This is a genomic window from Nostoc sp. NMS9 (genome assembly GCF_017114995.1).
Taxonomy (GTDB): Bacteria; Cyanobacteriota; Cyanobacteriia; order Cyanobacteriales; family Nostocaceae; genus Nostoc.
The window spans coordinates 46,097-103,767 of the sequence record NZ_JABXKL010000002.1 but is presented as its reverse complement, the minus strand read 5'-3'; the positions used below and the strand labels follow the sequence as shown (position 1 = coordinate 103,767).

The following is a 57,671-nucleotide window of genomic DNA, read 5'->3' as shown; positions in this document are numbered from 1 at the left end:
AAATCTAAAGCTTTTTGCTTAGTTTTCAATTCTTCAGTCGGTGCTGGTGGTAATCCCAAAACCCCTGTAATCATATTACTTTTAGTGTGCAAATGTCGGGCAATTATCACATTTTCTAACGCCGATAATTCCCCAAACAAGCGGATATTTTGGAAGGTACGAGCGATACCTAAAGCAGCAATTTGATGAGGACGCAGTTGGTAAATTTTTGCACCTTGATAAATTAATTGACCGCTAGAAGGTGGAATGAAGGCAGTAATCAAATTAAACAGTGTTGTTTTGCCAGCACCATTAGGGCCAATCAGTCCAAAAATCTCATGTTGATTTACACTAAAAGATACATTATTTACCGCCACTAAACCACCAAAGCGGCGAGTCAATGCTCTTGCTTCTAAGACAATACTGCTGTTAGTTGCTGGAATACTATGTGACATTTTTGCATATTATTATGAATATAAAACTTACGCAATAACTCTCTAAAACTTTTATTACTTCGCGCCCTTTGCGTCCTTTGCGGTTCGTTTTTCCATAATTTTGCGTCTTTGAAAAATATCTGGAGTAATTAGCCCTTGGGGAAAAAAGATTGTACCTATTACTATTAGGAAGCCAAAAATAATTAATCTACCATCTCGCAAAAACTGTGCTAACCAATTAGGTAAACCACCAGTATCAGCAAGGCTTCGCAGAATCTCTGGTAAAGCTGTAAATACCATACCTCCAATTACCGGGCCTAAAAAAGTTCTCGAACCACCAATTAAAACAAAAGTTAAATATATAATACTGGCATCAAAAGTACCTTGACGAGCATTCCAGGTATTGAGGAAGTGAGCGCTAATTGCACCTACAACCCCTGCAAGCATAGCTCCTAATGTAAACGCCAAAACTTTGTAATAAGTCGGATCAATTCCCATTGCACCCGCAGCTAATTCATCTTCGCGGATAGCGATAAAAGCCCTGCCGACGCGGATGCGTTCTAAACGATAAAGTAGCACCATACTAATTAATAGTAAAGGCAGAACAATCCATAAATATTCAAGTTGTGTTTGGAAAGGTTGAGGAATACCAAAAATTCCAACAGCACCGCCTGTAATATCCAAATTGAGGGAGATGACGCGCAGAACTTCCACAAAAGCGATAGTTGCGATCGCTAAATAAATTCCTCGCAACCGTAATGCTGGAATTCCGACTATTATACCCAATAAACCAGAAATTACACCCGCAATTAACATCTCCAATAACAACAATGGAATGGGGAATAAACTACTGCTAGATGTCAAAACTTTTGTGGATAAAATTGCTGCAATATATCCACCTAAAGCATAAAATCCTGGACTAGCTAAAGACAATTGTCCTGTCATTAGGGGTAAGTAAAGTGATAACCCTAATAACGCCCCCAATACCATAGAGACAATCAAAGAACCGTAAGTAGCGAAAAAATCAGTCATTTTAATACATTTTGATTAAACTTAATCAGACTATTGGTTTTATCAACTCTTAAGCTGTTAAGATTTCCTCTGCTGTCAGCGTCAGTTCACGAAAAGTTCGTGACACAATTCGTTCTGAACCTCTAAAATGTGTGCATTGGTATTTACCCTCATCATTTAATAGAAAAACAAATACAGCCGGAACTTTTGGATTTCCCAAATACTCTCTTAGCCCAATTGCCAAATAATCTACAATCCAATATTCTGTAATACCTAAACGTTGATATTCATCTAATTTATCAATGTAATCATCTTCCCAATTAGTTGATGTCACCTCTACAGCTAATTGGATGGGTTCTTCAAGTGCAGCATAAGCAGAACGATTTGAGCGCCATTTATCTTTATCTATGACACTTACATCAGGCTTGCGCCCTTGCTCTATGCCATTAGCAGTTATAGTTTTAAAGACTGCTGTGTTTTTTACTACGTAATTAAGATTTAGACGTTTAATTTCATCTTTGAAAGAGTCAGCCGTAAAGTCAGCGACATCATCATGATTTCTGGTTGCACGCACTTCTACAATTTCTCCATCCACAAGTTCATATAAACCTTCTTCTGGACACTGTTCTAAAAATTGCTCAAAAGTTAATTTTTGTTGAGTGTATGTTTTCATAGCGCTACGTCTCTCTAAACTTTCTGAATAAACCGCCGTCCTAGCAAACCTTGGGGTCTAACTAATAGCATGATAAACAAAATTGCAAAGGCTACTGCGTCTTTATATCCAGAATAATCAGCAGGGACAAACGCCTCGACTAATCCAATTAACAAACCTCCTACCACTGCACCGGGAATACTACCTAAACCACCTAAAACAATTACTGCTAAACCCCGCAAACCAAAAGCAATGCCGAAATATGGCCCTGCAATACTAACACTAGAGGCAACTAAAGTTCCTGCTAATCCTGCTAAAAAACTGCTGATGAAGAATGTTAGGATGATAAAGCGATCGCTATTAATTCCTAATAAACTAGCTGTAGTTGGATCTTCTGCGATCGCTTGCATTGCCTTACCATATTTAGTTCGATTGATAAAATAGGTAAGAATTGCCACAATCACCACTGATACAGTAAAAATTACCACCTGAACACTGCGAATCGGAATTGGGTTTTCTGGACTCCCAAAGTTAATTGCAGGTGGCAAATTCCCATAAGTATTTGCGGGGTATGTGTAACTTTCCGCGCCTATTAAATACTGGATTAAATTCACAATTACCACTGCTACTCCCAAGCTAGAAACAACAGTTAGCAAAGGATCAGATCCTTGACGGCGCAAAGGTTGAAAAGCAACACGTTCCATCACTACCCCTACCAATCCCGCCAAGGTGCTTCCTAAAATTAAGGATATAGCAAATGGTAATTTTATCGGCAAGGCTGCATTAGCCAGCAAGCCATTAAATCCAAAGTTCCCACCCATAAGTGCATAAGTGAAATATGCACCCAAGGTAAAAATCGCGCCATGAGCTAAATTAATAATGCCCAAAATAGAATAAACCAAGGTATATCCCAAGGCAAAAATTGCATAGACGCTGCCAATGGATAAGCCATTTAATAATTGCTGCAAAAAGATATTGATATTCATGTAGCAACTATTTTAGAAATGTGAATTTACCTTGACTCCCGTCTTTTTCCATTTTGATTTGGGCAACATAGAAATCTTTTTGCACAACTTCACCTGTGGGAGTAAAACCAATTTCACCCAATGGTGTATTGTATGCTCCTTCAAGTATTTGTTTGTTTAACTGTGTCCGTAATTCTGGTAGCTGTAGTTTGTTGATTTTGCTCTTTTTATCTAAAGATTGGAGTGCTTCGACATAAACCTGCACTGCTGCAAAAGCTTGGGCGCTAAATTGGGGTGGTTCTTTTTTATATTCTTCAATATAGGCTTTACGAAACGCCGCGTTAATTTCACCTGGATGTTCTGGACTGTAGGCTTGAGCAATCAATACCCCATCACAAAGTGCTTTACAAACTGGCAATAAATTCGATGTATTTAGACCATTTCCACCGACAATTAAGCCTTTATAACCCAGTTCTCGCAATTGCCTAACTAAATTACCACCATCAGCAGCCAAGCCAGAAATAATTACCAAATCTGGTTTGAGATTAATTGCATTGGTAGCTTGGCTTTGAAAATCTGTATCACTAGTTTGGAATTTTTGGACTGTTACCAATTCCAGCCCTTGATCCTTAACTGTTTGCTGAAAAATTTCCGTTTCTGACTTGCTAAATGCATCATTTTGGGCGTAGAAAACTGCAACTTTTTTCAGTTGGGGGTTTTGCTTAAGTGCAGCTTTCACCGAATTAGGCGCAACAATGGAAACTGGTGCAGAAACACGAGCAACGTAATCACCAATTTCGGGAATATTTTTAGCAGTATTTGATGGGCCAATAATTGGTACTTTTGCCCGTTCGCCAATGGGATCGGCACTAAAGGCTTGTTGTGACAAAGTTGGCCCAATAATTCCAATAACTTTATCTTTATTAATTAGAGTTTGAAAAGCGTTAATTGCTCCTGCTTCATCACCGCTAGTATCTTGAAAAACTAATTTAATTGGTGTGCCATTAACACCACCTTTACTATTGAAATACTTCTGGGCAAGTTTAGCTCCAGCAACTTGCTCTTGACCGAGTAATGCCACATTGCTAGTTTGGGCAACACCAATACCGATGGGAATAGCACCTGATAATGTACCTGTTGTCACTGGGGTATTGGTTGCAGTGTTATTTGGGGTACTATTGGGAGTATTAGTTGGAGAATTTGTCACTGTGCTAGTGCCACCACCACAACCTGTTAGTAGCAAAGCGCAAGTTGATAATAATGCTGTTGTCCGAGCGATCGCGTTGTTCATCGTTGGATAATCATCTAGTTATGAGATATTCGGCAAGAGTTAATAGCAAAGTTCATAATCTGCAAACAAAATGATGCAGATTTACTCTTTTGCACGAATTCTATTAAATCATTCTTATTTCACCATGCAAAGAGAAATATTCAAAGTACTTGTAAATACAAATTATTATAATTAGTAATGATTTTATCATTCCCTGGTTCTAGTGCTATGAAGTCGCTGGAAAACTATCCACGTCATAGCGTCTGTGTTAACCAGGTAATTTTAGGTAGGTTAAGTATTGAGTAAGGAATCTTAAGTGCTTTTTTCATTACCAGTTAATTCTCTAGGTTCGTAGTGACGGCAACCGTTACATGGGCCTTCGGGATTTATAGCACAACGGATGTAGCCAGAGCGAGCATTAAACTTGCAGCTGATATCGCCAATTAAATAACCCACCCCTTCTAAATAATAGCGATCGCCTTCCACAGGTCTGACGTTTTGCCGTCCCCGTACCACTGGAAAATTCATGGCTGCTTGCCTCATCTGCAAGCGCGATCGCTGGGTTCTACGGATCATCCACAGGGAAAACAGGGACGGTAAAAAACCAATGGCAATCACTAAAAGTGTCTTTAACACCTTCTTTTTACCTCTTCTGTGCGCTGATTGATTGTCCCTGATGTTACACTCTGGTTTTACGGAAGTGCAAATATTAGGGCGGCTTTGTTTCTTTGTCATCAACTATGGTTGCAAAGAAATAATGGCAGTGTGGTATCTAGCAATTTTGAGAAATAAGTTCCTTCTGCCACTTCAATCAGCATAACTGTTACAACCTCAAGGGTGAGATGCCGTTGAATGTTGATAATTTTAAGATTTGTTGACTAATACCTTTTTGAACAAGCATTTTGTTTCAGCCTCAGCCCCATTCTTGTTTTTTGTCTGTGGCTGCGATGCTAATCTTTTTTTGGTTTGCTGACGAAGTTGCTGTGCTAACTGTGTGGCTTCCCTTTCGGCTCGGAATAAATCAACTTTTCGCGTCGTCAGAATAAATGAGTTGTCAGGCTTTCGTTTCACCCAAGGAACGCTAACTGTAAAATACTGACAAATATTTTTGCATGGCTCCTGATTTAGAACTGGGTAACTTTTTTGAGTATTCAGAGTGTTAGCGATCGCTTTCAACTCAAATATCGCTGCTTCTAACTCTCCTGCCATTTGATTGATACGTTCAACTTGTGTAATCAAACGCTCTCCTTCGCTGATGATTTTTTCCTTTTGGGGTCGCAGTGGCACTATAGCAGTAGTTACAGATTTGGGCTGCAACAACGAAACTTTCCGCAAAATGGGCTTTTTGTCCGTGTCTGGGATTTTTTTCATACTACCTCAAGCAAGGCTAGCTGACTTGTAAGGCATTTTAGCAGTAAATAGTACTTTTGTACTAAAATAATTTACCTTGAACATCAGCGATTTTCAAAGTCCCTCTCCCAAGCTTGGGAGAGGGATTTAGGGTGAGGGCTTTTGATTCATGCCAGAAGTCTATTATGATGAAGCGAAAATAGGGTCGCCAACTGGGCTTCACTGTGGAAATACTCAGACTCACCAACACAGATAATATTGTTAATTAGAGTTATTGATCGTTAATTACTTTATGAAAATAAGAATATACGAAATAGCTGATACCAAAGAAATTATGAAATTGTTCTACGACACTATTCATGAGGTGAATATTCACGATTATACAGAAGAACAAGTAGCTGCTTGGGCACCAGCAAACATGGATATTGAAGTTTGGATTAAAAGTTTAGGAAGTAAGTTTACCTATGTAGCAGAAGAACAAGACAAAATTATTGGTTTTGGGGAATTAGAGGCTAATGGTCATATTGACCGTTTCTATTGTCATAAAGATTTTCAAAGGAAAGGTGTTGGTAAGAAAATCTTAGAACAGATTGAATTAAAAGCACACTCTTTAGGCGTGGAAAAGTTATTTACAGAAGCCAGTATTACAGCTAAACCTTTTTTTGAGAATCAGGGATTTATTGTTATCAAAAAGCAAGAAGTAGAGCGTAGAGGGCAAAAGCTGATAAATTTTGTCATGGAAAAACACTTCAAAAATTACTAAATACATCGGATTCAAGCAATTTTAAAAAAGTTGTTCTAGCTTATGCTTTATAAGCAGCTCCGACGGCATCCAATATGGTTTCATCTACCTGAGAAGTCACAACAGCGATACCTCCGGTGAGCTTCTCTACGAGACGCTCCGCGAACGCTAACGCGCGATTGTATTCTTGAGCTACAACAGAAAATTTGTTGCGCTCGAATTGCTTGAATGCCTCGTGAGTAATCGTCGAATCATCTGTCATTTATTCACATCCAGCAACCGCGAAGTTTGTAACCGACTCATCCACTTCTCTAAATAAACTCGATTATCTTTTTGCTCATTTGGATCTTTAGTATCTAAAGGATGAGGCATCAGTCCCAAAATCGTTGCTGTCGTCACACAAAACATCGATTTTTGGAAACTCATACAAATTTGAACTCGCAAATCATCTTCACCCCGAAGACTGCGACGATAAATTTCGTGCAAATACTCTGGAAGATAATGACGCATATCTTGCATCAACAAGGTAGGAGGAATACCCGCGCCGCCGATGGGCAAAGGATCGGCATACAATGCACCATATTGAAATCGGGTTTGATCTGGGGGAATTTGATATCCTTGGGCATTGTATGAAACAGTACCGTGGAAAGGAGTTCCTCGGAAGAATACTGCTTCTACATAAGGTATTGCTGTATCTGCTAAGAAGGTCAAACCAACGCTTTTGGGAATGATTTCATAGACCTTACCTCGAATTTTGACAGCGTAGGTAATTGGGTTTGATGCATTTGCCACTAACCCGGCTTTAATGTGGTCTACAACTTGGGGAATCGATTTGATTTCGCCTCGGTCATAGCGGTCTGATAAGTTGAGGAACATATCAGCCATGACTCGCCAGAATTGACCTAAACCGGTGTAGTAAGCAGAGACGCGCAATTGTTCTGTTAAAAAATCTGGAAACAGTTGGTTAATACCCAGAATTAAAGGATTATTTTTAAACTTTGCGGCAATAACGGCTTGCGCCCTTTCTTGAAATTCTTGTGTATCTAAATAGGTATCTAGTCCGCCGCCACCGTGCCACATCATGCCTTTCATGCAATACTCGGCATATTCAAAATTAATTCGGTCATGCCACCAGTGACGGAGTAATTTCTGAAAAGAAACCTCTCCATTAAAGTATTTAAAAAATGGGAAAAATATTAAAAACTGATGTTCAGCAATATAGTTAAGATTTTTTGAGTAAGCATCTAAAACTACCCCATAGCTTTTAAGAATACCAACAACTTCCAGCACATTCTCTGGACTATCGGGGAGTAACGCATCTCCTTTTTGTAGACGTTCAATATACTCAGCTAAGGGATTGTGAGTAGATTTTTTTTTAATAGTTACCATTGCCATTTCTCCAAAAAGTTTAGGGATTGGGGCATTGGGCATTGGGCATTGGGCATTGGGCATTGGGCATTGGGAAAACTTTTCCCTATTCCCCATTCCCTACTCCCCATTCCCTAATCCCCATTCCCCATTGCTTTATCTAAGGACACTGCTACTACTATGTTTTGGGTATTTATCATTGCTGTAATTGTTGGTTCAGTCCAACGTACTAACCAACCAGGTTGAATGCCGAAAATCACAATCAACGCAGCTAAAATTGCAGCTGGGATGCGATCGCTCCAGTACACACGCGGTAAGTTGGTAACTGATGCAGACAGGCGTCCAAAAAAGGCGCGGTTGACGAGAATTAAGAAGTAAACTGCTGTTAAACCAGTACCAAGCATACATAACAGGGTTTGCACTGGAAAAACTGGAAAACTTCCCCGATAAACTACGAATTCGGAAATAAACCCTAGCATTCCCGGTATACCAGCGCTGGCCATGACTCCGACAATCATCAAGCTACCGATTACTGGCATACCTCGTTCTGGGTTCAGTAATCCTTGGATGATTCCCAAATCACGGCTTCCAGCTTTTTTATACACAACTCCTACCAGCAAAAACAGCATTGCGGAAATCAAGCCGTGGCTAATCATTTGCATCACAGCACCCAATACACTTAAAGGTGTGGCCGCCGCGGCCGCTAAAAGCACATAACCCATGTGTCCAATGGAGCTGTATGCTACCATTTTTTTCATATCGGTTTGGGCGATCGCGCAAGATGAACCATACAGTACACTCACTACTGCCCAAGTCGCCAACCAAGGAGCCAGATAATTCCAAGCTTCTGGTAACAAGTTCATGCCAAAGCGCAGTAAGCCGTAAGTTCCTAACTTCAATAGCACCCCAGCCAATAGCACGGAAATCGGTGTGGAAGCTTCAACGTGAGCATCTGGCAACCAAGTATGGAAGGGAACCAAGGGAATTTTAATCCCAAAACCGACCAAAATTCCTGCTAGCAATAAAAGCTGTGTTGCTAGAGGTAAAGTTGTCGTGTTCAAGGTTGCTAGTGCAAAGTTAGAGGAACCACTCAGCCAAACCATGCCGAGGAAACTTGCTAAAATCAGGATTCCCGAAACAGCTGTATAAATCAGAAATTTGGTCGCAGCATAACCCCGCTTTGCGCCACCCCAAATGGCGATCAACAAATACAGCGGAATTAGTTCCAATTCGTAAAACAGGAAAAATAACAGTAAATCCTGTGCTAGAAAGGCTCCTGTCACCCCAGCGCTTAATAATAGTATCAAAGAGTAATAAAATTTAGGACGCTGTAGCGATTCATCGCTGCTGTAGATGGCAATGGCAGTTAACAATCCATTTAAAACCAGTAACGGCAAAGATAAACCATCTATTCCAAGGTTATAGTTCAGTCCTAAAGCATCTACCCAAGGGACAGACTCAGCAAACTGCTGAGTAATTTCTCCTGGATGGAACTGACTTACTAATACGATTGTCCACAAGAAAGCGATAATGGCAAAAACCAAAGCCACTACACGGGCGAATTTCCCACTGATGCCAGAGGGGGAGAAACCAATTAAAGCTGCGCCGATTAACGGCACTAGAATTAAAACACTAAGCATAGTACTTTACGTAAGGGGAGCAGGGGAGCAGGGGAGCAGGGGAGCAGGGGAGCAGGGGAGCAGGGGGGCAGGGGGAGAAAATAACTTTTAACTCCTAACTCCTAACTCCTCAGTCCTCACTCCTCACTCGCTTAAAAAGGCAATTTATCTAGTAAACCCAATGACCAACTGATGAAAAAACCCAGGACGCTGACAACTGCTAGGATGGTCAACATATAGCCCTGAGATTGCCCAGAAATGCTGTATTTTAAGGTTTGTCCGCCGAGAATGGTCGCAAACCCAACCAAGTTTACTAAACCGTCAACCAAGTAGCGATCGCTCCAAGCAGAAATTTTAGATAGCAGTCCTACTACACTTACCACGGTTACAAAATAAACTCGGTCAATATAAAAATCATAACCTAACAGGTCTTGTAGAAATCTCCACGCCAAGATTCTGGATCTTGACCAAGCTTTGTGCAGATAAACTGTACACCCTACACCTACCCCCACTACGGTAGAACCAAACAAGGCTAACACCACATACCAATTAATACTTTCCCAAGCTGGTAGTAAGTACCATTGCTGTAGCATCAGAGGTAGAAGCAGAGTCAGCACTGTCAGAAACACCATTGGTAAGGCCATCTGCCAAGCAACTTCTGGGGTGCGACGGGTCTTTTGTTGCGGTTTACCCCAGAAGACTAATCTAAATACTCTCGTCAAATTCAATGCTGTCAAACCATTGACTAATATTAAAACCCCAATTACCCAAGGGCTAATATTCACGAAACCGTCAGCCCATGCTAACATTGCCCAGAAACTTCCTAGTGGTAGCAGTGTTACCATGCCGGCTGAACCGACCACAAAGGCTGTGGTGGTGGCTGGCATCCGTGACCACAAACCGCCCATTTCTGTTAAGTCTTGGCTTTGGGTAGTCAAGATGACTGAACCTGAACTCATAAATAATAATGCTTTGGCGATCGCATGAGCTAACAGCAATATCAAGGCTACACCCCCTTGCTGTAACCCCACTGCTAAAAACACTAACCCCATGTATGCACTGGTGGAATGAGATAGCGATCGCTTAATGTCAATCTGAGCTATGGAGACTAATGTTGCCCCAATTGCTGTCACTGTACCCATGACTACCAAGGCATTCAAGGCAACTGGCGATAGGGCTAATAATGGTTGAAATCTATACAGTAAATAAGCACCGCCAGCTACTACCAGAGAATTTCGCATTACCGAGGCGGGGTTGGGTCCTTCCATTGCCTCATCTAACCACAGGTGCAGTGGAAATTGGGCACATTTACCAGCAGGCCCAGCAATTAACGCCAACCCTAGTAACGTCGATGTCATTGGGCTTAAATTAGCTGTTTGCGCCCACTCATATAAATCCGAAAAGTTCAAACTCCCGGCTAAAGTGGAAAGTGTGACTACAGCCATCAGCAGCAACAAGTCTCCCACCCGTTTAGTCCAAAACGCATCCCGCGCCGCCGTCACTACTAGTGGTTGAGCATACCAGAACCCCACCAGCAAGTAAGTCGAAAGCGTCAAGACTTCCAAAAGCGCATAGCTGAGAAACAAAGAATCACTGATTGCTAGACCACATAGCGCCGCTTCAAAAAATCCCAGTAGCCCAAAAAAACGCGCCAACGACCAGTCCTTTTCCATGTAACCCAAAGCGTAAACTTGTGCCAGTAAGCTTAACCCTGTAATTAAAACTGTTGCCCCAATGCTGACTGGCGATAGTTCTAAGGAAAAAGATAAGTCTAAATCTGCTGCTTTGAACCAATTGATTAGTAAGTTTTCTGGATCTCTATCCCAGATATTTTTAAATACAAACAGGCTATGGACAAAAGCTAAAACGGTCGTCAACAAGTTTAAGTATGCCGCAGGTCTTGGCCCTGTTCGCTGAATTATTCCTATTCCCCACGGCAAGGTCAAAATTGCGCCCAATAAGCTATACAAAGGCACAAACCAACTTGTTGAAAATAGAAATTGATCCATTTAAATTTCCCTTGATGACTCAGCCTTGATTTTTAAAAAAAATTCAACCAATTACTTATTTAATAAAATTAATTTACCAAAATATCGATGTTTTTTTACTATTATTTTAACTAAACTTCCAGAAGTACTTTTACTTAAAGTTACCCTATTAATTATAAGTAAAATATAACTTTACATAAGCAAAAGCATTTACTTGCCTTAACATCACCGACCTTTTTACATTTGTATTTCTACTTTGAGCAGAGTAATTTATACGATATATTTGAAAAAATTATATATGTTTCACCTAGTCCTTGTACACTTAGCAATATTTGAGGAAAGATAGATACAGTAAAACATACAGCCGCTGCTTACCCCTCGTCAGATCGGATTAGCCTTGGTTATGAATGTCGTTTTGTAAATGTGATAAAGAAATTATAAAGCATAAGTGCCTGCTCAAGGAATCAGTAAACTTTAATTGCTCAGAAGCCTATATAAATTTATGTTAAGTTTTTTAAAACTTTCTTATCATAAACTATTATAGTAATTTATATTGCCAGGAACGCCAAGCTTTCCTATGCTTAATTTGGAAGTGTTTTCTTAGCTATAAGATCAGGCTCTCCCCGTCAAAAAATTCAAACGACAGTACAGATTGCATTAATTTTGTAGGAGTTCTGCGATGCCAATTGCAGTTGGAATGATTGAAACGAAGGGCTTTCCAGCAGTGGTGGAAGCTGCTGATGCGATGGTGAAAGCCGCCCGTGTCACCTTAGTAGGGTATGAAAAAATTGGTAGCGCTCGCGTCACCGTGATAGTTCGGGGAGATGTATCGGAAGTGCAAGCTTCCGTAGCAGCTGGAGTTGAAGCGGCGAAAAGAGTCTTTGGTGGTGAAGTGTTATCCACTCACATCATTGCTCGTCCTCACGAGAACCTGGAATACGTCTTGCCGATACGTTACACAGAAGCGGTGGAACAATTCCGTACTTAAAAGCTGTTTAAACAAAGTAATTAAAGCTCTTTATCTGATTGAGCATCACTTTTGTCCAAGGCTAAAAAACTTTGAAATAGGGATTAAAACTAATGTCAATTGCAGTGGGAATGGTTGAAACGCTAGGCTTTCCAGCAGTCGTGGAAGCCGCTGATGCGATGGTGAAAGCTGCCCGCGTCACTTTAGTAGGTTATGAAAAAATCGGTAGTGGTCGGGTGACGGTCATTGTCCGGGGTGACGTTTCGGAAGTGCAAGCTTCTGTGGCCGCAGGAGTTGAATCTGTAAAGCGAGTCAATGGTGGACAAGTGTTGTCTACTCATATCATTGCTCGTCCTCACGAAAACTTGGAATACGTCCTCCCAATTCGTTATACCGAAGACGTAGAGCAATTCCGGGAAAATGTGAATGCAATTCGTCCTTTTGGTAGAAGACCGTAATTTGTAATGCAAGTTGCCAAAGTTCGCGGCACAGTAGTTAGCACCCAAAAAGATCCAAGTCTTAGAGGTGTAAAACTACTGTTGTTACAATTAGTGGATGAAGACGGAAACATCCTGCCACAATATGAGGTAGCAGCAGATAGTGTGGGAGCAGGAGTAGATGAGTGGGTACTTGTCAGTCGTGGCAGTGCTGCTCGTCAAGTGCTTGGAAATGAACAGCGTCCATTAGATGCAGTAGTGGTGGCGATCATAGATACCATTCACGTTGAAGATCGCCTCATTTATAGCAAAAAAGATCAATATCGATAGTCAACAGTTAGAAAAGTTAGGAGTGAGGAGTTAGGAGTGAGGAGTTAGGTTGAGGAGTGAGGAGTTAGGAGTTAAAATTCATAACTCATGATTCATAGCTTAAATGTATAGTCAACAGTTAGAGAGGTGAGGAGTTAAAACTCCTAACTCATAACTCCTGATCCATAACTCATAACTCATAACTCCTAACTCCTAACTTAATACAGGAGGAATCTCGCGATGGCAGTCCGCAGCACGGCGGCACCCCCAACCCCGTGGTCAAGGAATTTAGCTGAACCCAAAATCCATGAAACTGCCTTTGTACATTCATTCTCCAATCTAATTGGAGATGTACGAATAGGTGCAAATGTAATCGTTGCTCCGGGGACTACGATTAGAGCGGATGAAGGCACACCTTTTTATCTGGGTGAAAACACCAATATTCAAGATGGTGTTGTCATTCATGGGTTGGAGCAAGGCCGAGTAATTGGCGATGACCAAAATAAATACTCAGTATGGATTGGTAAAAACGCTTGCATTACCCACATGGCTCTAATTCACGGGCCAGCTTATGTAGGTGATAATTCCTTCATTGGCTTTCGCTCTACGGTGTTTAATGCCAGGGTGGGTGCAGGTTGCATTGTGATGATGCACGCTTTGATTCAAGATGTAGAGATTCCCTCTGGTAAGTATGTACCTTCGGGAGCGATAATTACCAGCCAGCAGCAAGCTGACCGTTTGCCAGATGTGCAAGATCAAGATAAAGAATTTGCTCATCATGTGGTTGGGATTAATCAGGCATTACGAGCTGGTTATCTCTGTGCTGCGGATACTAAATGTATAGCACCCATTCGGGATGAGAACGCTAAATCTTATACAGGTAATGGTATTACTGTTTTAGAGTTGGAAAGGAGTAGTGAAGTGTCGAGCAATAGCTTGGGTGCAGAAACAATAGATCAGTTGCGGTATCTATTGGGGCAAGGGTATAAAATTGGTACGGAACATGTAGACCAAAGACGGTTCCGCACGGGTTCTTGGACTAGTTGCCAACCAATCGAACCAAGATCGCTCGGTGAAGCGATCGCAGCATTAGAAAGCTGTCTACAAGAGCATAACGGCGAGTATGTCCGACTGTTTGGCATTGACAAAGGTAGACGGCGTGTACTTGAAGCCATCATCCAACGTCCCGATGATGATCCAAAACCAGCTACCAGCTTTAAAGCGCCAGCTAGTCATGGCAATAGCAGTTACAGCAGCTACAGCAGCAGTAATGGTAATGGTAACGGTTCTAGCAGTGGCAAAGTCAGTGGCGAAACTCTAGAGCAAATCCGCCAACTCTTGGCAGGTGGTTATAAAATTGGCATGGAACACGTAGATGAGCGGCGTTTCCGCACTGGTTCCTGGACTAGTTGCAAGCCAATTGAAGCAACTTCCACAAATCAAGTCATCTCCGCTTTGGAAGAATGTATAGCAAGTCATCAAGGCGAGTATGTACGTTTAATCGGTATTGACACCAAAGCCAAACGGCGGGTATTAGAGACCATTATCCAACGTCCAAATGGTCAAGTAGCTTCCTCTGGTAGTCAGAAATCATTTACTAGTAGTGCAGCACCCTCTGGTACGGGAACAGCTAGCAGTAACCGCTTGAGTTCTGAAGTAGTAGACCAACTCCGGCACTTATTGGCTGGCGGGTCTAAAATTAGCCTTGAACACGTGGATGAGCGCCGCTTCCGTACAGGTTCCTGGACTAGCACCGGTCAAATTCAAGCTTCCTCAGAAAGAGAAGCGATCGCAGCCATAGAAGGACAACTCGGCGAATACGAAGGGGAATATGTACGCTTAATTGGTATTGACCCGAAAGCCAAACGGCGGGTATTAGAGACCATTATCCAACGTCCAAATGGTCAAGTAGCCTCCTCTGGTGGTCAGAAATCATTTACTAGCAGTGCACCCTCTGCTACAGCAACAGCAACAGCTACCGCTACCCGCTTGAGTAGTGAAGTCGTAGACCAACTCCGGCAATTATTGGCTAGCGGCTCAAAAATTAGCATTGAACACGTAGATCAACGGCGATTCCGTACAGGTTCCTGGACTAGTACCGGTCAAATTCAAGCTTCTTCAGAAAGAGAAGCGATCGCAGCCGTAGAAAGACAGCTCGGCGAATACGAAGGGGAATATGTGCGCTTAATTGGTGTTGACCCCAAAGCCAAGCGTCGCGTATTAGAAACGATCATTCAAAGACCTTAAGGAGTTAGGAGTTGGGGGTAGAGACACGATTAATCGCGTCTGTGCAAGAGTTGGCGGTAGAGACGCGATTAATCGCCTCTGTACAAGAGTTAGGAGTTAAAAAAGATTGTTAATTCATAACTCCAAACTTAAAATTTATAACTCCCCACTTTTAACTAACTCCTCACTCCTCACTTTTAACTCCTAACTCTCTATCTTCTTCCGGCTTCCGAGGTTAAAATTTCCATGTCTGTGCCGCTACTGCGCCTCAGCAATAACTTTGATACTTACATTAGTGGTGAGGTGACTATTCATCCAAGCGCGGTACTTGCACCTGGGGTGATCCTCCAAGCGGCTGTAAACAGCAAGATCGTCATTGGGCCAGGGGTCTGTATTGGCATGGGAGCAATTCTCCAAGTCCATGAAGGCATCCTAGAAGTAGAAGCAGGTGCAAACCTGGGAGCAGGTTTTTTGATGGTTGGCAAAGGCAAAATTGGCGCAAATGCTTGTATTGGTTCAGCGACTACAGTTTTTAACTATTCGGTTGAACCTGGACAAGTAATACCGCCTGGTTCAATTTTAGGAGACACCAGTCGGCAGATTGCTCCAACAAAGGAACCCGAATCATCTACAACAAATAACCCAGCTTCTACTACAAATGCACCACCACCGAAGGAAGAGGAAAATGGCTTAGGTGGAGTTAAAGAAAAGGAAATTTCCTCAACTAACTTCTCAGCTTCGGCTTTTGTAGATTTTAAACAAAACAAGTCGATTTCTTACTTTAAATCTCCCGCCACTCCTGAAAGTCAGTCTCCTCCCGTGGAGGAACCGACCAATGATGTTGACTCCAGCTTGGAGTCAGCCGCCCAACCGTCTACAGAACATAACTTAGACCCCAGTCCGCCCGCCGCAGAATCGCCTAACGGTTTTGGGACTCAAATTTATGGACAAGGGAGCATAAGCAGACTGTTGACTACATTGTTTCCTCATAGACAATCCTTGAGCGACCCAAACTCTGACGATTAGTCTGAGTAAGTGTTAATTGTAAGTTGTCGGCTTTTTCCGTATTTTGGAGAATTCATCATGGAAACATATAATCAACGTTCTATTCGCACTATCCAGGGAGCGAGTAATCAAGAAACCTATCAGGATACTGCTTTGGGTTTAGTTTCTACCCGCAGCTTTCCGGCGATCGTTGGGACGGCGGATATGATGCTGAAATCAGCGGGAGTTCACCTGGTTGGCTATGAAAAAATTGGTGGCGGTCATTGTACTGCGATCATCCGGGGTGGAATTGCTGACGTGCGTCTGGCGGTAGAATCAGGTGTGCAAACGGCTGAACAGTTTGGTCAGTTGGTTTCTAGCTTAGTGATTCCCCGACCTTATCCCAACCTAGATATAGTGCTTCCCATCACAACTCGTTTCACTAAATTAATGCAAGAGGGCAATTCCAGCCGTCTGAGTAACCAAGCAATTGGTTTGGTAGAAACGCGAGGATTTCCCGCGATGGTAGGAGCATGTGATGCCATGCTCAAAGCTGCTGATGTTCATTTAGCAGCATACGAGAAAATTGGTGGGGGTTTGTGTACAGCAATTATTCGTGGTTCTGTAGCAAATGTGGCGGTAGCAGTAGAAGCGGGAATGTTTGAAGCAGAACGCATTGGGGAATTGAATGCAGTGATGGTAATTCCCCGACCTTTGGACGAAATGGAGTTAACCTTGCCATTAGCAAGCTGCTGGATAGAAGAACGCGAACCGTTAAACTTGCCAGTGAATATTAAAGAACAAGTTGCGGAAATCGAGGTACTAAGATTACCAGACTTAACCAAGCTACCTACAAAAGTTCAAGAAGAATTATGGAATGATGAATGATGATAGATGAATTTTGAAAAATCATCATTCAGCATTCATCGTTTAGATGGAAGGCATCTTACGCTTTAGCTATTCTGAATAATAGCTTTTTCAATTCATAAATAAAATACCTTTGTTTTAATATAAATAATAGAGTTTTATCTATGATAAAACTCGTAACTTTCTGTGAGCATCACTATATCATTTGCCAGTGTTCAGCAATACTAGTTTTATATCTATTAATCGCTATATACAGGAGAATCACCCTTGAACCAAGCGACGCTGCATCAGTTAAAGGTGTTCGAGGCGGCGGCACGGCACAGTAGCTTTACTCGTGCTGCTGAGGAATTGTTTCTCACCCAACCTACCGTTTCTATGCAGATCAAGCAACTAACAAAATCGGTAGGTTTGCCATTATTTGAGCAAGTGGGGAAGCGATTGTATCTGACCGAGGCAGGACGAGAATTATTTGCTACTTGTCGGCAGATTTTTCACAATATAGCCCAGTATGAAATGAAGGTAGCAGATTTAAAAGGGCTAAAACAGGGACAATTACGTTTGGCAGTGATTACAACAGCAAAATATTTTATCCCACGTTTGTTAGGGCCATTTTGCGAACTTTATCCAGGGATTGATATCTCTCTGCAAGTAACAAATCACGAACAAATTTTGGAACGGATGAGTCAAAATCTGGATGACTTATACATTATGAGTCAAATTCCAGACAATATAGATGTGACTTGTGAACCATTTTTAGAAAATCCTTTGATAGTCTTTGCACCAGCTAATCATCCTTTATCCAAAGAAAAAAATATTCCTATACAACGCCTGTCTAACGAACCTTTTATTATGCGGGAACCAGGTTCCGGAACTCGTCGCGCCGTCCAAAAGCTATTTGAAGAAGAAGGGGTAACGGTAAAAGTCAAGCTAGAATTGGGAAGTAACGAAGCAATTAAACAAGCGATCGCAGGTGGTTTAGGTATTTCTGTTTTATCTCGTCATACTTTACTATCAGACGCTTCAGAGTTCAGCATTTTAGATGTACAACACTTCCCGATTCAGCGACATTGGTACATGGTTTACCCCTCTGGCAAGCAGCTCTCTATCGTCGCTCGTGCCTATTATGAGTATCTACTAGGTGCGGCGAAGAATTTCGTCGAGCAAAATGCTGATACTGCTTCTAGTACGCTTGAACCAATTCACGGGTAAGATAATTCGTAATTTGTAATTACGAATTACGAATTAGCTAAAGGGGTTGACTGTTAGACTGGGAAACATTGACAATTAACCAGCAGAATCATTAAAAATGGGGAAAAACTGGCAGTGGTTAACCCGGAAATACCGTCTTGGCGCAAAACAGTACAAAGCGAGATTGTAGCTGTTACTGTGTATGCTGACAGAGCATTAGTTACACGGCGAGGTGTAGTTGATTTAACAGGAATTGAACAGGAATTAGTAATTACCCCAGTGCCAATGACTCTAGAAACTGAGTCTGTTCGGGTTAGCGGTACAGGTACGGTAGGGGTGCGCTTGGTGGGAGTTAGTAGCGATCGCATCTACACTACTGAACCTGTAGCGGAGCGAGTAGCAAATTTGACAAGGCAAATTCAGCAATTAGAGGTAGAAAAACGCCACCTGCAAGCTCAAGTGGATGCTTTAGCATTGCAATCTAGTTTTATCGCCGGCTTACGTGAAAAAACAGAAGAACCCTTTTCACAGAGTTTGTCTCGAAAAAATCTCAGCCTCAGCGAAACATTGGATTTCCTCAACTTTCTCGGAAGCCAGTATAGTGAATATGCGATCGCATCTGGAGAGTGCAAAACCCAACAGCAGGAATTAGATAAACAACTGCAAGCACTGCACACCTCATTGCAAATAATCCAAACACCCCATCCCAAAGAAAGTTTTAGCTTAGTTGTAGCCGTTGAAGTAGCGGGTGAAGGTGAATTTGAATTAGAGGTATCCTACATAGTAAATCGCGCTAGTTGGACTCCCCTTTATGACTTACGCTTTAGCACTACCAGCGATATTGTACATCTGAGTTACCTTGCAGAAATCACTCAAAGCACTGGCGAAGATTGGATTGGTGCAAATCTCACCCTTTCTACTGCTAAACCGGGATTAGGTACACTTCCACCTAAACTGGAACCCTGGTATATTGATAGCCCACTTCCTCAAAGAGTGCGAGAACGACGATCTCGACTAGCTGCTCAGCCACCACTGCTGCCTAGCATACCAGAACCACCTGCTTCTGCTGCCAGAACGGATTGGCAAGAACAAGATGAAGTTGCAGAGGATAGTCTAATCGCAGCAGAAACCGTTACAGCAGAAGTATCTAAAGAAGGGAGTGTAGTTACCTTTAAACTGAATGGTGGTGGTAACATTCCCAGTGATGGCGCACCTCATAAAACTACGATTTTCAACGATGATTATCCTTGTAGCTTCGATTATGTGGCAATGCCGCGCTTGGTAAGTTTTGCTTATCTACAAGCTAATGTAAAAAATAGTCCTAACGGTGCGACTTTTTTACCAGGTAAAGCGAATATTTTCCGCGACAACGTTTTTATTGGGACAACTCAGTTAGAAAATATTGCACCAGGGCAAGAATTCAAACTGAACTTAGGAATTGACGAAGGTTTAAAAATTGAGCGCGACTTAGTTGAACGCCTGGTAGATAAAAGATTAATTAGCAACCAGCGCCGGATTACTTATAGTTATCGGTTGATAATTACTAACTTACTTGACAAAGAAGTAAATCTGAAACTAACTGAACAATTGCCAGTTAGTCGCAACGAGCAAATTAAAGTGCGCCTCAATCGCAGCAATCCACAAATTCAACTTGGTGAAATGGCAATTTTAGAATGGCTGTTAAATCTTCCACCCCAAGAGCAGCGAGAGATATATTACCAGTTTAATGTTGAACATCCGCCTGACTTAATGGTAGTTGGGTTAGATATTTAGGGAATCCTAAAAAATAAATTCTCCAATATTAGTAGAGTGTGTTACTTCGTCCTATTTCAAAAAACTACTCTGGTGGACATCCTGGTAGAGCGAGATAGCGAGTCAGCCATAACGCTTCTTGGTTTTTTCGTTCAACATAGGCAATTAGCGTGAACTCTCCCCAAATATTCAGCCACAGTTCAAACTGATTATTATGTGACTCAGTAGCAATAATTTGCTTTTTAAAAGAGTCATGTAAGCGATAAGTAACGCGAACACAATTATTAAAATCAACTTCTGAATCAGCCTCTAACCAAACCTTAGCCCGATAAAGTCCACGTTTTTCTAAAGTTTTGGGTACAATCACTTCAGATGTATGAATTAGATAAACATTCTCAGAAACTCTTGTAGAGTATTTCTGATAATTCAAAACTTTTTCATTACAGCGCTTCCCGCTATTATGCAATACAGTTTTTTTCCTTTCCCCTCTCCTAGCTAGCATAGTTTTCAGTTTTGAGGCTGTACTTCATAGCTACCGGAAGTGCTGTAATATCTTCAGGGACAGTTATACCACTCACACCTTCTGAAGTTGCAATCCTTACCTGTGCATTTTTGATCGCTAGTGGAGCATCTAGCTCCATAAAGTTTCCGAATTTAACTGGAGAACCATCTTGGATTCTTGTGATAAAAACATTGAATAAGCTACTAATTTGTTCGCTAAAATTTTTATTAATATATCTGATTATAAAAACCCAAAATACTAACCAGACTATGGTTTGCCAGAATGGAACCCAACTCGCACCTAGCAGGTTTACTCCTTCCGGTTCCCGTTTTAGAATTGGGGATGGCGATGGTTCAGAGGTTTTTGCGATATAAATAGTCTGAAAATTCGTGATTTTCATTATGTTGTATTACCTGTCATTATGATGCGATCGCTATTTTTCCTCTGTCCAGAGTGGTAAAAGAGGGCTATATACAAGCTGCTTTCATTGCCTAGAACCGCTTCACCAGAATCCGCGATCACTGATAAGTCAACTTTATATCTACCATTAGTCTTTATTTGTCAAGTACTATTGACCATTTGTAACGAAACTGTTATATTTAGTTACATAACATAACAAAACCAAAAAAGAAAACTATGTATACCACCACTAACGAAGATGGCATTCTCAACAACTACGCAGCAGAACCCAAGATGTACTACGCTGAGTACCCAGCAATTTGGGAACAACGTAAATATGTCTTACAGGGTCTTTTTGCAACTTTAATCGTCACCGCTTTAGTTTTGGTTGGTTTTAGCATTAGCTAAGATTTTTTGATTTCAGTATCGCTGTATCTCATCGTCATTCATACTTCTCTCTGTTACCTCGGTTAGTTTCGCCGGGGTTTTTTGTGTTTTACGTATCCTTAAACGGCAGTGGTATGCTGATAAGTCAGTTTTATATCTATCATCAATCTTTTTTTGTCAAGTCGTGTTGACGATTTGTAACGAACTTGTTATATTTATTTACATAAGATAACAAAAGAAAGAAAGGAAAAAACTATGTACACCACCACTAACGAAGACGGCATTCTCAACAACTACGCAGCAGAACCCAAGATGTACTACGCTGAGTACCCAGCAATTTGGGAACAACGTAAATATGTCTTACAGGGTCTTTTTGCAACTTTAATCATCACAACTTTAGTATTGGTTAGTTTTAGCGTTAGTTAAGATTTTTGATTTCGGTATCGCTGTATCTCATCGTTAATCTCACTTCTCGACCTTACCTCGGCTAGTTTCGCCGGGGTTTTTTGTGTTTTATCCATCCCAAACGGCGAGTCTATGGTCTTGTATTGGAGGATGGAACAGTGATCGATTCTGATCACGACTGGTGAGACTGTTGTTGGTTGAGAATTAGTGCGATCGCTAGTAGGTTGGGTTGAAGAACGAAACCCAACATTGATGACCAATATCTCAGCACAAATCTCTAAAAGAATTCACAACCATAATTAATTGAGTCGCAATAAGCGTAAGTATTATCAACGATGTTTAAGGGCTATGGAATTTCTTTTATCTGCATCCTAGCTTTTTTTGTCGCCACGTCAGCAACAAACCGCTGGTCAGCCATAAAATAAAGACAAATCAATAAAAAGGGGTGTTTATGGCAACCCAACTCGGTGAAGCTAAACCTTCAACAGAACTGATAATATCTTGGGAAGCATTGCCCGTAGATTTTCACCTAGAGAATGAACCAGTGGAAAATATAGGTCAGCCACTATTGGCTGGTGCTTTGCGTGAAAGCCTTGAAATAAGTGGTTTCATCCAACCCCAGATGTTGATAGCCTCAAATTTTGGACTTTGTGCGACGATAAACGGGCAATTTATTGCTAAAGCACCCGATTGGGTTTATGTACCATCGGTAAATCAGGTTTTAGGAGAACGCAAAAGCTATACACCCAATTTAGATGGAGATATTCCAGCGATTGTGATGGAATTTCTATCTGACACTGAGGGTGGAGAATACTCTTTTAAACGAACCTATCCACCAGGAAAATGGTTTTTTTACGAGCAGATTCTTCAAGTCCCAATTTACGTAATTTTTGACCCAAATGGTGGTTTGTTAGAATTTTACCAACTCGAAAACGGCCGCTACGAATTAAAGCAACCTGATGAAAATGGTCGTCATTGGATTGATTCAATGGGTTTATTCCTGGGAACCTGGCAAGGAACAAAAGAAGCCAGAACTGGTTACTGGTTGCGCTGGTGGGATGAGGCAGGTAATTTGTTACTTTGGGCTGTGGAACAAATTGAACAGGAACGCCAACGTGCCGAACAGGAACGTCAGCAAAAAGAACGGCTAATTGCCTATTTACAATCTCAAGGTATTGATCCAAATAATTTGCCTTAGCATATACAAATAAAATTTTCAAGTATTTGAGTGACTCAGTTTAAGCAAATAAGTGCTACAACCGTTACGTCTACAAAGAGTGGAGCGTCATACAGAAATTCAAGCACGGGTGAAAAAGCTACTTGCAGAGAAAAAACACCAGAGAAAAAAATAAGTTTTTGCTGAATCAAAAGCCAGAATTATTCGTCACTTAAACTATCAATTCCCTACTTAATTTCTCCTGGAGGATGATTTATGTCATCACAAATGCTGCGGTTGATATCTTTGGGCAGTCTTGGCTTATCTTTGTGTCTGAGCAATTCGGCAGCAATGGCGCAATATGATTCTAGCGGCGATGGTGTAGTAGTACCAACAGTACCATCAGACGGCACATCAGCACCAGTCCCAATAGACACATCGACAGGTGTACCACCTTCACCCTCAGCTGATGGTACAACTCGGTTTACCTGTCAAACTTATAATGGACAGTACACTGTCATGTATCAGCCACAAAGTCAACCAGGACAATTCTTTGCTTGGGCAGCGCCTGCGGCTTTGGGCGGTGGTTGGGACGCACAAAGACGCTGTACAGCAATTGCTAGTCGTTTAGAACTTTATCGCCCAGATGGTTTACAAGAACTTCAGACATCCGTAGAAAATAACGAAAATACTGTCTGCGTCACAACTGATGCTAATCCAACCTGTAGAATTGTGCTGACAGTCCCCCGTGGAAAAGATCCTGTTGTTATCCGCAATAGCATTTTTCAAAACTTGACTACTGCTGACAGCGGACAACAAACTATAGCCGTTAACACTTATGGCGATCGCAGTAGTGGAGGCAACGAATTATATAATTTAGGACGCACATTTCTAGGTAGTGGCAATAATCGGGTTAGTTCATCTAGAAGTGGGATTAATCTCAGACCTTTCCTCGATCGTCAAGATGGTGGTACTGGAAACAATTTGCGGAGTGGAGTAGCAATTCGTCGTCAGTCTCAACCTAACGGTGTTCGTCTAAGCCCTGGTAAGTTCCGGTAAGCAAGAGTGGCTTTTAATACAAAATGACTTTCAAATAAAAATATCCAACTACTTATTGTGTGGCGGGCATCTTGTCCGCTTTTTTTTGGGCGTAAAATTTCTGCCCCCCGGACTTCTTCGAGAAGTCGGGGATCTAAATCCAACTGTATATTCTGAAGGCAACTCAATACCAAATATTTGTTCTTTTAACCTTTTGCTAGCAGTTTCTTAACGTTGCTGAGATAACTTGAGGTTGCTGAATATGGATTAATACTAATAAAACCCGTAGCTTTGTTGACTAAAAAATAGTTTTTTTGATAGTGATATTGCGATTGTCAATGTGACTTGATTATGTTTGCAAATTATTACTGAACATCAGCTTTTCAGGCGATTTTCAAACAATACAAAATAAATTGAAGGAGACGTTGTTAATGGCTTTGACACAAGGTGATATTGCTTTTATCTCTTTCAATACCGATGAAAATGGCTGGTGTATGGGCATTTTCACCAACAATAGAGCGGAATTGATTGCTGTCGTGGAAAACGGGTTAAACCGTAATACGAATTTGGCAACAGATGCTCGTTTCGTCTTTGTTTAACGCAGATTCAAGCGATGTCTAACGACAAGCCACTATCTGTCTACGCTCTTTGGGAAACTTGAGAGCAATCGTTTGAATCTGCTCGTGTCCATCTAAATTGTTTATCAAAAAAACCTCTGCGTCCCCGCGTTAGCCCTAATGATAAGTATTCGACCGGACTTGATATAACGCAGAAACGCCCATTCCCAATATCTAGAATCTATCTCACAATTAAACATGATAACTACTAATACAATTCGCTTTTCCCAGTTCAATGCTTCCCTGAATCGTAATGCTGAAGGTCAGTTAGTCAGTGATTTGTCTACTCTTGACAATGCTCAAGCAAAGGCAGTTGCAGAAATCATCCAGCGTCATAACCCGGATGTGTTGCTAATTAACGAATTTGACTATTCGCCGGAGGCAGTTCAACTATTCCGGCAAAATTACCTAGCCGTCAGCCAGAATGGTACAACACCCGTTGACTACCCCTACTTCTACATCGCTCCTTCCAATACGGGTATTGCCTCTGGGTTGGACTTAAACAACGACGGTACAGCAGTTACAACTACAGGTACAGCCGGATACGGCGATGATGCTTTTGGATTCGGAAATTTCCCTGGTCAATACGGGTTATTGCTGCTGTCCAAATATCCCATCGACACTGCCAACATCCGCACCTTCCAAAACTTCCTCTGGAAGGATATGCCCAATGCTTTGCTTCCTGACGAGTCGACAACACCACAGCCAAATGATTGGTATTCTGAGGAGGAATTGGCAGTTCTACGCCTTTCTTCTAAAAGTCACTGGGATGTGCCCATCCAGGTAAACGGCGAGACAATTCACATCCTCGCCAGCCACCCCACGCCCCCAACCTTTGATGGTGCGGAAGACCGCAACGGTAAGCGTAACCACGACGAGATCCGCTTTTGGGCAGACTACATAACCCCTGGTAATGCTAATTACATTTATGATGATGAGGGTAAAATAGGCGGTATTGATCCTGGATCAAGCTTTGTGATTGTTGGCGACCAAAATGCAGATCCGTTGGATGGTGATAGTTTTGACAACGCTATTCGCCAACTCTTGCAAAATCCCAATATCAATACTAATGTCATCCCTACCAGTCTGGGTGCGCGCCAACAAGCAGATTTACAGGGTGGTGCAAACGCTAGCCAAAATGGTAATCCTAGCTTTGACACCGCAGACTTTGCTGATAATACTCCCGGAAACCTGCGGACTGACTATGTGCTACCTTCCGCTGACCTGAAAATTGCCAACTCAGGAGTATTTTGGCCGCTGAATACTGATTCAACGTTTCCCTTGGTAGGTACTTTTCCTTTCCCCAGTTCTGACCATCGCTTGGTGTTCGCAGATGTGCAAACTGGGTCAAATGAACCAGGTAAAACCATTCCCAATGTAAGATTAGTGGGACAAACTACCTTTGTTACTGGCTTTATTCCTGCTGACGCGGCGGGAACTGTAAATGGAACACCGACTCCACTAGGCGGACTATCTGGTGTCACCTACGATGCAGTTAACAACCGCTACTATGCAATCTCAGACGATCGCTCCCAAGTTGCCCCTGCCCGCTTTTATACCTTTACTGCCACCGATTCCGGGGTGAATTTTACTAATGTCACCACCCTGAAAGATACCAATGGCAACTTTTTTGCAACCAACAGCCTTGACCCAGAAGGTATTGCTTTAACTAATAATGGGACTGTTTTCATTTCTTCTGAGGGGGAAGTAAACCCTGGTGCTGGTCGCGTTACCAATCCCTTTATTAAAGAGTTTTCGCTAGCTACAGGGCAAGAAATGGCATCGCTATTTGTCCCCAGAAAGTTCCTGCCAGTAGTTGAAGATACCAACGGCAACGGCATTGTCGATGCAGGTGATACGCAGACATCAGGTGTTTACAATAATTTAGCCTTTGAAAGCCTCACCATCACACCTGACCAGAAAACCCTATTCACCGCCACCGAAAACGCCCTTTCCCAAGATGGATTAAAGGCTTCGCTCACCAGTGGCAGCCCTTCCCGGATTCTGCAATACAATCTGGTTACTGGACAACCAGAAAAAGAATACCTCTACATTACTGATGCGATCGCCCAAGCACCCAACCCTAACACAGGCTCAAGTGACAATGGTTTGACAGATTTACTAGCAATAGATAATCGTGGCACATTACTGGCGTTAGAACGTTCCTTTGCACAAGGTGTAGGCAACACAATCAAAATCTACGAAGTTTCTTTGCAAGGTGCAACTGACATTAGTTTCTACGATTCTCTCAATAATTTGAGTGCTGAACAACTAGCTACTATCCAACCTGCTCAAAAACGTCTGCTGTTGAATTTAAATGACTTAAACCTGCCTAACGGTACAGATAACATCGAGGGTATTACCTTTGGCCCCAAACTAGCAAATGGTAGCCAGTCGATTGTGCTGGTAAGTGATAACAACTTCAACCAAAGCCAATTTACCCAAATCCTCACTTTGAATGCAGACTTAGTTCCAACTGCTGCACCCAGAGTAGAAACTCGTCCCGATTTATTAGACGATCAAACCCTACCAGTGGATCAACGTGCTGATGCTGATGATCCTGCTATCTATGTGAACGCCACAAATTCTGCCGAGAGCCTAGTATTAACCTCAGTCAAAAATGCTGGACTGCGAGTTTATGACTTGTCTGGTAATTTGTTACAAACAGTTAATCCTGGTGGCATTCGCTACAATAACATTGACCTGCAATACGGTTTTAAATTAGGCAATCAATCTGTTGATATTGCCGTAGCTAGCGATCGCAACAATGATAAACTAGCAATCTTTAAAATTAACCCCAACACCCCTGGACAATACCTGGAAGATATCACTGATAACAGTATCGGGACTCTCTTCCAAGGGCTACCTTTTGCAGAACCTTATTCCTCATCTTCTCGGAGTGCTTACGGGCTTACTTTATACCGAAGCCCAATCACCAATGATTACTATGTCTTTACCAGTCGGCGAGAAACTGGAGATGTGGCTCAGTTTAAACTGATTGACAAAGGTAATGGCAAAATTGGGGTTGAACGAGTGCGGGAATTCACCATACCTACAATTGAGGGTCGCGATCCCCAAACAGAGGGTATGGTGGTAGACCAAGAAACTGGCTTCCTCTACATCGGACAGGAAAATGTCGGCATCTGGAAGTTCCAAGCAGAACCAAACGGTGGCACAACTGGTAAGTTAATTGATAAAGTCAGAGATTTAGGTGGTACTTATCTCACAGATGACGTAGAAGGACTGACCATTTATTACGGCAAAAATGGCACAGGCTACTTATTAGTATCTAGCCAAGGTGACAATACCTTTGTTGCCTACACCCGTGAAGGTAACAACGAATATGTGGGTAACTTTGCCGTTGGTAACAATGGGTCAATTGACAGCGTACAAGAGTCAGATGGTGCTGATGTAATTAACGTACCACTGGGAACTAACTTCCCATTTGGTTTATTTGTCACTCAAGATGGTTCTAATGAACCTGCCAAAATAGTTAGTGATGAAGGTGAAGAGGAAAATATCAGCTCTAACTTTAAGCTGGTACCTTGGGAAAATATTGCCAATGCCTTTCCCAATTCTTTAAATATCGACACTACTAGTTACGATCCCCGCAATCCTGTCGCTCAACCCAAGCTGACTATCTATGAATTTGAAAACTTACCCAAGTTAGGCACGACCTCTGAAAATCAAGATATTTTCTTAGGTGGTTTTTCTGGGTTGTATTTCCAAGGGTTTGCAGCAAATGGCAACCTGAAATTTGTCACCAATACAGATCGTGGCCCCAACGGAGAACCTGATGGTGTAAACAGACCATTTTTATTACCCGACTTCCAACCAGAAATAGTCAGCTTTGAACTCAACCGCACCACAGGTAAAATCAGCATTACCAAAAGAACAGAACTATTGCGCCAAGATGGAACGACCCCATTAACGGGACTTCCTAACTTGCAAGCTGTGGGAAACGGTTTAGCCTACACAGATGAAATTGCCGTTGACTTAGACAACAATGTTCTAGCTAACGATCCTTTGGGTGCTGACTTAGAGGGAATTGTAGTTGCAGAAAATGGAGATTACTGGTTGGTGGATGAGTACCGTCCGGCAATTTACCACTTTGATGTTAATGGTAAGCTGATCGACCGCTTTATCCCTCAAGGAACTGCCACAGCACCCAACCCAGATCAACCAGCTGGAAGTTTTGGCACTGAGGTATTGCCAGCAGTTTATGCCCAACGCCGCAATAACCGAGGATTTGAAGCTGTCGCACTAGAAGGTAATAAATTATATGCCTTTATTCAGAGTGCGATCGATAATCCAGATGTCGCCAATGATGCGACTTCTAAAGCTTCTCTCAACCTGCGAATTCTAGAGTTTGATATTGTCAGCAAGCAGGTAACAGGAGAGTATTTATATCGCCTAGAAGGTCTACCAGGAACCGATAAGATTGGCGATGCAGTTTCTTTGGGTAACGGCAAATTTGCAGTAGTTGAGCGAGATGACAATGCTACATCTGCTGGCAATAAATTAATTTACCAAATTGATTTAGCTGGGGCGACCAACATCAACAACCCTGCTAACTTTACCTTGCCAGTTGGTAAAACTATTGAACAACTGACCTCTGCGGAGTTAGCTACTGCCAATATTACCCCTGTCAGCAAGAGTTTGATTGCTAATGCTGCTCAGTTAGGTTACACCGGAGTGGAAAAATTAGAAGGTCTAGCATTGGTGGCACCCAATACTCTAGCCTTGATTAACGACAACGATTTCAACATTACAGGTAATACGGCTGCTGAAAAACTCGGCATTCTCGAACTACCTAATAATCTGACAACTGTAGAGCCTACTTTCCCGAACGGTTTTGGTTCTAGTAACAGCGATACTGTCAATCTTGAGCCAGGACAATTCTTTAGTGCAGGTGACGGAGCAGACTTTGTAGAAGGTGCTGAAGGTAACACAATCCTGGCTGGAAACGGAGATGACACAGTGCTTGCAGGAAGTGACTCTTCAGTTTCCGGGGAAGATGGTAACGATCGCATATTTATTGGTCAAAATGGTTCAGTTCAAAATACCAGTGCTGATGGTGGCATTGGTGATGATGTTATTACCGTGGTGGAAGCCAGTGGTAGCAATAATTTGTTTGGAGCAGCAGGTGATGATACTCTCACAGTAATTGAAGGTTCTCGTCAATCATTATTCGGTGGCTCAGGTAACGACACCCTCACGAGTAACGGTAGCAATAACCGTCTTTACGGTGGTTCTGGAGATGACAAACTCTTCTCTAATGTCAATGACTCCCTGTTTGGTGGCGATGGTGATGATGTGCTATTTGCTGGTCAAGGGGGTAGCAATCCCTACGGGGGGCTGCGCCAACGCCTCAGTGGTGGTACTGGTATTGATCAGTTCTGGATTGCTAACGCCAGTCTGCCAACTAGCAAGAACATTGTGACTGATTTTACATCTGGCATTGATAAAATCGGGCTAGGCGGTATTGGTGTTACTCAATTTAATGCCCTGACACTATTGCAACAGGGTAATGATACCATCGTGAAAATTGGAAATGCCGAGTTAGTTTCATTGCTAGGAATTATATCAACTAATCTCACAGCAAATGACTTTGTTTTCTCTGTCAGTGTTGTAGGTTAATTTGTTCACCTAGTCTGATTGTTACAGCTTCATTACACAGCGAAAGTTAATGAAGCTGTACTCAATTATTGCAAAAGCACTTATTTATAAAGGTTAGAAAGAAATTCTTATCTGACAGAAGTGCAAAAAAAAATTTATATCATCAGAAATATGCACAAAACTTTTGACGACACATTAAGCAAAAGATTGCAATACAACATTTCTTAACCAGTCCACAATTTTTTCACAACTTTTGCTATGTATCTTAATTAATATGCAATTAAATTTGTTAATTTTGATACCTTAATCCTCTAGTGAGATGTCAATTATAGTGGTTGATATTTAATAGTTCAGACTCAACAGGTTTACAAGTTAACTACATCTCTAGATGTCTAGAACTACAAATTTTGCTCTAACGATACAGCAGATTTCAAGTTAGTAAGGTACACAAGCTAAATCTGTTACCCAGGTATCAAGCGTGTTTTACTCCTGAATTCTGTATTCTGAATTCTGCTGTATTACTTTTTTGATTCCACTAGAGCGAAGACCATCTCAACAATTAAACACAGGGAGATTCTCTTTCATGGCTAAGAACGTCATCATTATGATTGGGGATGGTATGGGCTGGGAAATGGCTCGTGCTGCGTCCATCTACAAAGAGATTCAAAATGGTAAGACAGGTGCTAATCTGAGTGATTTTTATACACAAGGTAAGGGTCAAGGACTTAACTTTCAAACACTTCAAGGCTACGGTTTGGCAACCACTTATGGGACAACGATCGCTGATAGTAATGGAGTTTTTGGTAATGGTAATTCCGCTCTTGACGGTACTAATCCGATCACAGGAGAAAGCCCAGTTCGCCCTGGTTTCACCTTTGATCCAACTTTTAACCCAGGTAATACCCCCACAGGTGGCGCAAAAGTCAGTGATGGTGCTGTTGGAAATCTAGTAGGTTATAACCCTACCAGAGGTGGTATTAATCCTTGGACTCCTGGTAACGATCCTGAATATATTAAGTACAGCTATCCTGACTCTGCAAACACCGCTACAACTCTGTACACTGGCGTCAAGAGCTACAACAACGCTGTTGGCGTTGATATTTTTGAGAATCCTCTAGAAACAATTCTCAAAACTGCAAACGAAGTTGGTAAATCTACTGGTTTGGTAACTTCAGTTCCCATTGACCACGCGACACCTGCTGCTGCTGCTGCCAACGTTAACCGTCGTAGCAAGTATGATGCTGACTATCCGGCATTAGACAACATCCTGCAACAGCAACTCCGTGTCTATCAACCGACGGTATTACTTGGTGGTGGACACCCACTTTCAGCTCCTGGAGACTTACTACCAGCAGGGGTTGAGCCGAATACGAGCAATGAATATATTAGTCAATCTACCTACACAGAACTTAGTACTAAACCAACAAACAACCTCTACAATTACACCTTTTTGGAGCGGGGTGAAAATGCCGCACAGAAACTAGCTGAAACTGCGGCGACAATCAATCCAGAAAAAGGCGATCGCCTTTTCGGGCTGTACGGTGCGCGTGGTCAAAATGGTAACTTGCCTGTAAGTTCTGCCAACGGCGACTACAGCACTACTGGTTTAGATATGTTCAGCGTTTTCACTAACCAAGGTGATAACGCCAAAGTAGACACCACACGTCCACTGCTTCCTGGAGAGACGGATGCATCTTTCATTGCCAAAGAGGTTAACGAAAACCCAACCCTCAAAGACTTGACAAGTGCTGCATTAAATGTGTTGGGTAAAGACCCCGATGGTTTCTGGTTAATGGTTGAAGGTGGCGATATTGATTGGTCTGCCCATGATAACAACATGGACAACCTGATCGGCACCACGTTGGACTTCGATAAGGCAGTTGGATCTACGATTGACTGGATCGACAACAATGGTGGTTGGGATGAAAACCTATTAATCGTGACCGCCGATCACGATCACTACTTGACTCTCAACGGTGATTTTCCGACTTTAGTACAAAATCAAGGTGCTGAAGCGTTAACCAATTTGGATACCCCAGCAGAAGTTGGACACTACTGGGGGTCAGATCCCACTGTCAAGTATGGTTGGGGAACTCACACTAACCGTCCGGTACCTGTTTACTACCAAGGTGCTGGTTCTGAAGTATTAAATAGCTTGGTAGGTAAAGGTTATAACGCCTACGGTTCTGATATTCCAGGAATTGCGGGTTTAAACGATCAAACCCACATCTACCAAACGATGTTTGCCTCAATAGTGCCAAAAGTTGAGTTAGTAGGCTTTGCCTCTTTGCCTGCTGATACCTTTAGTAATGGATCAACTTCTGGTCAGGGGATTTCAGCCAATGGCAGAACCGGGCCTTTCCCAGGACAGCCAATTCAAGGCTTTAGCGGTGTTCAATTTGCTAACAGCAACTCTTTCTACTTCCTCTCAGACAATGGTTACGGTAGCAAAGACAATAGTGCAGATTTCCTACTGCGGATCAATCGTCTAGACCCGAATTTTAAGGGAACAGAGAATGGAGACGGCAGCGTTAAGGTTTTAGACTATATCCAACTGTCTGACCCTAACAATAAAGTTCCTTTTGAAATTGTGAATGAGGGAACTACTCAAAGATTACTAACTGGCTCAGACTTTGATGTAGAGTCATTCGTCTTTGATAAAGACGGGACAATTTGGGTTGGAGACGAGTTTGGCCCTTACCTGCTACATTTTGATGCCACTGGTAAGTTATTAGAGGCTCCCATTGCTACACCCGACCAATTCAAAACATTAGATGGAGAAGCACCTAAAGTTATTGGTCACAGAGGTGCAAGCGGCTATCGTCCAGAACATACCTTGGAGTCTTATAAACAAGCAATTGCGCGAGGCGCTGACTTCATTGAGCCTGATTTGGTTGTCACAAAAGATGGTGTGCTAATTGCCCGCCATGAGCCAGCTTTAGCAGTTTTGAATACTGATGGTACTGTCAATTTCAACAATACAACCACAGATGTTTACAAACATCCAGAGTTTGCCGATCGCAAAAAAACGGTAAGTTTAGATGGAAACACACTTACAGGTTGGTTTGCTGAAGACTTCACTTTAGCTGAAATCAAGACTTTACGAGCAGAAGAACGTCTACCTTTCCGGGATCATTCCTTTGACGATCAATTTGAAATTCCTACCTTTACGGAAATCATCAATTTGGTTAAGCAAGTAGAAGCCGAGACAGGTAAAAAGATTGGCATTTATCCTGAAACTAAGCATCCGACCTATTTGGCCGATGAAGCCACCTATGTAGGCACCACGGACAAAATTAACAGAAACATCAGTCAGTTACTAATTGATACGCTGAAGGCAAATAACTTCACTGACCCCAATCGTATCTTCATCCAGTCCTTTGAAGTGAGTAACCTCAAAGAACTGCATGATAGCATTATGCCTGCGGCAGGAGTCGATATTCCCCTAGTTCAATTGCTAGATGCAAGTGATATTGATATCAACGGTAAGATCATAGAAAGTCAGCCTTATGACTTAAAAGTTAGTGGTGACACTCGTACCTATGGCGACTTGCGAACTCCAGAAGGCTTGGCTGAAGTTGCCACTTATGCTGATGGCATTGGGCCTTGGAAACGGATGATTGTTAGTGTCAAAGGTACTGATGCTAATGGTGATGGCAAAGCCGATGATGTCAACGGGGATGGAGCAGTCAATGATGCTGATAAAACAACGTTACCTCCCTCTACATTAATTCAAGATGCTCACAACGCAGGGTTGCAGGTTCATCCTTACACCTTCCGAGCGGAAGATCAATACTTAGCGGCAGATTATAAAGGCAAGCTAGAGCTAGAAATTCAGCAGTTCTATCAATTAGGTGTAGATGCGCTATTTACAGACTTTCCAGATATTGGCGATAAAGTACGGGATCAACTCAGAGACAATCCTCAATATAATGTAGTGCGATCGCCACAAAACCCAGATGTACTTTCAGGTGATGCTTTTGCTAACTTAGGTGGCTCCAAAGGTTTTGAAGGTGGAGCAATTAACGCCAGCAAAACTAAGCTTTATTTCCTATTAGAAGGTACGGTTCAAGGCGATACTCCTGGTGCTTTGCGGATTAACGAATTTGATTTAGCCAACCACGAGTACACTGATAAAAAGCTTTACTACAGATTGGATAATCCGTCAAATTCCATTGGGGATTTAGCAGTCATTAATGACAATGAGTACCTAGTCATTGAACGGGATAACAATCAAGGGGTTGCGGCTAAATTTAAGAGGATCTACAAAATAGACTTGTCTAAGACAGATTCTAATGGCTATGTAGCTAAAGAAGAAGTTGCAGACTTGTTAAATATTCAAGACCCCAACGACCTGAATGGGGACGGTAAGGCCGCCTTCGACTTCCCATTCCAAACCATTGAAAATGTTTTAGTTGTTGACAAAAATACCATTTTGGTAGCTAATGACAACAATTATCCTTTCTCTACAGGCCGTCCTGGGAATGATCTTCAAAATCCAGTCATAGACAACAATGAAATTCTACTACTGAAACTGGAGAAGCCCCTTAACCTTGGTGCTGGTTTAGGTCAGCCAAAAGCTGAAGAAATTAAGTTTGGCTCCACTAGCAGCGATGATATTACCGTTCAGCCCGAGCAAACCTTATTCACAGGTGACGGAGCAGACTTTGTCGCGGGTATTAAAGGTAACACAATCGTGACTGGAAGCGGTGATGACACCGTGGTAGTCGGCGGTAATTCCTCAGTGTCCACAGGAGACGGTAACGATCAAATCTTAATTGGCGCAAATAGCCCTGCTAACAACACTAATGCTGATGGTGGTGCTGGTGATGACGAAGTTAGCGTAATTGAAGCCAATGGTGGTAATAATTTGTTTGGGGCAGCAGGTAATGATACTTTGACAGTAGTTGAAGGAACTCGTCAACTGTCCTTCGGTGGCTCAGGTAACGACACCCTCAAGAGTCGAGGTAGTAATAACCGTCTCTACGGTGGTTCTGGGGATGACAAACTCTTCTCTAGTGTGAATGATTCCCTGTTTGGTGGCGATGGTGATGACGTGCTATTTGCTGGTCAACAGGGTGGCGAACGCTTGAGTGGTGGTACTGGTGCTGACCAATTCTGGATTGCTAACGCCAGTCTGCCAACTAGCAAGAACATTATTACTGATTTTACAATCGGCATTGATAAAATCGGGCTGGGCGGTATTGGTGTTACTCAGTTTAGTGCTTTAACACTATCGCAACAGGGTAGTGATACCTTAGTGAAAACCGGAAATACAGAGTTGGCTTCATTAGCTGGAATTACATCAACTCGCCTCACAGCAAATGATTTCGTTTTTTCTGCTAGTGTCGTTTAGCCGAAAGATAATTACAGCTTAGATTCAACATTCATTCATTAGTTAAGCTGTAGCGATTTTGCTAATGCGGGGGAATTATATTCCCTCGCTTTTTATATCTTCTATAGTAATTTTGTCTTTAAAAATCTTTCTGCTTTTTGTCCCAAATCTTAACTTGTTTATAACTTTCCTTAAACATTGAACAACTATCTTTTGAAACAGTAACCAGATTTAAGTTCATTTAATTATCTCTACTAATTTGTGTAGAAACTAAGCATTTTGTCGCCAAATACTACTTAGGTTTCTGTAGCCAAGAATTTTTTGCTTGGGTTGAGTGTAATTAATCGCTCAGCTTATAGACACACAATTGCTGCGTAGGCGTAGCCAGCCGTAGGCATCGCTCGTAGCTCATAATACTTAAGGAGTAGTCGGCATGACTGATACAAATAGCAACGGTAGAAATGTCATTATTTTTGTTGCAGATGGATTGCGTAACGGTTCGGTAAACGCCACTGACACCCCAACTTTATATAGCATCCGTCAGCAGGGAGTTAGTTTTGCCAATAGTCATTCGCTGTTTCCGACATTTACCACCCCGAATGCTGCTGCGATCGCCACGGGGCATTATCTTGGTGATACAGGTGACTTTAGTAACACTATCTACACTGGTTTTCCTAGTCCTAATGCCAATGGTAGTGTCACGCCATTCATCGAAAATGATTCGGTTCTGGGAGATATCGATGAAAAGTTTCCCGGTAACAATTTTTTAGATGAAGAGTCACTTCTAGCTTATGCGCGATCGCAGGGTTTCAACACAGCAGCAGTTGGTAAATTAGGGCCTGTTGCCATCCAAGATGTTACACAAGTTAATCGAGAAGGTGGTACTACAGGTACTATTCCTACTCTCGATACAATTATTATTGATGACACTACAAATGGTGCAACACCGCCGACTACAGCCGCAGGTTCACCTTCTGGTGTTCCACTCGGTCCAGATATTGTCAATCGCTTACAAGCCGCTGGTTTAGATGTAAAACCAACACCGCGAGTCCAGCCAGCTGGTACCAATACAACTCCTGGCACCCTGAATGCCAATGTTGCTCAACAACAATACTTTGCAGATGCCACTACCAAAGTAATTTTACCCAAGTTTCAAGAAGATGGTAAACCATTTGCATTGGTGTACTGGTCAAGAGATCCCGATGGTACTCAACACAATCAGGGTGATAGTTTAAACACCTTGACACCAGGTATCAATGGCCCTACTTCAAAAGCTGGAGTCAAAAATGCTGATGATAATTTAAAGCAGCTTCTTGACTATCTCAAAAGTACAGGCTTGGACAAGACTACTGATGTCTTTGTTACTTCCGACCACGGTTTTTCTACCATCAGCAAACAAGTTATTGATAGCCAAGGCACAAAAACTACAAGTTATGCTGCCACCCAAACATACGAGGGCGTAAATCCGGGATTTCTACCAGTAGGCTTTGTTGCGATTGATTTAGCTCACGATCTCGGTCTACCCCTATACGATCCTAATCCTAAAACCCTTCCCCCAAACCTCGACCACATCCAGTATGCGACTGCTGATGCTACACAAGGTCAACGTCCTATTTCTGGGAATGGTGTAATTGGTGGTACAGGTCAGGTAATTAATGGCCAACTTGACCCAGGTACAAAGATAGTTGTAGCTGCCAATGGTGGATCTGACCTGATTTATCTGCCTAATGGCAATGCTGACTTAGCCAAACAGGTCGTGGATTTGCTTTCGCAAAAAGACTACATCAGTGGTATTTTTGTAGACGATGCCTATGGAACCATTCCAGGTGCTTTACCACTAAGTGCGATCGGACTAAAAGGTGATGCTAAAACACCAGTTCCATCTATAGTTATCAACTTTAAAACCTTTAGTACCGACCCAAATAACCTAAACAACCCTCAAGCTCAAGTAGAAATTGCTGATACAACATTGCAGCAAGGGCAGGGGATGCATGGCAGTTTTGGTCGAGGTGATACCTTCAATAACATCGAAGCTATTGGCCCTGACTTTAAACAAGGCTATGTGGACTATGCGCCCGTCAGTAATGCTGATGTAACGCCTACACTTGCTCGTATTCTGGGGTTAAACATTCCCAGTAATGGCGATTTGAAAGGTCGTGCCATTACAGAAGCATTGGTGGGGGGCCCGGATGCAGTTCCCTCCACGAAAGAAGTTTTGACTTCAGAAAAAACTACTAACGGTCAAGCAACAATTCTGGATTCTCAAAGTGTAGGCAATACTCAGTACTTTACAGCCGCAGGGTTTGATGGTGGCACTGTTGGACTAACAACACTAGACCTTCAATTTGGTTCTACCAATAGTGATGATGTCACCCTCAAGCCAAATCAAACCTTATTTACAGGTGACGGAGCAGACTTTGTAGAAGGTAATAAAGGTAACAAAATTCTGACTGGGAAGGGTGATGACAGGGTGGTAGTTGGTAGTAACTCCTCTGTGTCCACTGGGGATGGTAACGATCAAATCTTGATTGGCGCAAATAGCCCTGCTAGTAACACTAGTGCCGATGGTGGCAATGGTGATGACCAAGTTACCGTAGTCGAAGCCAATGGTAGTAACAATTTGTTTGGGGCAGCAGGTAATGATACTTTGACAGTAGTTGAAGGTACTCGTCAATTATCCTTCGGTGGCTCAGGTAATGACACCCTTACCAGTAACGGTAGCAATAACCGTCTCTACGGTGGCTCTGGGGATGACAAACTCTTCTCCAGTGTCAATGATTCGCTCTTTGGCGGTGATGGTGATGATGTCTTATTCGCTGGTCAACAGGGTGGCGATCGCTTGAGTGGTGGTGCTGGCGCTGACCAGTTCTGGATTTCTAACACCAGTCTGCCAACTAGCAAAAATATCGTGACTGACTTTGCGATCGGTATTGATAAAATCGGGCTGGGCGGGATTGGCGTCACTCAGTTTAGTGCCCTAACCCTATTGCAACAGGGTGCTGACACTATCATAAAAACCGGAAATACAGAGTTGGCTTCATTACTACAAATTACCTCAACTAACCTGACTGCAAATGACTTCGTTTTCTCTGCTAGTGTAGTGGCTTAGTCTGTTCGCCTAGTGCAGCGTGGCAGAAATAACTATCAGTTGAAACAGCGGTTTTCAATTACGTAGACTACAGCAAATAGTTCGTTATTGTGGGGTGGGCATTACAATGCCCACCCTATTCTCGTTTCGCTGGAGTCAACCTACCTCGAAGGCGTTACATTACTTATTAGTTGCTAAAATCGCTGTATTTTTTGTTCCTCAAGGTATTAATTATTCTTGTTATCTGAAAATAAGTCTACGTACAGTTAATATTCCCATTGCAAACATCTCTAAAGTTTTAATTTTCAATGAAGATGTATTGAAACTAACTACGATTTTGAGGAAATAGGTCAAAATAAGAGAACTAAATCTTGAGTCAGTGCCCTTTCACACAAATATTGTCGGATTGCGGCATAATTTGTTGTGAAATTAGTCTTTTAATATAATTTCAAAGCTAACAATATAACCATAATATTTAAGTGAAAACACTACTATTCAAACATATAAAAACGCTTTGCTAGTTTTTATTTTGTCTGTTTCTCTAAATGCGGAAAATAACAATATCCTCTTAAATTTAAATACACTCAATTCCTTGTTACTCATTTATACAAGTATTTCTGCTTTAATTTCAAGATGAAACTAATAACTAATTCATTGGCTCAAAATAAAAATGAATTACTGGTGACTAATAGTCAAACTTCATTATCAGAAAACAACTTAGAACGAGATAATTTAACATTACCTATTTTGAAAGAATCCGAAAAAAAACTACTAATAGAGTGGAATCATACTCAAACTGATTATCCTCAACAAGCGTGTATTCATCAGTTGTTTGAAGCACAAGTAGAGAAAACACCTGATGCTGTAGCACTAATTTTTAATAATCAGCATCTCACCTATAGAGATTTGAATAGTCGTGCTAATCAACTAGCAAAATATCTACAATCACTAGGGGTAGGAACAGAAATTCTTGTAGGAATCTGCATAGAGCGCTCCTTAGAAATGGTTGTAGCACTTTTAGCTATTCTTAAAGCAGGTGGAGCTTATGTACCATTAGATCCAGGGTATCCACAAGAACGTTTAGCTTTCATGCTGTCAGATACCCAGGTATCTGTATTATTAACTCAAAAAGAACTAGTTGCCAAATTACCTACTCACACAGCATTTGTAATTTGCCTAGACGTAGATTGGAATACAATCACCCAAAATAAAAAAGATAACCTAAGCACTAATGTCACTGCTGATAACTTGGCTTATGTCATGTATACATCAGGTTCTACAGGTACACCCAAAGGTGTTAGCGTTATCCATCGTGGTGTAGTTAGGTTAGTTAAAGAAACTAATTATGCTCAACTCACGCCTGAAGAAGTAATTCTGCAACTTGCTCCTATTTCCTTCGATGCTTCCACTTTTGAAATTTGGGGTTGTTTACTTAATGGTGGGCGGCTAGTAATTTACCCTCCTAATACACCGTCTTTAGAAGAATTAGGGCAGATTATTCAGCAATACCAAGTTACTACTCTTTGGCTGACAGCCGGTTTATTCCACCTGATAGTGGATGAAAAAATTGATGCTTTAAAATCCTTACGTCAACTTTTAGCAGGTGGTGATGTCTTATCTGTTTCCCATGTACAGAAATTTCTCCAAACAGTAGAGAACTGTCAGCTAATTAATGGCTATGGCCCAACTGAGAATACAACTTTTACCTGCTGCCATCCTATAACAGCACCACTACAACCAGATGTTTCTATTCCTATTGGTCGTCCAATTGCTAACACCCAAGTTTATATATTAAATAACAACCTCCAACCAGTATCAATTGGAGAAGCTGGTGAATTGTACATTGGTGGTGATGGATTAGCTAGAGGCTATTTAAACCGCCCTGACCTAACTGCCGAAAAATTCATTTGTCACTCATTTGATAACAATTTAACAACGCGACTTTACAAAACGGGAGATTTAGCTCGTTATCTTCCAGATGGAAATATTGAGTTTTTAGGTCGGATTGACAATCAGGTAAAAATTCGCGGTTTCAGAATTGAGCTAGGGGAAATTGAGCGGGAAATCGCACAACATCCTGACGTTCGGGAAATTGTCGTTTTAGCTCGTCAGGATGAAGCAGGTGAAAAGCAGTTGACAGCTTATATTGTTCCTCACTATAACAGTGGATATACGCACAATAAATTACGTAGTTTCTTACAACAGCGACTACCTAATTACATGATGCCATCAACATTTCTGGTGTTAGAGTCACTGCCTTTGACTGCAAATGGCAAAGTAGATAGACATAAATTGCCAGCACCAAGTAGAGAACGTCCGCAACTGGAACAAGCCTACCTTGCTCCACAAACAGATTTAGAACGTCTGCTTGTAGGGATTTTATCCGAACTGCTCAAAATCGATCGCGTTGGGATTGATGATAATTTCTTTGATTTGGGAGCAACTTCAATCTCAATTCTCCAAGTTGCTGCGCGAGTAAAACAGGAACTTGGTATTGAGCTACCTGCTGTGAAGCTATTTCAGTATTCAACAATTGGCTCTTTAGCAAAGTATTTGCATTCAAACCAGAACAGCCAACCGTCTTCTGACAAGCTGCAAAATCGCGCCCAACGCCAACAAGCAGCTCGGACTCGTCGCCGTAATCATCAACAAAGTGTTTAAGCAATGGTAAATATCCAAGCATCCGATAACCAAGATCCTATTGATGGTGTTGCCATTATTGGCATGGTAGGAAGATTTCCTGGCGCTAGAAATGTCGATGAATTTTGGCGCAATCTCTGTGAGGGATTAGAATCAACGACTTTCTTTCAAGATGAAGAACTAGATCCTAGTATTGATCCGAACCTTTGCAAAGATCCTAGCTATGTAAAAGCTAGAGGAATCATTCCTGGGGGCGAAACCTTTGATGCTGCCTTCTTTGGCATTAATCCGCTAGAAGCTGTAGTTATGGACCCACAGGCTAGAGTTTTCCTAGAGTTGGTTTATGAAGCCCTGGAAAATGCTGGTTATGAATCAGAGTCTTTTGAGGGTTTGATTGGTTTGTACGCTGGTTGTGGTCAAAATACTTATTTTGCTAACCACATTTCTGGACGTATGGAAATTGTTGATCGCATCGGTGAGTTCCAGACAATGTTAGCCAATGAAAAAGACTTTTTAACCACCCGTGCAGCTTACAAACTCAACCTCAAAGGCCCAGCCGTCAGCGTCAATACAGCCTGTTCCACTTCTTTGGTAGCAGTCATTCAGGCTTGCCAAGCCTTAACCAGCTATCAGTGCGATTTAGCTTTGTCTGGTGGTGTATCTATGACTACACCCCAAAACAGCGGTTATGTGGCGCAAGAAGGCAGTATGCTCTCTGGAGATGGGCATTGTCATCCCTTTGATGCCAACGCTCAGGGCACAATGTTCAACAATGGCGCAGGAGTGGTTGTCCTCAAGCGTTTAGAAGATGCACTCAATGATGGCGATCGCATCTATGCTGTAATTCGAGGTTCTGGTATCAATAATGACGGCGCTGATAAGGTAAGCTTTACCGCTCCCAGTGTAGACGGACAAGCAGAGGCCGTTGCAATGGCACAAGCTTATGCTAACTTTCACCCAGAAACCATCTCTTATATTGAAGCTCACGGCACAGCTACACCTTTAGGCGACCCGATTGAAATTGAAGCGCTGACGCAAGCATTCCGGGTGCATACAGATGCTAAACAATTTTGTGCGATCGGCTCTCTTAAAAGCAATGTCGGACATTTAGTTGCGGCGGCTGGAGTAGCAGGGTTAATAAAAACTGCTCTTGCTCTGCATTATAAAAAGATTCCACCTAGTTTAAATTTTGAGGCTCCCAACCCCAAGATTGACTTTGCCAATAGCCCCTTCTATGTAAATACCAAACTAGCTGAATGGTCGGAGGGTAAAACTTTGCGACGAGCTGGTGTAAGTTCTTTTGGTGTCGGCGGTACTAATGCTCATATTGTGCTAGAAGAAGCGCCACAAATCCAAAGTTCAGGATCTTCTCGCCCACAGCAGCTATTGTTGCTCTCGGCAAAAACTAGTCAAGCTTTAGAGGCTGCAACAGCTAATTTACAGCAGCATTTACAGTACAATGCCGAAATTAACTTAGCTGATGTAGCTTATACTTTACAGCGCGGGCGCAAAGCTTTTAACTACCGACGCAGTATAGTTTGTCACGATATCACAGATGCGATCGCAGCACTACAATCTTTAGATCCAAATCAAGTAAATACCCGTCATACAGAAATCCGCAATCCAGCCGTTGTCTTCATGTTCCCCGGACAAGGATCGCAATATGTGAACATGGGACTGAATCTCTACAACCGCGAACCTGTGTTTCAGGAAGCAGTAGATGAATGTGCTGAAATGCTTAAGCCTTTACTGGGCAGGGATTTACGAGAAATCATGTATCCCGCACTGAGCGATCGCGAAACTGCGGCTATCTCCCTGCGGCAAACCTGCTTTACCCAACCAGCATTATTCGTTATTGAATACGCTTTAGCGCAGCTGTGGCAAAGTTGGGGAGTCAAACCCCAAGCCATGATTGGCCACAGTATTGGTGAATTTGTCGCCGCCTGTATAGCGGGTGTATTCACCTTAGAAGATGCGCTGATGTTGGTTGCAACTCGCGGTCGCTTAATGTGGGAGTTACACGCAGGGGCTATGCTCTCAGTGCGCCTACCAGCCAAAAAGGTAGAGCCGCGATTGAGTGCAGAACTAGCGATCGCCGCAATTAATGGCCCTTCCTTGTGTGTAGTTTCTGGCCCCACAGAGGCGATCGCAGTTCTGCAAAAACAACTTGAAAGCGAAGAAGTTATCTGTCGCCATTTACACACCTCCCACGCTTTCCACTCCCCGATGATGGATAGCATCATAGCCCCCTTTGCTGAGGTAGTTGGAAAGGTTAAATTATCGCCACCCCAAATTCCCTTTGTTTCCACAGTTACCGCTGACTGGATTACAGCCCAGCAAGCAACCGATCCGATGTATTGGGCTACACATCTACGTCAGACTGTGCGATTTGCAGAGGGCGTACAAACCCTATGGCAGCAGCCAGAACGCCTACTGTTAGAGGTAGGGCCGCGAATCACAACTACGACCTTAGCCCGCCAACAAGCAAAAGATATTAAACAACAGATTGCGATTCCTTCTCTGAGTGATAACGCTGAGAACGAAGCCGAATGGACGGCATTACTCAAGGCAATAGGACAACTGTGGTTAGCAGGAGTATCTATTGACTGGAGCAACTTATATCAAAGTGAAACGCGACAACGAATTCCTCTGCCTACCTATCCCTTTGAACGCCAACGCTTCTGGATTGATCCTCCACCTCATCCCAATCGTGCAGCAACTCCCAAACTTTTAAATCCCCAATTATTAGAAAAGACCCAAACTATGACAACATCCCCTCAGCAAAAGTTTATTCCCCTGCTCAAAGAAATTATTGAAGAAACATCAGGATTGGAAATTGCTAGTATTGACGACTCGACAACATTTTTAGAAATGGGATTAGATTCCTTATCTCTAACGCAAATCGGATTAGCTTTGAAGAAAAAATTTAAAGTCAAGGTAACACTTAGGCAGTTACTAGAAATTTACCCCAATTTAGGAACACTGGCTGACTTTATCAATTCAGCCTTGTCTCCCGAAACTTTATCCGCATTAGGATTAACAGAAACCGTTGCAGACCCCATTCCACAAGCACCATTACCAGCACCTGCAACCACATCACCCACTTTGGTAGTGCATGAAGTTCATACAAATGGATCTGCACCTCAAATTTCCCCGCAACCTGCTGCATCTAGTAGCGTCCTAGAAAGTGTGATTAATCAGCAGCTACAAATCATGAGCCAGCAATTGGCGCTATTGGGTAATAACAGCCAATCTCTAACAGTCCCAGTTGTACCTGCGGCGACATCTCAAAATAATGGTGTCAAGCCACAAAACGCTGTATCTATGCCCCCAACCCAAACCAGCAAAGAATCACAAGCATCAGTAGATAACGAGTCAAATGGTGCTAAAAAGGCATTTGGTGCGGCTGCTCGAATTGAAAAGACCCAGACTAAAACTCTGACAGCCCAACAACGCACTCATCTAGACAAAATTATCCAAAGATATACAAAACGGACTCAAAAATCCAAAGAATATACTCAAACTCATCGCCCTTACTTGGCAGACCCAAGAACTGTTTCTGGGTTTAACCCGACAATGAAAGAGATGGTTTATCCCATCGTGGTGTCTCGTTCATCAGGTTCTAAACTTTGGGATGTTGATGGCAATGAATATGTCGATTTAAGCAATGGCTTTGGCTTGAATTTGTTTGGTTGGTCGCCACCTTTCATTACCGAAGCAATTGAAGCACAACTCAAACTCGGTATGGAAATTGGGCCGCAAACTCCCTTAGTTGGAGAAGTGGCAAAGCTAATGTGTGAGTTGACCAACTTTGACCGAGCAGCCTTTTGCAACACAGGTTCAGAAGCAGTGCTGGGAGCGATGCGGATGGCACGCACCATCACAGGGCGTAACTTAATTGCCATTTTTTCTGGAGCTTATCACGGTATTTTGGATGAAGTAATTGTTCGGGGTACAAAAAAACTCCGGTCAATTCCTGCTGCTCCTGGTATCCCACCCGAAATGGTAGAGAACATTTTGGTAGTAGACTACGATTCGCCTGAGTCTCTAGAAATCCTCAGAAGTCGGGCTGATGAGTTAGCAGCAGTGATGGTGGAATCTGTGCAAAGCCGTCGCCCTGAATACCAGCCCAAAGAATTCCTCCAGCAATTGCGTGATTTCACGACAGAAGCTGGTATTGCCCTAATTTTCGATGAAATCGTTACCGGATTCAGAATTCATCCAGGTGGTGCTCAGGCGCATTTTGGTATCAAGGCAGACATAGCAACCTACGGCAAGATTGTGGGCGGTGGACTACCGATTGGAGTTATTGCTGGCAAATCGCAATATATGGATGCTTTAGATGGTGGGTTTTGGCAGTTTGGTGATGACTCCGTTCCAGAAGTAGGCGTGACTTACTTCGCCGGCACCTTCGTCCGCCATCCTTTAGCATTAGCAGCCGCGAAAGCAGTACTTCAGCATTTGCAGAAGAGTGGCCCCAGCTTGCAGCAAAATCTTAATGCAAGAACCGATAAGTTTGTAGCGGAACTCATGGGTTATTTCCAGCAAGTTCAAGCACCGTTCACAGCTTATAATTTCGGTTCACTGTTTATGGTGAAGTCTTTACCAGAGTTTCCCTACGGAGATTTACTGTTTTACTTGATGCGGGATAAGGGAGTGCATACTTGGGATCACCGTCCTTGCTTCTTGACGACAGCCCATTCCGAAGCCGATCTCGCTTTCGTAATGGCAGCCTTTAAAGAAAGTATTGCCGAAATGCAGTCTGCTGGCTTCTTGTCTGCACCGCCCATAGAAGTAACAAACCGCGAAATTACCAATAACAGTTTACGTAATCGTCCTCCGCAACCTGATGCCAAATTAGGACGAGATCCCCAAGGAAACCCCGCCTGGTATATCCCCGATATCGAGCGTCCTGGGAAATATTTACAAGTCGCAAGTGTTTCCTGAAGTGCTTTAAAAAATCAAGTGCATAGAAAGTGTAGTGAGCGTCAGTAATTTTTGCAAATAGTAAATACTCATCCATCCAGGTTTTGTATGTCAGTTGATAATCTACTTGAACCGAGTTTTATTAAGTCCGATCTGAACCTTCCTGAACAAATCATTGAAACTGATCTTTCAAACTTTCGGGAAAATTTCAACTCTTCGCACTTCATGTTTTCGCATAATCTTGCGGGACATCCTTTGTTTTCAATCCCCCGCTTAGTTGAGCTTGCAAATACTATGCTAAGTCAGGGTAGAACAAATAAAATCCAGTCTTATATCAGCAAAGTCCCTGTTGAGCAAAAGTGGAATCAGCGACCTGGAATTAAGCAAATTAATGAGGCGATCGCACATATTGGAGAATCGGATTCTTGGGTCATGCTTGAAGATGTTCAAGTAGACCCAGAATATGCTGCCTTGGTCAACCAGATTATAACTGAACTTGAAACTCTTACAGGTAAACCCCTTCGGAAGCAAATGACATGGCTAGGTGCTTACATCTTTATTGGTTCTCCAAATTCTATTACACCTTACCATATCGATAGTGAGTTGAATTTCCTGTTTCAAATTCAGGGCGAGAAAGATATGAGCCTTTTCAATCAAAACGATCGTTCTGTACTGAGCGAAGAGGAAATTGAAAAATTTTATGTAGGCGACCTGAACGTAGCAAATTATAGAGAGGAGAATCAGAGTAAAGCAAGAGTTTACCATTTGCAACCAGGCAAGGGACTCCATCATCCAATACTGGCACCCCATTGGGCCAAAAATAATAATAATGTCTCTGTAGCTTTGAGTATCCTCTTCTATCTGCGACCTTACGATCTCAAAGCCAGAATATATCAAGTCAACAGTTATTTACGCAGACTGGGATTGGAACCCACTCCACCAGGTAAATCTGCTTTGAAAGACCGACTCAAAATTTTTGCTCTGAGTCTTCTATCCGATCGCCGACCTAAAAGTAAATTTATGATACTGCGCTCTGGTGTATTAAGACTCAAATCTATTGAGGGAAGGTTAAAGCAATTTTCTAACAAGATTATGAAAAAAATCTAAATTTTTTCAAATAATTAATTATGAATTAGCCTGTATACTGAATCGGTGTTCTATAGCAATTCTAAATCATTTGTGAAATCTTCTATTTTAAACGCTCCGCGTAGCTTGTTTTTATGCAACGTTACATCATTCATTGTAGACGACAGCAAGCAACTACGCATCTACGTTAAAAAATAATTTTCACAACTCAAATAGGATTGCTATAGGTAGAAACTAAAACCAAAAATATCAATGTATAAACACATCAAATCGCTCACTTCTTTACGTGGTATTGCAGCCTTGGTTGTTGTTATACACCATTTTTCTTACTACGGTTTACCGAAAACAGGTTCAACTTTATCAGCCTATAGTAATTTTTTTAAAAATGGATATTTATGGGTTGACTTTTTCTTTATTTTGAGTGGTTTTATCATGACCCACGTTTATGCAGAGATTTTTTATTTAAAAGTAAGTTTAAAGAACTATCGTTCATATTTATTCTCGCGTTTTGCTAGAATTTATCCTCTGCATATATTTATTGTTTCTCTATTTATTGGATTAGAGATTGTCAAATTACTTTTCCTAAATACTTCTGCTTTTACTGGTAAATTTAACTTAACTGCTCTTTTTGCCAATATTTTTCTTCTCCAAGCATTCGACCTAAAATGTCCACCTTTATTATGGTGTAATACCTATTGGAATGAGCCGTCTTGGTCAATTAGCGTAGAGTTTTTTATTTACTGTATATTTCCATTTTTATTATTAATTTTGTTAAAAAATAACCACAAAACTGATTTGATAGTTTATAGTTGTACTCTCTTTAGTATATTACTACTAATCACCTTTACCCGTGGCAATTTAGATACTATTATTGGCATACCTTCGATAGCTAGATGTGGGCTAGAATGCATACTTGGAATTATAACTTACAAAGTTTACCATAGAGGTAATTATAAAAAGTATTTCAATCTTAATTTACTGGCAATTATAGCTATAACTTGGATAATTATGATTATGCATTACTACTGGCATGATTTTCGTAACCTTCATGATTGGCTAATTTTACCAGCTTTTTCTTTACTAATTTTATCTGTATCTATCAACAATAATAGTGTAATATCAAAGTTTTTAAATTCAGGCTTAATGCTATATATCGGGACTATATCTTACTCAACTTATATGGTTCATTGGTTTATTCAAGAATTGTTAAAAATCTTCTGGATTTATAAATTTCACGATGTTTTTGGCAAAGAATTTACAGAATATCAATCATTGACATCTTTAGGAGTATTTCTTATGATTGTCTTATTGGCGGCATCATTGACATATAGATTTGTAGAAGTCCCAGCACGTAATTATTTAAAGTCTACAATCTTAGGTAAACAATGTATTCAAAGTCAGTAATTTTAAAAAAGATTGAGATTTATCCACATTCAATAAACTGAGAAAATAATAGAGTTTTATGACCTTATCACCTGTAGATTACCAATCGACATTAACTGCGGTTGATTTTGATCCATTTGCAGATGGAGAATTACTTCTAACCGCCCCCGCCACAGAATCACAAAAAGAAATTTGGGCTTCTGTGCAAATGGGCGATGCTGCCAATTGTGCTTATAACGAGTCTCAATCTCTGCGACTAAAAGGCGAACTTGATGTCAAAGTTTTCCAGTCTGCGGTGGAAAAATTAGTACAACGTCATGAAGCACTACGGACAACTTTTAGTACCGATGGCAATACACTCTGCATTGTTGCTTCTCGACAAATTGAAATTCCTATTATTGAACTTTCTAACCTGGAACCACAGGAACAACAGGAAAAATTAGTTAGTATCTGGCGACAAGAGGTAGAGCAACCTTTTGATTTGGAACATGGGCCGCTATTTCGGGGAAAAATTGTTAAATTGCAGCCGCAGGAGCATCTAGCTATTTTGACAGCCCATCATATTATTTGTGATGGTTGGTCTTGGGCAGTGCTGATGCCAGATTTGGGTAAACTTTATTCTGGCTTGCAACAGGGTATTGTTCCTGAATTAGAAGAACCAGACTACTTAAGTGAATATGCGATTTTGCAGGAAGAAGAGGCAGATAGTCCAGAAGCGATCGCCACAGAAAAATATTGGTTGGAACAATTCGCTGACTCTGTACCTATACTGGATTTCCCTAGCGATCGCCCTCGTCCCCCACTCAGAACCTTTAATGCCGCCCGCGAAGATTGGCATTTAAATTCTGAACTAGTTGCCAACCTGAAACAACTAGGAACAAAACTCGGTTGTAGCTTTATGACCACCATCCTGGGAGGATTTGAGGTTTGGCTACACCGTCTCACAGGACAAAACGACTTGGTTGTTGGTATTCCAGCCGCCGGACAAGCTGCTTTAGGGCAATATAATCTCGTAGGTCACTGTGTAAATTTATTACCCTTGCGTAGCCAGATTAATGGCGAAAAATCTTTCAGCGACTACTTGCAAACGCGGCGTTCAGCTGTCTTAGATGCTTATGACCATCAACAATTTACCTTTGGTAGTCTGGTCAAAAAATTAGTATTGCCACGGGATTCTAGCCGCATTCCCTTAGTACCAATTATATTTAATGTCGATCAAGCCTTAGACAGCGATCGACTTCCCTTTATCGATTTAGAGGTAGAATTTTTCTCCAATCCCCGCGCATTCGAGAATTTTGAACTGTTTATCAATGCTACGGAATTGCATGGTGAACTTATCCTAGAATGTCAGTACAACACTAATTTATTTGACGCTGATACTATCCGCCGCCGGATGGCAGAGTTTGAAACTTTGTTATTGGGCATAGTTGCTAACCCTAATCAAATTATTGCTAAATTGCCAATTTTGCCAGCAGTTGAGCAACAGTTATTAGCAACATGGAACAATACTCAAACAGCTTATCCCGAAGATATCTGCATTCACCAGCTGTTTGAAACTCAAGTGGAGAAGACTCCAGATGCGATCGCTGTAGTTTTTGAAAATGAACAAATTAGCTACCGCGAACTGAATCAGCGAGCCAATCAGCTAGCCCATTATCTCCAAAGCTTAGGAGTCGGGTCAGAAGTTCTAGTTGGCCTGTGTGTCGAGCGCAGTTTGGAAATGGTTATAGGAGTTTTAGGCATTCTCAAAGCCGGGGGAGCTTATGTACCATTAGATTATGCTTATCCTCAAGAACGTTTAGCTTTCATGTTGCAAGATGCTCAAGTATCAGTGCTACTAACGCAGGAGAAGCTAAAATCGGGGCTACCCAACCATCAAGCAGAGATTGTTTGCCTTGATAACAACTGGCAATCCAGAGATTATGGGTTGGATAACCCTACACATAACGTCACTGGCAATAACTTAGCCTACGTCATCTATACATCTGGCTCGACAGGTCAACCGAAAGGCGTTCAAATTCAACATCAGAGTGCTGTTAATCTCCTAAATGCGATCGCTAAAGAACCCGGTTTAACCGCTGAGGATACTCTCCTCTCTGTTACTAGCCTATCCTTTGATATTGCCGTTTCAGAAATTTTTCTACCTCTGTCTGTAGGTGCGAAGTTGGTGTTGGTGAGCCGTGAAGTTGCGGCTGATGGTACTCAACTGTTAAAAGCCCTAACCACCTCCGGGGCAACCTTTATGCAACCGACACCAGTTACTTGGCGGCTATTACTGGCAGCCGGATGGCAAGGTAGTCCTCAACTGAAGATGATTTCCACAGGCGAAGCCTTACCTAGAGACCTTGCAAATCAATTATTACCGAAGGGAGCTTGTCTGTGGAACCTCTACGGGCCTACAGAAACAACGATTTGGTCAACAGGCTACAAGGTGACAACGACAAATAAACCAATAAGCATTGGTTGCCCTCTAGCTAATACGCAAACTTACATTTTAGACTCCCATTTACAACCCGTTCCCATTGGTATATCAGGTGAGTTGTATATTGGTGGCGAAGGATTAGCAAGAGGATATCTAAATCGTCCTGAACTTACTGCTGAAAGATTTATTTCTAATCCCTTTAGCCCAAACCCTAAATCGCGCTTATACAAAACTGGAGATTTAGCTCGTTATTTACCAGATGGACATATTGAATACTTGGGTCGTATCGACTATCAGGTAAAATTACGTGGTTTCCGCATAGAATTGGGTGAGATTGAAACCGCACTCTTGCAACATCCAGAAGTAAAAGAAGCCGTTGTTATTGTTCGAGAAGACACTCCTAATGAGACTAGTTTAGTCGGTTATATTGTTGCTGAAACTGGTCAAGATAGCTTGGAAGTGATTTCGCAATTGCGTCGATTTTTGAAACAACAACTTCCTGACTTTATGGTGCCAACAATCTTTATGGCACTAGAAGCTATGCCGTTAACCCCCAATGGCAAAGTCGATCGCAAGGCATTGCCACAGCCAGATGCTTCCCGCCCAGAACTGGAGGCAAATTATGTAGCGCCCCGCACTCCCATTGAACAGCAGATAGCAGATATCTGGGCGCAGGTTCTTAATGTCAAGCAAGTTGGGATTAACGACAACTTTTTTGAATTGGGTGGATATTCTCTACTAGGAATTCAAGTGGTTTCTCGAGTGCGCCAAGCTTTGCAAGCAGAAATTTTGATGTCCAATTTATTTGAATTACCAACGGTAGCGGATTTGGCTGAACGAGTGGAAACTCTGCGGTGGGCAACCCAAGGTGTTCAAGCTGCTGAGAGTGAAACAGCTGATGATTACGAGGAAGGTGAGCTATGAAAACATTAGATGAACTACTATCTGAGCTACGTCAGCGCGATGTCAAACTTTGGCTAGAGGGCGAACGCTTACGCTATCGGGCCGCAAAAGATAGTCTCACACCAGAATTGCTAACCGAGTTAAAAACTCAAAAAGCCGAAATCATCAACTTTCTCCGACAAATTAACACAGCCGCCAGTTCACAGATTCCCCCAATTGTCGCTTGTGAACGGAATGGTAACTTACCGCTTTCCTTTGGTCAGCAACGGATATGGTTCCTCCATCAGTTTGAACCTGATAGTTCCTCAAATAATATGCCAGTTGTCGTGCGTTTTACAGGGAATCTCAATGTTGCTGTCTTAAAGGAAAGTTTGAGAGAAGTCGTCCGTCGCCATGAAGTCCTGCGGACAACTTTTCCAGCAGTGAATGGCAAGCCTACTCAAGTCATTGCTACCGATGTTTCCTTGACATTGCCAATAATTGACTTGCGGCAAGTACCAGATGAACAACGAGAGGCGGAAGCTCACCTACTAGCAACTAAAGAAGCTCATCAACCCTTCGATTTAGGTAATGGACCGATTTTGCGGGTGTTACTGCTCCAGTTAAGCGATCGCGAGCATCTGCTAATTTGGAATATGCACTGCATAGTTTGTGATGGAGCTTCGTCCGATCTGTTCTATCAAGACTTCACTACCATCTATAAAGCATTGTCGGTGGGAAAAGCTTCTCCTTTAACTCCCTTACCAGTACAGTATGCTGATTTTACCAATTGGCAATATCAATGGCTTCAGGGAGAGGTTTTAGAGTCACAGGTAAACTACTGGAAGCAAAAGTTAGAAGGCAATTTACCGATCATTGAGTTACCTTACGATCGCCCCCGTCCTCAAAGTGTGCAAACCTATCGAGGCGATCGCGCGGCCCTACTGCTATCAAAGGCGCTGAACCATGCCCTGAAAGACCTGAGTCAAAAATGGGGTGTCACCCTGTTCATGACTCTACTGGCAGCATTTGAACTATTGCTCTACCGTTATTCTGGACAAGAAGACCTACTAATTAGCTTTGCAAGTGCAGGTCGAGGACAAGTTGAAACCGAGGGGCTGATTGGATTTTTTTCTAATACTCTTGTACTACGGAGTAACTTTGCTCTTAACCCAACTTTCCGAGAATTATTAGACCGAGTGCGTAAGGATTGTTTAGAAGCTTATACCCATCAAGACCTACCCTTTGAAAAGCTAATTGAAGAACTTAGACCAGAACAGCGAAGTCGCAATAGTTCGCCCCTGTTCCAAGTAAAATTCTCCCTCAATCCTCCTTGGTCAAATGGTCGTGGCATGGCATCAGTGCAACTACCTGATTTGACTATCACATCTCTATTTGGCTACATCTATCATGGCAAGACCAAATACGATCTGACATTGGTCTTGCGGGAACAAGATAATGGTTTGGGTATGGTATTTGATTACAATGCCGAGATGTTTGATGCCAGTACAATAGAGGGGATGTTGGGACACTTCAAAACTTTACTCGAAGGTATTGTTGCTAATCTTGATCGGCCGATTGCTGAATTACCCCTGTTGACAGCACCTGAACAACATCAATTGTTAGTTGAGTGGAGTAGCAAACAAGCTGATTATCCCCAGGATACTTGTATTCATCAGTGGTTTGAAACTCAAGCTAAAGAAACTCCAAATAATATTGCAGTAAGTTTTGAAAATCAGCAACTAACTTATCAGGAACTTAACCAGCGGGCAAATCAACTAGCCTACTATCTGCAAACTTTAGGGGTAGAATCGGGGGTACTCATCGGTCTTTATCTAGAGCCTTCCCTGGAGATGATTGTGGGGCTGTTGGGTATTTTGAAAGTCGGTGGAACTTACGTACCGATTGCTCCGACATCTGGGCAAGATGGTCTGGCTGTCATTTTAGAAGATGCCCAAATATCTTTGGTGTTAACCCAAAGCTCATTGGTTCAGAATCTCTCTGAGCATCAGGCACAAGCTATCTGTTTGGATAGTGATTGGGAAGTTATTGCCGTACACGTGACTGAAAATCCAGAAAGTTATGGCACAGTTCGGACTCTCGCCTGTGTAATGTATGTGTCCGGCTGCAATGGAAAACCCAACGGTATAGCTATTACCCACCGTAATCTTGTCAGCCACAGCTTGGCAATTAGCGAAACTTGGGAGTTGAACCAGAGCGATCGCCTACTACTTATACCTAGTATCAGCTGCGATACTTTCCTTGAATCACTTTTCCCCAGTTGGATTACTGGTGCTACCACAGTTCTCCAGTCTCAAGAGCTACAAAACTCGACGACGCAGTTTTTCCCATTTATTGCTCAACAACAGATTACCGTTGTCAATTTACCTACTGCTTTTTGGTATGAGTTAGTTAAAGAGCCATCTGTATCTCCACAAACCTTGCCAGCCAGCTTGCGCTTAGTTATGGTTGGTGGTGAAAAAGTCTCACGCCATGCTTATCTAACTTGGGTAGAAAAACTTGGCAAGCAAGTACGCTGGCTGAATGCTTATGGATCGCTAGAAACAACTTTAACTGCAACGGTTTACGATCCGGAAACTGCAACTGAAGCCAGTAACACTCGGTCAGAAATTCCTATAGGAAAAGCGATCGCCAATACCCAAATCTACATTCTCGATCGGCGATCGCAACTCCTCCCTATTGGCGTAACTGGTGAAATCTACATCAGCGGTATCGGTGTTACCCAAGGCTACTTTAATCGTCTCGAATTAACATCTGGGAAATTTATCCCCAATCCCTTTAGCAGCGAATCTGGGGCATACCTTTACAGAACTGGTGATTTAGGACGCTACTTAAGTGACGGCAATATTGAGTTTCTGGGCCGCTTAGACAATCAGGTAAAAATTCGCGGCTTTCGCATTGAGTTGGCTGAAATTGAAACAATTTTGGGTCAATATCCAGGCGTGCAAAAAACTGTGGTGATTGCCAAAGAATATGTTCCTGGGGATAAAGGTTTAGTTGCTTATGTTGTCCCTAAAGAAGGGGAGACTTTTGGAAGTAAGCAACTACTGAGTTTTCTCCAGCAAAAGTTACCTGAACATTTGTTGCCTTCTGCCTTTTTCATAGTTGATTCTCTACCATTGAATGCTAATGGTCAAGTTGATCGCAAAGCCTTATCTGCGTTTAATCCAACTAATTCTAAAATAGAAAAAATATTTGCTACAGCAGAAAATCCATTACAACTTCAATTAACAGAAATCTGGGAAAATGTTTTAGGAATTCATCCGATTGGAATAACAGACAACTTTTTTGATTTGGGTGGACACTCACTGCTGGCAGTACGTCTGTTTTCTGAGATTGAAAAGATTGCAGGCAAAAACTTAGCTCTATCTATCCTCTTGCAAGCCCCAACTATTGAGCAATTAGCTAATATTGTTGAGCGAGAAAGATGCTCCAAATCTGGGGTTGCGGCGGCACCAATAGATGATATCAAGTCTGAAAAATCAATTCCTTGGTCATCTTTAGTAGCTATTCAGCCCAACGGTTCTAGACCTCCTTTTTTCTGTGTACATGGTTTGGGTGGAGAAGTTCTGCGTTTCCGTGAATTGGCAGTGCATTTAGGATCGGATCAACCATTTTATGGACTACAACCAAAAGGGTTAGATGGAAAACAGCTTCCATATACCCGGATTGAAAAGATGGCAGCACACTACATTCAACAAATCCAGACTATTCAGCCCCATGAGCCTTATTTAATTGGCGGATACTCCTCTGGGGGTATAATTGCTTACGAGATGGCTCGGCAATTGGCCATGCAAGGTAAGAAAGTAGCTTTGCTGGTTTTATTTGATACCTATGGCTCAATAAATACTGAATCTTTACCATTGCAAAAACCAGCCTCTCACAATTGGAAGAGTCTTTTAGAAATTGCATTTAACTATGTTATTAAGCAAGTAAAAGGAAATACAGAGCGGCTTAAGTATCAGATCAAAGAGATACTCTGGCGGATTGTCTTTCACTTTCACCTGATTATCAGACGCCCCTTACCTTACTCCAGCCGCAAATACATGGTGGAAGAGGCCATCAGACAAGCGCTCAGAAAATATATTCTAACAGTTTACTCCGGTCGAGCAACCATATTCCGAACAGAAGATGGTCTTGTAGTTGGACAACGGGAGGCTGATGCCAAAATGGGTTGGGGTAAATTGGCATTAGGGGGAGTGGATATCTATGATATTTCTGGGATTCATAATTCCATTTTTAAAGAACCCTATGTACGATCTGTGTCTGACAAAATGAAGGCTTGCATAGATCAAATTATTGCAGAAATCTAAATCTTTTTAGACTTATAAGAATATTTCACTCAGTGAGGTACAAAACTTAAGTCTCTAATACCATTTCTTTGTGAGGCTGCGCCAAATTTTCTTTCTTCCTTTGTGTCCTTTGCGCCCTTTGCGGTTCGTTCCTTATATAATTTATATAATTTGGCGCATCTTTATACAGAATTGGTATAAGCCATACATGAAGTCTGTTTTGCTTGTCACTCTTTGAATTTAAGTAGACGATCAAAGTTATTTCTGAATTTTGTTTTAGTTATAGCTTTCCAACCTCATCTCGCTTCCGGGATGGGGTTGTTTTATGCGTGGGTAATAACTTCAACTATATATTATGTATAAATGCGATCGCCAATAAAGCCTTTGGATAAGTCCTAAACCTGTGCATGGGGGTGTTGCAGGCATTTTTTGACGGTGAATAAGCAAGGGACAGCAAATTACACCGGGACTTTCAAAGCTGATTCTCTGTTTGCACCATTTATTATTATTGATGGCAGACCTGATGCTATTTTCGATGGCAATGGTAATATTGATCAGCAGGTTTAGGCAGTAAATTTACTGAAGTTAACTATTAGCCTTTTATATAAGTTTAATAATTGGCTCCTTCACGATGCTAAAAAAATCCTGCTTCTACGTGATTTCCAGGATATAGCACGCAACGGCTGCAACGAAAAAACTATTAATTAATAAGAGTAATTATGTCAGACACCATCGCGATCGCTACCCAGTCAACTCAAGACTTGTATGAGCAAATACCTGCTACTCACCTGGTTTTCATAGACCCACAGGTTGAGAACTACCAAAGTTTGGTAGCAGGTGTCTTGCCGAACACCTCTGTTGTAGTCTTAGATCCTGACCAGAATGGCATTGAACAAATTAGCCAAGTGGTGGCAACTCATTGGAAAATCAACAGCCTACACATTGTTTCTCACGGCGCACCAGGGCAAGTCTACCTGGGGAAGAGTCAACTCAGCTACGAAACCCTCAACCATTATGCTTGGCAACTCATGGACTGGGCAAATGTTTTGAGTGCAGATGCACAACTACTATTGTATGGTTGCGAAGTTGGGCAAACAGAGCAAGGTAAAGCATTTGTACAGCGCCTGAGTGAATTGACAGGTGCAGTAGTAGCGGCGTCTGATAACTTAACGGGGAGTACTGCATTAGGTGGTGACTGGGAACTGGAAGTTTCTACGGGGGCAATTGTTCCTGCTCTGGCGTTTGAGCCAGAAGTAATGGCAGCCTACGCTTCAGTACTAAGTATTCCAGAGGTAGCGAATGCAATTCAGGATCAACAAGCCACCGAAGAGATACTCTTCAACTTCACTGTCCCAGATGACACCT

38 protein-coding genes (1 of these 38 cut by a window edge) are annotated in these 57,671 nt (G+C 42.1%); 25 read left to right on the top strand and 13 right to left on the bottom strand.

Annotation, left to right across the window (positions count from 1 at the left end):
* The 7 genes from HWQ40_RS00895 to HWQ40_RS00865 form a co-directional block, all read right to left on the bottom strand.
* Positions 1-434: the 5' portion of an ABC transporter ATP-binding protein gene (locus HWQ40_RS00895; protein WP_292774399.1), read on the bottom strand. 358 nt of this gene lie to the left of the window's left edge; only the first 434 of its 792 coding nucleotides appear in the window; the start codon lies at positions 432-434; the stop codon falls past the left edge of the window.
* 54 nt (positions 435-488) lie between these two features.
* On the bottom strand, positions 489-1,445 hold the full coding sequence (locus HWQ40_RS00890) for a branched-chain amino acid ABC transporter permease (protein ID WP_292774396.1): 957 nt from the start codon (positions 1,443-1,445) through the stop codon (positions 489-491).
* Positions 1,446-1,494: 49 nt separating this feature from the next.
* Positions 1,495-2,097, bottom strand: a complete 603-nt coding sequence (locus HWQ40_RS00885; protein WP_292774393.1) for a Uma2 family endonuclease — start codon at positions 2,095-2,097, stop codon at positions 1,495-1,497.
* Positions 2,098-2,111: 14 nt separating this feature from the next.
* The gene (locus tag HWQ40_RS00880) at positions 2,112-3,062 is read right to left on the bottom strand and encodes a branched-chain amino acid ABC transporter permease (protein ID WP_292774391.1); all 951 of its coding nucleotides are present in this window, start codon (positions 3,060-3,062) and stop codon (positions 2,112-2,114) included.
* A 7-nt stretch (positions 3,063-3,069) separates the two neighbouring features.
* A complete protein-coding gene (locus HWQ40_RS00875) occupies positions 3,070-4,332 on the bottom strand; it encodes an ABC transporter substrate-binding protein (protein ID WP_292774389.1) in 1,263 nt (420 codons plus the stop codon).
* Positions 4,333-4,623: 291 nt separating this feature from the next.
* A complete protein-coding gene (locus HWQ40_RS00870) occupies positions 4,624-4,947 on the bottom strand; it encodes a DUF6464 family protein (protein ID WP_292774386.1) in 324 nt (107 codons plus the stop codon).
* Positions 4,948-5,175: 228 nt separating this feature from the next.
* On the bottom strand, positions 5,176-5,682 hold the full coding sequence (locus HWQ40_RS00865) for a hypothetical protein (protein ID WP_292774384.1): 507 nt from the start codon (positions 5,680-5,682) through the stop codon (positions 5,176-5,178).
* A gap of 271 nt (positions 5,683-5,953) precedes the next feature.
* Here HWQ40_RS00865 and HWQ40_RS00860 point away from each other — a divergent pair, with 271 nt between their 5' ends.
* Positions 5,954-6,424 carry a GNAT family N-acetyltransferase gene (locus tag HWQ40_RS00860; protein WP_292774381.1) on the top strand — a complete coding sequence of 157 codons (471 nt, stop codon included), beginning with the start codon at positions 5,954-5,956 and terminating at the stop codon, positions 6,422-6,424.
* 40 nt (positions 6,425-6,464) lie between these two features.
* Here the strand turns inward: HWQ40_RS00860 and HWQ40_RS00855 are convergent, their stop codons facing one another.
* From HWQ40_RS00855 to HWQ40_RS00840, 4 genes are all read right to left on the bottom strand, one after another.
* Positions 6,465-6,665 carry a hypothetical protein gene (locus HWQ40_RS00855; protein WP_292774379.1) on the bottom strand — a complete coding sequence of 67 codons (201 nt, stop codon included), beginning with the start codon at positions 6,663-6,665 and terminating at the stop codon, positions 6,465-6,467.
* Complete coding sequence (locus HWQ40_RS00850) at positions 6,662-7,792, bottom strand: CO2 hydration protein (RefSeq protein WP_292774489.1); 1,131 nt, start codon at positions 7,790-7,792, stop codon at positions 6,662-6,664. The genes HWQ40_RS00855 and HWQ40_RS00850 overlap by 4 nt, the downstream gene beginning before the upstream one ends.
* 113 nt (positions 7,793-7,905) lie before the next feature.
* Positions 7,906-9,411, bottom strand: a complete 1,506-nt coding sequence (locus HWQ40_RS00845) for an NADH-quinone oxidoreductase subunit M (RefSeq protein WP_292774377.1) — start codon at positions 9,409-9,411, stop codon at positions 7,906-7,908.
* Positions 9,412-9,542: 131 nt separating this feature from the next.
* Positions 9,543-11,399: an NAD(P)H-quinone oxidoreductase subunit F gene (locus HWQ40_RS00840; RefSeq protein WP_292774375.1), complete on the bottom strand. Its 1,857-nt coding sequence runs from the start codon at positions 11,397-11,399 to the stop codon at positions 9,543-9,545.
* Positions 11,400-12,057: 658 nt separating this feature from the next.
* On the opposite strand from HWQ40_RS00840, the gene HWQ40_RS00835 reads away from it, so the two are divergent.
* The 8 genes from HWQ40_RS00835 to HWQ40_RS00800 all read left to right on the top strand — a co-directional run bounded on the left by HWQ40_RS00835 (position 12,058) and on the right by HWQ40_RS00800 (position 20,129).
* Entirely contained in the window at positions 12,058-12,366 is a 309-nt protein-coding gene (locus tag HWQ40_RS00835; protein ID WP_012410633.1) for a carbon dioxide-concentrating mechanism protein CcmK, read from the top strand.
* A gap of 92 nt (positions 12,367-12,458) precedes the next feature.
* Entirely contained in the window at positions 12,459-12,803 is a 345-nt protein-coding gene (locus tag HWQ40_RS00830) for a carbon dioxide-concentrating mechanism protein CcmK (protein ID WP_010995041.1), read from the top strand.
* A 6-nt stretch (positions 12,804-12,809) separates the two neighbouring features.
* Entirely contained in the window at positions 12,810-13,112 is a 303-nt protein-coding gene (locus HWQ40_RS00825) for a EutN/CcmL family microcompartment protein (protein ID WP_229460483.1), read from the top strand.
* Positions 13,113-13,331: 219 nt separating this feature from the next.
* Positions 13,332-15,338 (top strand): ribulose bisphosphate carboxylase small subunit, encoded by a 2,007-nt coding sequence (locus HWQ40_RS00820; protein ID WP_292774370.1) that lies wholly within the window; start codon positions 13,332-13,334, stop codon positions 15,336-15,338.
* A gap of 225 nt (positions 15,339-15,563) precedes the next feature.
* Positions 15,564-16,343, top strand: coding sequence for a transferase (locus tag HWQ40_RS00815; protein ID WP_292774368.1), 780 nt, complete (start codon positions 15,564-15,566; stop codon positions 16,341-16,343).
* 57 nt (positions 16,344-16,400) lie between these two features.
* Positions 16,401-17,189, top strand: coding sequence for a BMC domain-containing protein (locus HWQ40_RS00810; RefSeq protein WP_292774366.1), 789 nt, complete (start codon positions 16,401-16,403; stop codon positions 17,187-17,189).
* Between the two features lie 246 nt (positions 17,190-17,435).
* Positions 17,436-18,377 (top strand): LysR family transcriptional regulator, encoded by a 942-nt coding sequence (locus HWQ40_RS00805; protein WP_292774363.1) that lies wholly within the window; start codon positions 17,436-17,438, stop codon positions 18,375-18,377.
* Positions 18,378-18,491: 114 nt separating this feature from the next.
* The gene (locus HWQ40_RS00800; protein WP_292774361.1) at positions 18,492-20,129 is read left to right on the top strand and encodes a mucoidy inhibitor MuiA family protein; all 1,638 of its coding nucleotides are present in this window, start codon (positions 18,492-18,494) and stop codon (positions 20,127-20,129) included.
* 64 nt (positions 20,130-20,193) lie between these two features.
* Here HWQ40_RS00800 and HWQ40_RS00795 read toward each other — a convergent pair whose 3' ends face one another.
* Together HWQ40_RS00795 and HWQ40_RS00790 are read right to left on the bottom strand one after the other, a co-directional pair.
* Positions 20,194-20,538, bottom strand: a complete 345-nt coding sequence (locus tag HWQ40_RS00795; RefSeq protein WP_292774358.1) for a pYEATS domain-containing protein — start codon at positions 20,536-20,538, stop codon at positions 20,194-20,196.
* Positions 20,539-20,599: 61 nt separating this feature from the next.
* Positions 20,600-21,010, bottom strand: a complete 411-nt coding sequence (locus tag HWQ40_RS00790; protein ID WP_292774355.1) for a hypothetical protein — start codon at positions 21,008-21,010, stop codon at positions 20,600-20,602.
* 236 nt (positions 21,011-21,246) lie between these two features.
* Here HWQ40_RS00790 and HWQ40_RS00785 point away from each other — a divergent pair, with 236 nt between their 5' ends.
* The 16 genes from HWQ40_RS00785 to HWQ40_RS00710 all read left to right on the top strand — a co-directional run.
* Positions 21,247-21,417: a ssl1498 family light-harvesting-like protein gene (locus HWQ40_RS00785; RefSeq protein WP_292774353.1), complete on the top strand. Its 171-nt coding sequence runs from the start codon at positions 21,247-21,249 to the stop codon at positions 21,415-21,417.
* 234 nt (positions 21,418-21,651) lie between these two features.
* Positions 21,652-21,822: a ssl1498 family light-harvesting-like protein gene (locus tag HWQ40_RS00780; protein ID WP_292774349.1), complete on the top strand. Its 171-nt coding sequence runs from the start codon at positions 21,652-21,654 to the stop codon at positions 21,820-21,822.
* 430 nt (positions 21,823-22,252) lie between these two features.
* Positions 22,253-22,999 (top strand): Uma2 family endonuclease, encoded by a 747-nt coding sequence (locus HWQ40_RS00775; protein ID WP_292774347.1) that lies wholly within the window; start codon positions 22,253-22,255, stop codon positions 22,997-22,999.
* 234 nt (positions 23,000-23,233) lie between these two features.
* The gene (locus HWQ40_RS00770) at positions 23,234-24,016 is read left to right on the top strand and encodes a COP23 domain-containing protein (RefSeq protein WP_292774345.1); all 783 of its coding nucleotides are present in this window, start codon (positions 23,234-23,236) and stop codon (positions 24,014-24,016) included.
* A 410-nt stretch (positions 24,017-24,426) separates the two neighbouring features.
* Positions 24,427-24,594, top strand: coding sequence for a hypothetical protein (locus HWQ40_RS00765; protein WP_292774343.1), 168 nt, complete (start codon positions 24,427-24,429; stop codon positions 24,592-24,594).
* Between the two features lie 216 nt (positions 24,595-24,810).
* Positions 24,811-30,252 (top strand): phytase, encoded by a 5,442-nt coding sequence (locus HWQ40_RS00760; RefSeq protein WP_292774341.1) that lies wholly within the window; start codon positions 24,811-24,813, stop codon positions 30,250-30,252.
* A 562-nt stretch (positions 30,253-30,814) separates the two neighbouring features.
* The gene (locus tag HWQ40_RS00755; RefSeq protein ID WP_292774339.1) at positions 30,815-35,587 is read left to right on the top strand and encodes an esterase-like activity of phytase family protein; all 4,773 of its coding nucleotides are present in this window, start codon (positions 30,815-30,817) and stop codon (positions 35,585-35,587) included.
* Positions 35,588-35,999: 412 nt separating this feature from the next.
* A complete protein-coding gene (locus HWQ40_RS00750; RefSeq protein WP_292774337.1) occupies positions 36,000-38,675 on the top strand; it encodes an alkaline phosphatase family protein in 2,676 nt (891 codons plus the stop codon).
* A gap of 612 nt (positions 38,676-39,287) precedes the next feature.
* Positions 39,288-41,315: a non-ribosomal peptide synthetase gene (locus HWQ40_RS00745; protein WP_292774335.1), complete on the top strand. Its 2,028-nt coding sequence runs from the start codon at positions 39,288-39,290 to the stop codon at positions 41,313-41,315.
* Between the two features lie 3 nt (positions 41,316-41,318).
* Positions 41,319-46,241 carry a type I polyketide synthase gene (locus HWQ40_RS00740; protein WP_292774333.1) on the top strand — a complete coding sequence of 1,641 codons (4,923 nt, stop codon included), beginning with the start codon at positions 41,319-41,321 and terminating at the stop codon, positions 46,239-46,241.
* A gap of 273 nt (positions 46,242-46,514) precedes the next feature.
* A complete protein-coding gene (locus HWQ40_RS00735) occupies positions 46,515-47,327 on the top strand; it encodes a cupin-like domain-containing protein (protein WP_292774331.1) in 813 nt (270 codons plus the stop codon).
* A gap of 231 nt (positions 47,328-47,558) precedes the next feature.
* Positions 47,559-48,710: an acyltransferase gene (locus HWQ40_RS00730; RefSeq protein WP_292774329.1), complete on the top strand. Its 1,152-nt coding sequence runs from the start codon at positions 47,559-47,561 to the stop codon at positions 48,708-48,710.
* A 58-nt stretch (positions 48,711-48,768) separates the two neighbouring features.
* Positions 48,769-52,035 (top strand): amino acid adenylation domain-containing protein, encoded by a 3,267-nt coding sequence (locus tag HWQ40_RS00725; protein WP_292774327.1) that lies wholly within the window; start codon positions 48,769-48,771, stop codon positions 52,033-52,035.
* Complete coding sequence (locus HWQ40_RS00720) at positions 52,032-56,327, top strand: amino acid adenylation domain-containing protein (RefSeq protein ID WP_292774324.1); 4,296 nt, start codon at positions 52,032-52,034, stop codon at positions 56,325-56,327. The genes HWQ40_RS00725 and HWQ40_RS00720 overlap by 4 nt, the downstream gene beginning before the upstream one ends.
* Positions 56,328-56,735: 408 nt before the next feature.
* On the top strand, positions 56,736-56,873 hold the full coding sequence (locus HWQ40_RS00715) for a hypothetical protein (protein WP_292774322.1): 138 nt from the start codon (positions 56,736-56,738) through the stop codon (positions 56,871-56,873).
* Between the two features lie 152 nt (positions 56,874-57,025).
* The coding region (locus tag HWQ40_RS00710) for a DUF4347 domain-containing protein (RefSeq protein ID WP_292774320.1) at positions 57,026-57,671 on the top strand (646 nt) is incomplete at its 3' end.

What these genes read in the sequence shown, in the direction of transcription:
- HWQ40_RS00825 (WP_229460483.1), top strand. Translation starts at nt 12,810, where the DNA reads ATGCAAGTTGCCAAAGTTCGCGGCACAGTAGTTAGCACCCAAAAAGAT.
- HWQ40_RS00790 (WP_292774355.1), bottom strand. Translation starts at nt 21,010, where the DNA reads ATGAAAATCACGAATTTTCAGACTATTTATATCGCAAAAACCTCTGAA.
- HWQ40_RS00725 (WP_292774327.1), top strand. Translation starts at nt 48,769, where the DNA reads ATGACCTTATCACCTGTAGATTACCAATCGACATTAACTGCGGTTGAT.
- HWQ40_RS00880 (WP_292774391.1), bottom strand. Translation starts at nt 3,062, where the DNA reads ATGAATATCAATATCTTTTTGCAGCAATTATTAAATGGCTTATCCATT.
- HWQ40_RS00845 (WP_292774377.1), bottom strand. Translation starts at nt 9,411, where the DNA reads ATGCTTAGTGTTTTAATTCTAGTGCCGTTAATCGGCGCAGCTTTAATT.
- HWQ40_RS00855 (WP_292774379.1), bottom strand. Translation starts at nt 6,665, where the DNA reads ATGACAGATGATTCGACGATTACTCACGAGGCATTCAAGCAATTCGAG.
- HWQ40_RS00830 (WP_010995041.1), top strand. Translation starts at nt 12,459, where the DNA reads ATGTCAATTGCAGTGGGAATGGTTGAAACGCTAGGCTTTCCAGCAGTC.
- HWQ40_RS00760 (WP_292774341.1), top strand. Translation starts at nt 24,811, where the DNA reads ATGATAACTACTAATACAATTCGCTTTTCCCAGTTCAATGCTTCCCTG.
- HWQ40_RS00740 (WP_292774333.1), top strand. Translation starts at nt 41,319, where the DNA reads ATGGTAAATATCCAAGCATCCGATAACCAAGATCCTATTGATGGTGTT.
- HWQ40_RS00865 (WP_292774384.1), bottom strand. Translation starts at nt 5,682, where the DNA reads ATGAAAAAAATCCCAGACACGGACAAAAAGCCCATTTTGCGGAAAGTT.
- HWQ40_RS00815 (WP_292774368.1), top strand. Translation starts at nt 15,564, where the DNA reads ATGTCTGTGCCGCTACTGCGCCTCAGCAATAACTTTGATACTTACATT.
- HWQ40_RS00730 (WP_292774329.1), top strand. Translation starts at nt 47,559, where the DNA reads ATGTATAAACACATCAAATCGCTCACTTCTTTACGTGGTATTGCAGCC.
- HWQ40_RS00875 (WP_292774389.1), bottom strand. Translation starts at nt 4,332, where the DNA reads ATGAACAACGCGATCGCTCGGACAACAGCATTATTATCAACTTGCGCT.
- HWQ40_RS00840 (WP_292774375.1), bottom strand. Translation starts at nt 11,399, where the DNA reads ATGGATCAATTTCTATTTTCAACAAGTTGGTTTGTGCCTTTGTATAGC.
- HWQ40_RS00785 (WP_292774353.1), top strand. Translation starts at nt 21,247, where the DNA reads ATGTATACCACCACTAACGAAGATGGCATTCTCAACAACTACGCAGCA.
- HWQ40_RS00810 (WP_292774366.1), top strand. Translation starts at nt 16,401, where the DNA reads ATGGAAACATATAATCAACGTTCTATTCGCACTATCCAGGGAGCGAGT.
- HWQ40_RS00885 (WP_292774393.1), bottom strand. Translation starts at nt 2,097, where the DNA reads ATGAAAACATACACTCAACAAAAATTAACTTTTGAGCAATTTTTAGAA.
- HWQ40_RS00890 (WP_292774396.1), bottom strand. Translation starts at nt 1,445, where the DNA reads ATGACTGATTTTTTCGCTACTTACGGTTCTTTGATTGTCTCTATGGTA.
- HWQ40_RS00750 (WP_292774337.1), top strand. Translation starts at nt 36,000, where the DNA reads ATGACTGATACAAATAGCAACGGTAGAAATGTCATTATTTTTGTTGCA.
- HWQ40_RS00745 (WP_292774335.1), top strand. Translation starts at nt 39,288, where the DNA reads ATGAAACTAATAACTAATTCATTGGCTCAAAATAAAAATGAATTACTG.
- HWQ40_RS00860 (WP_292774381.1), top strand. Translation starts at nt 5,954, where the DNA reads ATGAAAATAAGAATATACGAAATAGCTGATACCAAAGAAATTATGAAA.
- HWQ40_RS00775 (WP_292774347.1), top strand. Translation starts at nt 22,253, where the DNA reads ATGGCAACCCAACTCGGTGAAGCTAAACCTTCAACAGAACTGATAATA.
- HWQ40_RS00735 (WP_292774331.1), top strand. Translation starts at nt 46,515, where the DNA reads ATGCTAAGTCAGGGTAGAACAAATAAAATCCAGTCTTATATCAGCAAA.
- HWQ40_RS00755 (WP_292774339.1), top strand. Translation starts at nt 30,815, where the DNA reads ATGGCTAAGAACGTCATCATTATGATTGGGGATGGTATGGGCTGGGAA.
- HWQ40_RS00780 (WP_292774349.1), top strand. Translation starts at nt 21,652, where the DNA reads ATGTACACCACCACTAACGAAGACGGCATTCTCAACAACTACGCAGCA.
- HWQ40_RS00850 (WP_292774489.1), bottom strand. Translation starts at nt 7,792, where the DNA reads ATGGTAACTATTAAAAAAAAATCTACTCACAATCCCTTAGCTGAGTAT.
- HWQ40_RS00835 (WP_012410633.1), top strand. Translation starts at nt 12,058, where the DNA reads ATGCCAATTGCAGTTGGAATGATTGAAACGAAGGGCTTTCCAGCAGTG.
- HWQ40_RS00720 (WP_292774324.1), top strand. Translation starts at nt 52,032, where the DNA reads ATGAAAACATTAGATGAACTACTATCTGAGCTACGTCAGCGCGATGTC.
- HWQ40_RS00765 (WP_292774343.1), top strand. Translation starts at nt 24,427, where the DNA reads ATGGCTTTGACACAAGGTGATATTGCTTTTATCTCTTTCAATACCGAT.
- HWQ40_RS00770 (WP_292774345.1), top strand. Translation starts at nt 23,234, where the DNA reads ATGTCATCACAAATGCTGCGGTTGATATCTTTGGGCAGTCTTGGCTTA.
- HWQ40_RS00820 (WP_292774370.1), top strand. Translation starts at nt 13,332, where the DNA reads ATGGCAGTCCGCAGCACGGCGGCACCCCCAACCCCGTGGTCAAGGAAT.